This is a genomic window from Flaviramulus aquimarinus, assembly GCF_039543205.1.
Taxonomy (GTDB): Bacteria; Bacteroidota; Bacteroidia; order Flavobacteriales; family Flavobacteriaceae; genus Flaviramulus_B; species Flaviramulus_B aquimarinus.
Genome location: NZ_BAABJH010000007.1, coordinates 115,344 through 173,014 on the forward strand (window position 1 = coordinate 115,344; position 57,671 = coordinate 173,014).

55 protein-coding genes and 1 pseudogene (2 of these 56 cut by a window edge) are annotated in these 57,671 nt (G+C 32.4%); 32 read left to right on the top strand and 24 right to left on the bottom strand.

The genetic code is table 11. The features are described 5' to 3' along the window. The 7 genes from ABD941_RS13815 to ABD941_RS13845 all read left to right on the top strand — a co-directional run. Positions 1-387, top strand: partial view of an FdhF/YdeP family oxidoreductase gene (locus ABD941_RS13815; protein WP_345274726.1) — the end only. It extends 1,908 nt beyond the left edge of the window; the window shows 387 of its 2,295 coding nt (coding positions 1,909-2,295); the start codon falls outside the window, past its left edge; it ends in the stop codon at positions 385-387. A gap of 157 nt (positions 388-544) precedes the next feature. Further along, entirely contained in the window at positions 545-3,058 is a 2,514-nt protein-coding gene (nirB, locus tag ABD941_RS13820) for a nitrite reductase large subunit NirB (RefSeq protein WP_345274727.1), read from the top strand. Between the two features lie 75 nt (positions 3,059-3,133). Continuing rightward, positions 3,134-3,511 (top strand): nitrite reductase small subunit NirD, encoded by a 378-nt coding sequence (gene nirD / locus ABD941_RS13825; protein WP_345274728.1) that lies wholly within the window; start codon positions 3,134-3,136, stop codon positions 3,509-3,511. A 10-nt stretch (positions 3,512-3,521) separates the two neighbouring features. Further along, entirely contained in the window at positions 3,522-4,106 is a 585-nt protein-coding gene (locus ABD941_RS13830; RefSeq protein WP_345274729.1) for a DUF4202 domain-containing protein, read from the top strand. Between the two features lie 10 nt (positions 4,107-4,116). After that, positions 4,117-5,937: a sensor histidine kinase gene (locus tag ABD941_RS13835; RefSeq protein WP_345274730.1), complete on the top strand. Its 1,821-nt coding sequence runs from the start codon at positions 4,117-4,119 to the stop codon at positions 5,935-5,937. Positions 5,938-6,068: 131 nt separating this feature from the next. Then, positions 6,069-6,449 (top strand): RidA family protein, encoded by a 381-nt coding sequence (locus ABD941_RS13840; protein ID WP_345274731.1) that lies wholly within the window; start codon positions 6,069-6,071, stop codon positions 6,447-6,449. A gap of 51 nt (positions 6,450-6,500) precedes the next feature. Then, a complete protein-coding gene (locus ABD941_RS13845; protein WP_345274732.1) occupies positions 6,501-7,166 on the top strand; it encodes a response regulator in 666 nt (221 codons plus the stop codon). Positions 7,167-7,179: 13 nt separating this feature from the next. Here ABD941_RS13845 and ABD941_RS13850 read toward each other — a convergent pair whose 3' ends face one another. Continuing rightward, complete coding sequence (locus ABD941_RS13850; protein ID WP_345274733.1) at positions 7,180-8,151, bottom strand: Fic family protein; 972 nt, start codon at positions 8,149-8,151, stop codon at positions 7,180-7,182. A 96-nt stretch (positions 8,152-8,247) separates the two neighbouring features. Between ABD941_RS13850 and ABD941_RS13855 the strand changes: the two are divergent. Beyond that, a pseudogene (locus ABD941_RS13855) lies at positions 8,248-8,367 on the top strand (LuxR C-terminal-related transcriptional regulator); the annotation flags it as partial. Positions 8,368-8,702: 335 nt separating this feature from the next. Here ABD941_RS13855 and ABD941_RS13860 read toward each other — a convergent pair. Continuing rightward, a complete protein-coding gene (locus ABD941_RS13860; RefSeq protein ID WP_345274734.1) occupies positions 8,703-9,428 on the bottom strand; it encodes an FISUMP domain-containing protein in 726 nt (241 codons plus the stop codon). 331 nt (positions 9,429-9,759) lie between these two features. On the opposite strand from ABD941_RS13860, the gene ABD941_RS13865 reads away from it, so the two are divergent. From ABD941_RS13865 to ABD941_RS13910, 10 genes are all read left to right on the top strand, one after another. Continuing rightward, positions 9,760-11,190 carry an MFS transporter gene (locus ABD941_RS13865; protein ID WP_345274735.1) on the top strand — a complete coding sequence of 477 codons (1,431 nt, stop codon included), beginning with the start codon at positions 9,760-9,762 and terminating at the stop codon, positions 11,188-11,190. Between the two features lie 121 nt (positions 11,191-11,311). Beyond that, the gene (locus ABD941_RS13870) at positions 11,312-14,833 is read left to right on the top strand and encodes a molybdopterin-dependent oxidoreductase (protein WP_345274736.1); all 3,522 of its coding nucleotides are present in this window, start codon (positions 11,312-11,314) and stop codon (positions 14,831-14,833) included. Further along, on the top strand, positions 14,833-16,260 hold the full coding sequence (locus tag ABD941_RS13875; protein WP_345274737.1) for a rubredoxin: 1,428 nt from the start codon (positions 14,833-14,835) through the stop codon (positions 16,258-16,260). The genes ABD941_RS13870 and ABD941_RS13875 overlap by 1 nt, the downstream gene beginning before the upstream one ends. Positions 16,261-16,398: 138 nt before the next feature. Continuing rightward, complete coding sequence (locus ABD941_RS13880) at positions 16,399-16,809, top strand: response regulator (protein WP_345274738.1); 411 nt, start codon at positions 16,399-16,401, stop codon at positions 16,807-16,809. After that, complete coding sequence (locus ABD941_RS13885; protein WP_345274739.1) at positions 16,810-17,349, top strand: heme NO-binding domain-containing protein; 540 nt, start codon at positions 16,810-16,812, stop codon at positions 17,347-17,349. Next, entirely contained in the window at positions 17,349-18,938 is a 1,590-nt protein-coding gene (locus tag ABD941_RS13890) for a sensor histidine kinase (RefSeq protein WP_345274740.1), read from the top strand. The genes ABD941_RS13885 and ABD941_RS13890 overlap by 1 nt, the downstream gene beginning before the upstream one ends. 5 nt (positions 18,939-18,943) lie before the next feature. Next, positions 18,944-20,074, top strand: a complete 1,131-nt coding sequence (locus ABD941_RS13895; RefSeq protein WP_345274741.1) for an FIST signal transduction protein — start codon at positions 18,944-18,946, stop codon at positions 20,072-20,074. After that, complete coding sequence (locus ABD941_RS13900; protein ID WP_345274742.1) at positions 20,074-21,123, top strand: sensor histidine kinase; 1,050 nt, start codon at positions 20,074-20,076, stop codon at positions 21,121-21,123. Before ABD941_RS13895 ends, ABD941_RS13900 begins: the two co-directional genes overlap by 1 nt. Positions 21,124-21,125: 2 nt before the next feature. Beyond that, the gene (locus ABD941_RS13905) at positions 21,126-21,443 is read left to right on the top strand and encodes an Hpt domain-containing protein (protein WP_345274743.1); all 318 of its coding nucleotides are present in this window, start codon (positions 21,126-21,128) and stop codon (positions 21,441-21,443) included. Between the two features lie 9 nt (positions 21,444-21,452). Then, positions 21,453-22,172, top strand: a complete 720-nt coding sequence (locus ABD941_RS13910; RefSeq protein WP_345274744.1) for a LytR/AlgR family response regulator transcription factor — start codon at positions 21,453-21,455, stop codon at positions 22,170-22,172. Positions 22,173-22,195: 23 nt separating this feature from the next. On the opposite strand, the gene ABD941_RS13915 is transcribed toward ABD941_RS13910, so the two are convergent. Beyond that, the gene (locus ABD941_RS13915; protein ID WP_345274745.1) at positions 22,196-23,410 is read right to left on the bottom strand and encodes an RsmB/NOP family class I SAM-dependent RNA methyltransferase; all 1,215 of its coding nucleotides are present in this window, start codon (positions 23,408-23,410) and stop codon (positions 22,196-22,198) included. Between the two features lie 99 nt (positions 23,411-23,509). Here ABD941_RS13915 and ABD941_RS13920 point away from each other — a divergent pair, with 99 nt between their 5' ends. Beyond that, complete coding sequence (locus ABD941_RS13920) at positions 23,510-23,710, top strand: hypothetical protein (protein ID WP_345274746.1); 201 nt, start codon at positions 23,510-23,512, stop codon at positions 23,708-23,710. Between the two features lie 102 nt (positions 23,711-23,812). Next, on the top strand, positions 23,813-24,937 hold the full coding sequence (locus ABD941_RS13925) for an oxidoreductase (protein WP_345274747.1): 1,125 nt from the start codon (positions 23,813-23,815) through the stop codon (positions 24,935-24,937). A 12-nt stretch (positions 24,938-24,949) separates the two neighbouring features. On the opposite strand, the gene ABD941_RS13930 is transcribed toward ABD941_RS13925, so the two are convergent. From ABD941_RS13930 to ABD941_RS13960, 7 genes are all read right to left on the bottom strand, one after another. Next, positions 24,950-25,393 (bottom strand): sensor of ECF-type sigma factor, encoded by a 444-nt coding sequence (locus ABD941_RS13930; RefSeq protein ID WP_345274748.1) that lies wholly within the window; start codon positions 25,391-25,393, stop codon positions 24,950-24,952. A gap of 11 nt (positions 25,394-25,404) precedes the next feature. Continuing rightward, the gene (locus tag ABD941_RS13935; protein ID WP_345274749.1) at positions 25,405-25,914 is read right to left on the bottom strand and encodes a hypothetical protein; all 510 of its coding nucleotides are present in this window, start codon (positions 25,912-25,914) and stop codon (positions 25,405-25,407) included. Positions 25,915-25,956: 42 nt separating this feature from the next. Beyond that, entirely contained in the window at positions 25,957-26,499 is a 543-nt protein-coding gene (locus ABD941_RS13940) for an RNA polymerase sigma factor (protein WP_345274750.1), read from the bottom strand. Between the two features lie 313 nt (positions 26,500-26,812). Continuing rightward, the gene (locus ABD941_RS13945; RefSeq protein WP_345274751.1) at positions 26,813-28,645 is read right to left on the bottom strand and encodes an ABC transporter ATP-binding protein; all 1,833 of its coding nucleotides are present in this window, start codon (positions 28,643-28,645) and stop codon (positions 26,813-26,815) included. Next, on the bottom strand, positions 28,645-30,375 hold the full coding sequence (locus ABD941_RS13950; RefSeq protein ID WP_345274752.1) for a phospho-sugar mutase: 1,731 nt from the start codon (positions 30,373-30,375) through the stop codon (positions 28,645-28,647). The genes ABD941_RS13945 and ABD941_RS13950 overlap by 1 nt, the downstream gene beginning before the upstream one ends. A 98-nt stretch (positions 30,376-30,473) precedes the next feature. Continuing rightward, positions 30,474-31,424, bottom strand: coding sequence for a glycosyltransferase family 2 protein (locus ABD941_RS13955; RefSeq protein WP_345274753.1), 951 nt, complete (start codon positions 31,422-31,424; stop codon positions 30,474-30,476). Positions 31,425-31,463: 39 nt separating this feature from the next. Then, positions 31,464-31,994, bottom strand: coding sequence for a DUF4199 domain-containing protein (locus ABD941_RS13960; RefSeq protein ID WP_345274754.1), 531 nt, complete (start codon positions 31,992-31,994; stop codon positions 31,464-31,466). Positions 31,995-32,219: 225 nt separating this feature from the next. Between ABD941_RS13960 and ABD941_RS13965 the strand changes: the two genes are divergently transcribed. From ABD941_RS13965 to ABD941_RS13980, 4 genes are all read left to right on the top strand, one after another. Beyond that, positions 32,220-32,471: a type B 50S ribosomal protein L31 gene (locus ABD941_RS13965; RefSeq protein ID WP_135876988.1), complete on the top strand. Its 252-nt coding sequence runs from the start codon at positions 32,220-32,222 to the stop codon at positions 32,469-32,471. A gap of 144 nt (positions 32,472-32,615) precedes the next feature. Continuing rightward, complete coding sequence (locus ABD941_RS13970) at positions 32,616-33,791, top strand: GlmU family protein (RefSeq protein ID WP_345274755.1); 1,176 nt, start codon at positions 32,616-32,618, stop codon at positions 33,789-33,791. Positions 33,792-33,896: 105 nt separating this feature from the next. Beyond that, complete coding sequence (locus ABD941_RS13975; RefSeq protein WP_345274756.1) at positions 33,897-34,811, top strand: TolB family protein; 915 nt, start codon at positions 33,897-33,899, stop codon at positions 34,809-34,811. Between the two features lie 172 nt (positions 34,812-34,983). Further along, complete coding sequence (locus ABD941_RS13980; RefSeq protein WP_345274757.1) at positions 34,984-35,691, top strand: lysoplasmalogenase family protein; 708 nt, start codon at positions 34,984-34,986, stop codon at positions 35,689-35,691. Here the strand turns inward: ABD941_RS13980 and ABD941_RS13985 are convergent. Next, positions 35,654-37,273 carry an ABC transporter substrate-binding protein gene (locus tag ABD941_RS13985; protein ID WP_345274758.1) on the bottom strand — a complete coding sequence of 540 codons (1,620 nt, stop codon included), beginning with the start codon at positions 37,271-37,273 and terminating at the stop codon, positions 35,654-35,656. The two genes, ABD941_RS13980 and ABD941_RS13985, sit on opposite strands and share 38 nt — an antisense overlap. Positions 37,274-37,377: 104 nt before the next feature. Between ABD941_RS13985 and mtaB the strand changes: the two genes are divergently transcribed. Then, positions 37,378-38,703, top strand: coding sequence for a tRNA (N(6)-L-threonylcarbamoyladenosine(37)-C(2))-methylthiotransferase MtaB (gene mtaB / locus ABD941_RS13990; protein WP_345274759.1), 1,326 nt, complete (start codon positions 37,378-37,380; stop codon positions 38,701-38,703). 50 nt (positions 38,704-38,753) lie between these two features. Here mtaB and ABD941_RS13995 read toward each other — a convergent pair whose 3' ends face one another. Then, positions 38,754-39,050, bottom strand: coding sequence for an N-acetyltransferase (locus tag ABD941_RS13995; protein ID WP_345274760.1), 297 nt, complete (start codon positions 39,048-39,050; stop codon positions 38,754-38,756). A 116-nt stretch (positions 39,051-39,166) separates the two neighbouring features. Here ABD941_RS13995 and ABD941_RS14000 point away from each other — a divergent pair, with 116 nt between their 5' ends. Both ABD941_RS14000 and ABD941_RS14005 read left to right on the top strand, forming a co-directional pair. Beyond that, positions 39,167-39,832: an alpha/beta hydrolase family protein gene (locus ABD941_RS14000; RefSeq protein ID WP_345274761.1), complete on the top strand. Its 666-nt coding sequence runs from the start codon at positions 39,167-39,169 to the stop codon at positions 39,830-39,832. Between the two features lie 50 nt (positions 39,833-39,882). Continuing rightward, complete coding sequence (locus ABD941_RS14005; RefSeq protein WP_345274762.1) at positions 39,883-40,803, top strand: lytic transglycosylase domain-containing protein; 921 nt, start codon at positions 39,883-39,885, stop codon at positions 40,801-40,803. Positions 40,804-40,827: 24 nt separating this feature from the next. Here the strand turns inward: ABD941_RS14005 and ABD941_RS14010 are convergent, their stop codons facing one another. After that, entirely contained in the window at positions 40,828-41,406 is a 579-nt protein-coding gene (locus ABD941_RS14010; protein WP_345274763.1) for a DUF2892 domain-containing protein, read from the bottom strand. Positions 41,407-41,701: 295 nt separating this feature from the next. Between ABD941_RS14010 and rpmH the strand changes: the two genes are divergently transcribed. Both rpmH and carB read left to right on the top strand, forming a co-directional pair. Further along, on the top strand, positions 41,702-41,863 hold the full coding sequence (gene rpmH / locus ABD941_RS14015; RefSeq protein WP_092133229.1) for a 50S ribosomal protein L34: 162 nt from the start codon (positions 41,702-41,704) through the stop codon (positions 41,861-41,863). 113 nt (positions 41,864-41,976) lie between these two features. Further along, on the top strand, positions 41,977-44,832 hold the full coding sequence (gene carB / locus ABD941_RS14020; protein WP_345274764.1) for a carbamoyl-phosphate synthase large subunit: 2,856 nt from the start codon (positions 41,977-41,979) through the stop codon (positions 44,830-44,832). 51 nt (positions 44,833-44,883) lie between these two features. Here carB and ABD941_RS14025 read toward each other — a convergent pair whose 3' ends face one another. The 6 genes from ABD941_RS14025 to ABD941_RS14050 form a co-directional block, all read right to left on the bottom strand. Next, positions 44,884-45,426 carry a YceI family protein gene (locus ABD941_RS14025; protein WP_345274765.1) on the bottom strand — a complete coding sequence of 181 codons (543 nt, stop codon included), beginning with the start codon at positions 45,424-45,426 and terminating at the stop codon, positions 44,884-44,886. A 56-nt stretch (positions 45,427-45,482) separates the two neighbouring features. Beyond that, on the bottom strand, positions 45,483-45,848 hold the full coding sequence (locus tag ABD941_RS14030) for a hypothetical protein (protein WP_345274766.1): 366 nt from the start codon (positions 45,846-45,848) through the stop codon (positions 45,483-45,485). 52 nt (positions 45,849-45,900) lie between these two features. Continuing rightward, positions 45,901-46,752 carry a DUF5777 family beta-barrel protein gene (locus tag ABD941_RS14035; RefSeq protein WP_345274767.1) on the bottom strand — a complete coding sequence of 284 codons (852 nt, stop codon included), beginning with the start codon at positions 46,750-46,752 and terminating at the stop codon, positions 45,901-45,903. A 37-nt stretch (positions 46,753-46,789) separates the two neighbouring features. Continuing rightward, positions 46,790-47,518, bottom strand: coding sequence for a T9SS type A sorting domain-containing protein (locus ABD941_RS14040; protein WP_345274768.1), 729 nt, complete (start codon positions 47,516-47,518; stop codon positions 46,790-46,792). Between the two features lie 15 nt (positions 47,519-47,533). Further along, positions 47,534-47,911, bottom strand: a complete 378-nt coding sequence (locus ABD941_RS14045) for an OB-fold protein (RefSeq protein ID WP_345274769.1) — start codon at positions 47,909-47,911, stop codon at positions 47,534-47,536. 130 nt (positions 47,912-48,041) lie between these two features. Then, positions 48,042-49,469: a hypothetical protein gene (locus tag ABD941_RS14050; RefSeq protein ID WP_345274770.1), complete on the bottom strand. Its 1,428-nt coding sequence runs from the start codon at positions 49,467-49,469 to the stop codon at positions 48,042-48,044. A gap of 110 nt (positions 49,470-49,579) precedes the next feature. Here ABD941_RS14050 and ABD941_RS14055 point away from each other — a divergent pair, with 110 nt between their 5' ends. From ABD941_RS14055 to ABD941_RS14065, 3 genes are read left to right on the top strand one after another with little or no spacing between them, the layout of a single operon-like run. Continuing rightward, the gene (locus ABD941_RS14055) at positions 49,580-50,104 is read left to right on the top strand and encodes an RNA polymerase sigma factor (RefSeq protein ID WP_345274771.1); all 525 of its coding nucleotides are present in this window, start codon (positions 49,580-49,582) and stop codon (positions 50,102-50,104) included. A 46-nt stretch (positions 50,105-50,150) separates the two neighbouring features. After that, positions 50,151-51,062 (top strand): FecR family protein, encoded by a 912-nt coding sequence (locus tag ABD941_RS14060; RefSeq protein WP_345274772.1) that lies wholly within the window; start codon positions 50,151-50,153, stop codon positions 51,060-51,062. A 43-nt stretch (positions 51,063-51,105) separates the two neighbouring features. Then, positions 51,106-53,337 carry a TonB-dependent receptor plug domain-containing protein gene (locus ABD941_RS14065; protein WP_345274773.1) on the top strand — a complete coding sequence of 744 codons (2,232 nt, stop codon included), beginning with the start codon at positions 51,106-51,108 and terminating at the stop codon, positions 53,335-53,337. On the opposite strand, the gene ABD941_RS14070 is transcribed toward ABD941_RS14065, so the two are convergent. From ABD941_RS14070 to ABD941_RS14090, 5 genes are all read right to left on the bottom strand, one after another. Next, positions 53,334-53,873 carry an acyl-CoA thioesterase gene (locus ABD941_RS14070; protein ID WP_345274774.1) on the bottom strand — a complete coding sequence of 180 codons (540 nt, stop codon included), beginning with the start codon at positions 53,871-53,873 and terminating at the stop codon, positions 53,334-53,336. The genes ABD941_RS14065 and ABD941_RS14070 overlap by 4 nt on opposite strands. A gap of 193 nt (positions 53,874-54,066) precedes the next feature. Then, positions 54,067-55,386, bottom strand: a complete 1,320-nt coding sequence (locus ABD941_RS14075; RefSeq protein WP_345274775.1) for a DNA recombination protein RmuC — start codon at positions 55,384-55,386, stop codon at positions 54,067-54,069. Positions 55,387-55,518: 132 nt separating this feature from the next. After that, positions 55,519-56,313, bottom strand: coding sequence for an ABC transporter ATP-binding protein (locus ABD941_RS14080; RefSeq protein ID WP_345274776.1), 795 nt, complete (start codon positions 56,311-56,313; stop codon positions 55,519-55,521). Between the two features lie 114 nt (positions 56,314-56,427). Beyond that, positions 56,428-57,459: a FecCD family ABC transporter permease gene (locus ABD941_RS14085; RefSeq protein ID WP_345274777.1), complete on the bottom strand. Its 1,032-nt coding sequence runs from the start codon at positions 57,457-57,459 to the stop codon at positions 56,428-56,430. Next, positions 57,460-57,671, bottom strand: the 3' portion of a protein-coding gene (locus ABD941_RS14090) for an ABC transporter substrate-binding protein (protein WP_345274778.1). The gene runs 934 nt beyond the window's last position; only the last 212 of its 1,146 coding nucleotides appear in the window; its start codon lies off the right edge, out of view; it ends in the stop codon at positions 57,460-57,462.

A 57,671-nucleotide genomic window follows, 5' to 3' on the forward strand; every position in this document is an offset into this window, starting at 1 on the left:
TCCATTAATAAGCTCCCAGAATGGCAACTTAAAGCTGACGAACTAATCATGATGACCATACGTAGTCATGACCAATTTAACACCACTATTTATGGCTTAGATGATAGATATCGTGGCGTTTTTAATGAACGACGTGTCATTTTTATGAATAAAGAAGATATGAAAGTTCGTCATTTAAAAGAACACGATGTTGTAAATTTAAAGTCAGAATATAACCATACCATTCGTAAAGCCAATAACTTCAAGGTCGTAGGCTATGATATTCCAAAAAACTGTTGTGCAACCTATTTTCCAGAAACTAATGTCTTAGTGCCACTTGATAGTTTTGCGCACACCGCTAAAACACCAGCTTCAAAAAGCGTGAAAATTACGATTGAAAAGCTTTAAGATTTCAGTAAAAACTAAACCTTTAATTTTTCTAATAATCAATTTTTCTTATTGCAATTTGTGAAATTGACAATAATAAGGGTTCTACGTAAGTTTCTTAGTTTTGAATACATAAAAATACGTATAAATACTTAGTTTTGTGTTTAAATACGTAATTATGCAGCATATTATTATCGTTGGAAATGGAATGGTTGGTTACAAGTTTTGTGAAAAATTTGTAGAAAAAGAAGAAGCAAAAGATTTTAAAATTACAGTTTTTGGCGAAGAACCAAGACCAGCTTATGACCGGGTTCACTTGAGTGAATTCTTCGAAAATCAAGATGCTAAAGCTCTTGAAATGGCTCCTGCTGAATGGTATGCCGATAATAATGTAGATTTAATTACAGGCGAACGTGTTGCAGATATCAATAGAACATCAAAAATAATAAAAACAGCTAAAGACCGTGAGTTTTCTTATGATTATTTAGTGTTAGCTACAGGGTCTGCGCCCTTTGTGCCGCCCATTAAAGGTATTGAAAAAGAAGGCGTCTTTGTATATAGAACTATTGAAGATTTAGAAGGTATGCTGGCTTATGCCGCTAAACTTAAGGCAGAAAAACCTAATAGTAGGGCAGCAGTGCTTGGTGGGGGATTATTAGGTTTGGAAGCTGGTAAAGCGGTCATGGATATGGGCTTAGAACCACATATTGTAGAGTTTGCTCCTAAATTAATGCCAAGACAATTAGATTCAAGAAGTAGTCAAGTATTACAATTAAAATTAGAATCCATTGGTTTAAATATCCATTTAAGTAAAGCCACAAATCAAATTTTAGGCGATAAGTGTATTACAGGAATGGAGTTTGGAGAAGACGATGTTTTAGATGTCGATATGCTTGTAGTTTCAGCAGGTATTCGTCCAAGAGATGAATTAGGAAAAGCCTGTGGATTAGATGTTGGTGTTCGTGGCGGTATCGTCGTGGATAACAAAATGCAGACTTCAGACGAGTATATATATGCCATAGGCGAAATAGCCTTATACAACCAAATGATATACGGTTTAGTAGCTCCAGGGTATGATATGGCTGCAATAGCGGTAGAGCAAATTATAGGAAACACAGAATCTGTAATGCCAGCAGATATCGATATGTCTACCAAATTAAAATTAATAGGTGTCGATGTGGCGAGTTTTGGAGAACCATTTATGCCAGCGGCAAAAGGACACTCAATCATTTTTGAAAATAAAACACAGCACCTATATAAACGAATTAACGTAAGCCTTGATGGCAAATCATTGCTAGGTGGTATTTTAGTTGGCGATGCTTCAGATTATAATATGCTACATCAAGTGTATTTAAACGGGATGGCTATTCCAGAAGACCCATCACAATTAATATTACCAGCAAGCGAAGGCGGTTCATCATTTGGAAGTGTTTTAGATTTACCAGATACAGCACAAGTGTGTTCTTGCGAAAGCGTATCCAAAGGCGATATCTGTTGCTCAATTACCGAAGGCGATTGTGCTAATTTTGGTGATGTGGTAGCCAAAACCAAAGCAACATCAGGATGTGGAGGATGTAAACCTATGGTAACAGATTTAGTAAACGAAACATTAAAATCGCTTGGAAAAGAAGTAAAAGAAACCATTTGCGAGCACTTTAGCTTTAACAGGCAAGAGCTTTACGATTTAATAAAAGTCAATAAAGTAGCTGATTATGATGAAGCTTTAAATTTATTTGGCGATGGACATGGTTGTGAAACTTGTAAACCCTTAGTAGCTTCTATTTTTGCAACCATTACCATGGAAACAGCTAATCGCCAACCTACAATTCAAGATACCAACGATAGATTTTTAGCAAACATCCAACGTAACGGTACCTATTCAGTAGTGCCGAGAGTTGCAGGAGGCGAAATCACACCACAACAATTAATAGTCATTGGCGAAGTCGCTAAGAAATACGATTTATATACAAAAATAACAGGCGGACAGCGTATTGATTTATTTGGAGCGCAAATTCATGAACTACCAATGATCTGGAAAGAATTAATTGATGCTGGTTTTGAAAGCGGTCATGCTTATGGAAAATCATTGCGTACAGTAAAAAGTTGTGTAGGCTCAACATGGTGTCGCTACGGTATGCACGAAAGTGTAACCTTTGCCATAGATATCGAGAATAGATACAGAGGCTTACGCTCACCACATAAATTAAAAGGTGGTGTATCAGGATGTATTAGAGAATGTGCAGAAGCAAGAGGAAAGGATTTTGGACTGATTGCCGTAGAAGGCGGATGGAATCTTTACGTCTGTGGAAATGGAGGAGCAACACCAAAGCATGCTGTATTATTAGCCGAACAATTAGATGATAAAACTGTTGTAAAATATCTAGATAGATTCCTGATGTTTTATATCAGAACTGCTGGACCATTAGTAAGAACAGCACCTTGGTTAGATAAATTAGAAGGCGGTATAGATTACCTAAAGCAAGTGGTTGTTGAAGATTCTTTAGGCATAGCAGAAGATTTAGAAATAGAAATGCAAGGGCTTGTAAATAAATATGAATGTGAGTGGAAGGAAGCTATAGAAAATCCAGAAATGATGAAACGTTTTAAGCATTTTGTAAACTCTGATGATACAGACGATAATTTAGAATTTGTACCAATGCGTGGCCAAAAAATGCCAAAAGCTTGGGGTTAGAAAGTAGAATCTTTTAACTGTTTAATCGTGAGGTTTCGGTTAAAAAAAATCAGCAAATTAACAAAAACAATATATATGCAAGATATACTTAGTCAATATGAAACAGTTACAAAAGATGAGGTGAAAACGTGGTTTAAAGTAGGAGATGTAACTGATTTTCCTGAAAACAGTGGCGCATGCATCAAATACAAAACCAAACAAATAGCAGTATATAATTTTGCAAGAACAGGCAAGTGGTATGCATGTCAAAACTTATGTCCACATAAAATGGAAATGGTTTTGTCTTTAGGTATGATTGGCGATAAAGAAGGAATTCCAAAAGTAGCTTGCCCGATGCATAAAAAGAATTTTTCGTTGGAAGATGGTACTAATTTAGGAGGCGACGATTTAAAAATTGCAACTTATCCTATTAAAATTGAAAACAGAAATGTGTATATTGGCTTTTCAGATTAAAAAATGAAATATGAAGCCCACAAGATTTGAAACCGCCATTGCATTAATTGATAAAAAAAACGCTGAAGATATAAATACCTATCCCGTTGCTGGAATAGACTACCCCAAGGAATTATTGTATTCTCAGCGAATGTCCAGAAAGTTATTACAGTTTAATCCTAATGCATCAAAAGCCCTTCAAATTGCAGCACGCGCACAACATATATGCCGATGGAAAATAGCTAGAGATGAGTACCCAATGGACCGCGTAGGTTACTTAAAATGGCGCGAAACCTTAAAGCGAATGCATGCCGATTTAACAACCGATATTTTAAAGCAAGTAGGCTATGATGACCAGTTTGCAGATCGCGTTAAATCTATAATTCTTAAAAAACTCATTAAGAAAAACGAAGAATCTCAAACCCTAGAAGATACTATTTGTTTGGTGTTTTTAGACTACTATTTTGAAGAGTTTGCAGCGAAACACAACGATGAAAAAATCATTGATATCCTAAAAAAAACCTGGGTTAAAATGTCTGATAAAGGCCATGAAGAAGCGCTTAAATTAAACTTTTCAGAAAAAAGTTTAGCCTTGGTAAAACAGGCCATTTCATAAACCTAAACACATGACTAAATCGAGTAATTCATTAGACCAACGCACGTTTGATAAATTACGCCGTTTATACATTATAGCTTTAAGCACCATTGCGCTTTCAGTAATAATTAGTCAGATATTAATCCGAACACATCTTAGCGGGCAAGAAAGCGATTCTACAGTAATAAATGTAGCCGGTAGGCAACGGATGCTAAGCCAGAAACTAACCAAGGATATCGTATCCCTTTCAGTAGAATCCAATCAAACCAATAGAATTCTCCTAAAAGACAAAATTAAAGAAACCTTGCACCTATGGGAGCTGTCTCATCATGCCCTTCAGAACGGCAATGATAGCTTAGGATTACCTAAAAAGAACAGTATAAAAGTCGCCTCAAAGTTTAAGGTATTAAACCCTGTGTTTGATACGATTAATGAGGCCTCAAAATCGATTATTGATAAATTAGAAAATAATCCGTTCTTAGCTATAGAAAGTTATATAGTAGACATTGAAAAGGTGAAAGCCAATGAAGATAATTTTTTGATGATGATGGATGATATTGTAAACCAATATGATTTAGAAGCAGATGAAAAAGTAGAATGGTTACGAAAATTAGAATTATGGCTCACAGGATTGACCCTATTAATATTATTGGGCGAGTTCCTGTTTATATTCTGGCCAGCCGCAAAATCGGTAAAAACCACATTAGCAGAACTGTTATCAGCTGAAAAGCGCGCCAAAAAAATGGCATTCGATGCCGATGAATTGAGTGCAGCCAAGGAAAAATCCATTAGAGAATTACGGGCCTTAAGTCACGCCATGGACGACACCCTATTGTTTGCGCGTATTTTACCAAATGGACATGTGTTGCACATGGGGAATAAGTTTTCGCGTTTGTTTGGGTTTTCTAAGTTTAATCAATCCGCCATGTTTTGGGACGTTTTGTCCATTGACGAACAAGAGCAAATGGCTATAGAAGAACTAATCAATAAGTTTAAGAAAACAGGCTGGCAGGGCGAGTTTAAAGCCACAGCAAAAAATGGCGATGCCATTTGGTTAGAAATGGCTATTATTCCATTCAGTCCAACAGACGAAAAGTCGGAGTTACTCATTATCGCTCAGGAAATTACAGAACGAAAAGCGGGACAGTTGGAAATAGAGCGCCTTACCGAAAAGAGTTTCGAGGAGAAAATGAATCAGCAGAAAGTCATCTCCAGTAAAATTATCGAAAACCAGGAAAAAGAGCAGAATCGTATAGCAAAAGATGTACATGACGGTATTGGCCAAATGCTAACCGGATTAAAATATAATTTGGAGAGTATTGATATTAAAGACATCGATAAAACAGCTTCAAAAATTGAGCATTTAAAGGAATTGACAGCTAATATTATAAAAGGTGTTAGAACAGCCACATTTAATCTAACACCACCAGAATTAACAGACCATGGTATAGTGCCAGCCATTACAAAGCTCACCCAAGAACTCGCTAGACTAACAGGAAAAGACATTGTTTTTTTTAATAAAACCAATTTTAGTCAACGGTTAGATTCATTAGCAGAAATTAATATTTATAGAATCACACAAGAAGCCATAAACAATGCCATAAAATATGCAGAATCCACACATATTTTAGTGTCCTTATCGCATAGCGAAAAGATGCTGAGTATAGTTATAGATGATAATGGAAAAGGCTTTGAACCAGAAAAAGTAAAGCACGTTAAAAATGGCGATGGCGGTATGGGAATGACCTTTATGCGAGAACGTATAAAATATATAGAAGGCCGTTTATTTTTAACTTCAGAAAAAGGGAAAGGGACTCGGGTTACATTGAATATTCCTTTGACAAACACTTAGGTGTTTATTATTCTGAACGTGTTTCAGAACCTGATTATACTGTCCCCTCGAGCGCAGTCGAGAGGTTTTTAAGATTATAGAGATGTTAAGTAGGTCTCGACTGCGCTCGACCTGACAATAAGTATTCAATCATGAAAAGAAAACTAATAAGTTCAGGGTCTTCATTCGAAGAAAAAATAGGGTATTCAAGAGCAGTTGTACAAGGCAATTGGGTATTTGTATCAGGCACTACAGGTTATAATTATAAAGATATGACGATTAGTTATGATATAGCAAAACAAACCGAGCAGTGTCTTTTAAATATAGAAAGTGCTTTGGAACAAGCCAATGCTAGTTTGTCTGATGTCGTGCGAGTAACCTATATTTTGCCTGAAGCTAATGAATTTGAAAAATGCTGGCCAGTTTTAAAACATTTTTTTGGAGATATTAGACCAGCAGCAACTATGATTTCAGCTGGACTAGCTGATGATAAAATGAAAATTGAAATTGAGGTAACGGCGCTTAAGAATTAAGAATACGTAGTATTACGTAATTTTGTTACATTTGCTTTATAATTATTAGTTATGGATACAATCAATGTTGTACTTGCAGACGACCACGTTTTGGTAAGAGACGGTATAAAAGCCCTTTTAGAAGACCAATCTGGAGTAGTAGTGATAGATGAAGCCTCTAACGGAAAAGAAGCTTTAGAAGTACTTAAAACCAATAAGCCCCATGTACTGATTATTGATATCCGAATGCCAGAAATGAATGGTATTGATGCCGTTAAAGAAGTTAACAAACTTTATACCGATGTTAGGACTTTAGTACTATCCATGCACGATTCAGAAGAATACGTAGTACAAGCCATTCAAGCGGGAGCCGATGGCTATTTATTAAAAGGCGCCAGTAAAGAAGAATTTTTAAAAGCGGTGCATAAAGTCGCATCAGGCGGAAAATATTTTACGGGTGATGTATCAGCCATCATCATGAATAATTTTGTAAACGGCAACACCAATACGGCAGTAACTTCAAAAAATACCCCAGTAGAAGACCCGTTTAAACTCACCAAGCGCGAAAAGCAAATACTTAGTTTAGTATTGCAATTAAAAAACAATAAAGATATTGCTGACGAACTTCAAATTAGCAAGCGTACCGCTGAAGTTCATCGTTTTAACCTGATGAAAAAACTAGAAGTTAAAAACTTAATGGAATTGAGTAATAAGGCTAAGGAGTTTGGCTTGGTTTAGTAGTATTTAAGATTTAATTCTCTGTTATATCAGTTATTAATTTATAAACTGTTTTATTCTTTTCTCCTATTTTTTTGAATAAATTTAGTTCTAATCCTTGTTTTAAATCTCTACTTGCCGTTGCAGAAGAAATAGCTTTAAAAACATTCATATAATCTTTTCTGGAGAATTCTGTTTTGGATAATGAAACAAAATATTCAAGTCTATCTTTTTCGCTTAATGTTCTATTATTAAAATTTAAAAGCTCGCTAATTGTAATATCAATAACATTAAGCATATATTCAATAAAGGCTGTAGATTGTCCAGATTTATCACTTTCAGATAGTGCTTTGTAATATTTATCTTGATCTTTACTAATAAGTGTTTCAAAAGGAAGAAATTCAAAAACTGGATATTTTTCCATTAATATTAGAGTTTGCCATAATCTGCCCATTCTGCCATTTCCATCTAAAAATGGATGAATAAATTCCATTTCATAATGAAAAACACAACTTTTAATGAGTTCAATATCATCCTCATTTTTCAAGTAATTAAATAAGTCCTTCATTAAGAAAGGCACGTTTTCATAAGGAGGTGCAAGATGTTCTACTTTTGAGCCTTTTACAATGCCAACGCTTTTTTTTCTATATTCTCCAGGATTTTCAATTAAATTTTGCATTAATTGCTGATGCGCTTTTAGAAAAAACGTTTCACTCCTAGGGCTGTACGTACCTAGATTTTCATAAATATCTATAGCGTTTAAAACTTCAACAACATCTTTTTTAGGACCAATAATCCTTTTGTTTTCTAATAGTGCTGTAATCTGTTGTTCGGTTAGTGTATTGCCCTCAATTTTTAATGAAGAATGAATTGTTTTAATTCTATTTTGTTTTCTTAATTTAGGTGAAGGTCTGTTTAAAAAATTTGCGTTTACCTCTCCAATTTTTTCGGAAATAGCAGTAATTAAACTTAAAATCTTTGGTGTTATCTCGTAAGGAGGTTTCATTTAATAGTATCATTTGATACTATCAAAGATATAATTATTTATTTTGGAATTATAATATGAAAGCGGATTATATAACTTAAATAGTAAAAAAACAATGATGAACTTCAAATAAGCAAGCGTACCGCTGAAGTTCATCGCTTTAACCTCATGAAAAAACTAGAAGTTGAAAACTTAATGGAACTTAGTAATAAGGCTAAGGAGTTTGGGTTGGTTTAGGCGTAACTCGGTTCTTTGTTGGCTTTAGTTTTTTGTTTTTTACCGCTCATTAGACAACATACGTATTTGTATAAAAATATTTTAAATTATACAAATAAGTATATTTTTTTAATGTTGTAAGCGTGCTTTTAAAATTAAAGTTAAAGGTCTTGTGTATGAAACGTAGCGAATAAATAAATGCTAACTTTTCGGATTTAGCATGAACCGAATTTTTAATATTTAAATTTTTTTTTATAAATATAACCAAATTAAAAATTTGGTTCACTTTCTAAATATACAAAAATCTCTGATAAAGCCCTATAATAGCTGTGTTTTATACACGTCTTTGGCAAACGTTATTCTTTAATACATCTAATGCCAGCTCCAATTTGTATAGCATTGTTAGCATAAAGCATTGTTGTTTCATCAAAAAGATTAATAGAAGTTCTTGTTCCATTCTGTATATTCACTTCAGTAGTTGCCCAAGTGCATATACCACCCCCTAAAGTAGGTCCTCCAAATGCATTGATGTAACCATTTGGAAGTCCTTTAAAGCCAATTGCATCAGTACCATTTCCAGAGAAATCAAACCATCCTGTAGTTGTTTTAAGTGCTTCTCCTTCAGTTCCAGACTGTCCGTTGTTAGTAAGATGATTTTCTAACTCCATGAAATCTTCAATTGTTGGAATTCTCCATCCTTCAGGTGCCAGCTTACCAGATTCAATCGCAAAATGATTATACATACCACCATAAAAATCAAACGGTAACTCCTCGTCAAATTGATTGTTTAAATCAAACGTGTCAGCCCATTGATAATAATCAATTTGAGTATTGTTATTATGCCAATCATCTCCAAAAACATATTCATTGATTGGTGTTCCATCATTGTAGGTTGTTGTCTTTAAATTTTCGAGCATCCAAACTTGATTTCCAATGGTTATTGTATTATACACATTACCATCTATATCAGTTACTGTTAATATTTGTGGAGTCTCATTTGTGTTTGTGTCGTCATCATTTGAACAACCAAAATTAAGTAGTGTAAATAATATAATAATATTAATTCTAGTAAGTAATTTCATGATTTGTTTTTTTATATATAACAACTTCATTTAATTTTATCCTGAAATTGCATGTGTAATTTTAATTATTAATGTTAGCCAATAATTTTATAGTAACTATTAGTTTTTTTTATGACTTTAAACATAAGAATTATTTGACTGAAAAATCATATTTTGAATTCAGTGTTTTTTAAATTACTTAAATTTTAAACCCACAACAACCCCATTTTTACCAAATCCACAAAATCCCCTTCCCTAAATTGTCAACATCACAATTTTTATCAATTACGTAATTTTAATATTTAAAATTAAGTATAAATACGTAGTTTTGTACGTATAAAAGTGCTTAATTATGGACACAACAACACAAACTAAATCAACCACATTACAATTACTCAATTTAAAAAGCTTACCCATACGTACATTTTGGATAACCGCTATATCATTTTTCATGTGTTTCTTCGCATGGTTTGGTATCGTGCCATTTATGCCAGATGTGGTTAAGGATTTAGGTTTAACACCAGACCAAAAATGGAACTCCATTATTTTAGCAGTTTCAGGAACCGTATTTGCACGTTTACTAATAGGTAAATTATGTGATAAATATGGGCCAAGATTATGTTATACCTGGTTGTTAATGCTAGGAGCCATTCCAGTAATACTATGTGGTTTGGTACAAACACCAACACAGTTTTTGGTATGTAGGCTATTTATTGGATTTATAGGCGCTTCTTTTGTGATTACCCAAGTGCATACCTCTTTAATGTTTGCGCCAAATATTGTGGGAACAGCCAATGCAACATCAGCAGGATGGGGAAACCTTGGTGGTGGTGCTAACCGTTTGGGTATGCCCTTAATAGCAGCAGCCGTAGTTGGTTTTGGAGTTGCCGATGCCGACGCTTGGCGATATGCTATGGTCATTGCAGGTATTGTCTGTTTTATAATGGGTATTGTATATTACTTCTTTACACAAGATACACCAGAAGGGAACTTTAAAGCATTAAGAGCTTCGGGAGATATGGTAAATACTAAAAAAGACCAAGTCGGTTTTTTAACAGTAATTAAAGATTACAGAACTTGGATTCTTTTTGTAGTATATGCAGCATGTTTTGGTATAGAATTAACCGTCTATGGTACCATGGATGACTATCTGCAAAACACCTTCCAGTTAGAACGGGTAACTGCAGGAAACATCGTGCTGTCATTTGCTTTAATGAATATTTTTGCACGAACGTTAGGTGGTTTCTTTGGTGATAAATTTGGAAAACTAAAAGGCCTAAGAGGTCGCGTTTTGTTTTTGTCTTTTATATTAACCATACAAGGCTTGATGTTAATCACGTTTTCAACAACAACCAGTATAATTGTAGGTGTATTCTTTTTGATTTTATTTAGTTTATCCGTTCAAATGGCAGAAGGCGCCACGTTTTCAGTTGTACCATTTATAAATAAAAAAGCTATTGGATCGGTTTCAGGAATTGTAGGAGCTGGCGGAAATGTAGGGGCGTTTTTAGCGGCTATGTTGTTAAAGTCGCAATCTGCAGTTGCAGAAAAAGCAGCCATTACAGCAAATCAAGGTTTAGGAGAAGATGTTATTAGTGTAGCACAATCGGCTGCATCGGCTTCAGCAGTGTCTAATGGATATTTTATTATTGGTTTTGTAGTTGTCGCAACAGCAATAGCAGCTTTGACCATTAAGTTTTCTGATGAAGATGAAGGATTAGCCAATACAGGTTTAGGTAAAACAAACGAGGACTTGATTCCTATTAAAGTAAAAGCTAATTGAGGACGCTGTTTTTTGTCAATTTGAAGATTTAGAAGCCTTTTTTTAAGGTATTCAGAATAATAAATAGCGTGCTTGTTTAGTACAAAAATATTGTCTTATTTAGTATAAAAAGTTGGTCTAAATGATAAAAAGCGAAGTAAAAACAACCTGTTCGTATTGTGGCGTAGGCTGCGGCATTATTGTTAAAAAAGACAACAACGATAAGGTCTATGTAGAAGGCGATAAAGACCATCCCGTTAACAAAGGGATGTTGTGTTCCAAAGGCATGAATTTGCACTACGTTGCCAATGATGTTTCCGATAGAATCCTATATCCAGAAATGCGTTGGAGCCGTTCACACCCTCGTGAACGTGTAAATTGGGATGATGCTTTAGACCGAGCAGCAAGCGTTTTTAAATCCATTATAAAAAAGTACGGCCCAGATAGTGTGGGGTTTTATGTTTCAGGTCAAAGTTTAACCGAAGAATATTACATTGCCAATAAGCTAACCAAAGGTTTTATTGGAACTAACAATATCGACACCAACTCACGCTTATGTATGAGTTCTGCTGTAGTTGGATATAAAAAGACCTTTGGAGAAGATTCCGTTCCAATTTCATATGCAGATATAGAATTGGCAGATACTTTTTTGATTACAGGTGCAAATCCAGCGTGGTGTCATCCTATTTTATTTCGTCGTTTAGAAAAGCGTAAAGAGGAAAATCCCGATGTTAAAATTATTGTGGTTGACCCCAGAAAAACAGATACCGCCAATTTTGCCGATTTGCACTTGCAAGTATTACCGGGAATGGATGTGGTTTTATATAATGCCATCGGACGATGCCTGTACAAACGGGGTTTAATAGACGAAAAATTCATTAAAGAGCACACCGAAGGTTTTCAGGATTATAAAGCCTTAATCTTTAAAACATCTTTAAGGCAAGCCTCAAAATTATGTGGTGTAGACGAAAAAGACATTAGAAAAGCTGCTGATATAATTGGACTTTCAAAAGGGTTTATCAGTATGTGGGCTATGGGACTTAACCAAAGTGTGGTGGGAACCGACAAGAATGTATCGCTCTTAAATTTATCATTAATTACTGGTCAGGTAGGAAAACCTGGAGCAGGCCCCTTTTCATTAACTGGGCAGCCAAATGCTATGGGTGGACGTGAAGTTGGTGGTATGGCAAATTTATTGGCTGTTCATAAAGATTTAATGAATGAAGAACATCGTCGTGAAGTCGCCCAATTTTGGGGTGTCGATAAAATTAATCCAAAGCCAGGATTAACAGCAACCGAAATGTTTGACGCGCTAGAAAGTGGAAAGTTAAAAGCCGTTTGGATTGTATGTACCAATCCTTTAGTGAGTTTGCCCAATTTAAACCGTGTTGAAAAAGCCATGAAAAACGCCAAGTTTGTAGTGGTTCAAGATATATCCCATAAGTCTGATACTGTCGCTTTCGCCGATTTGGTATTACCAGCAGCAGGATGGTTAGAGAAGGAGGGAACCATGACGAATTCTGAAAGGCGAATTTCATATTTACCAAAAGAAATAGATGCCCCTGGTGAAGCTAGGCCAGATGTAGAAATCTTCTGTGATTTTGCACAACGTATGGGATTCCGTGGATTTAACTACAATAGTGCTTCAGAAATTTATGATGAATATGCCTCAATGACCAAAGGCACCAATATAGATGTGTCGTTTTTAAATTACGATAGACTAAAAAACGAAGGCACCTTCCAATGGCCAGTACCAGAATACAGGCATCAAGGAACGCCACGTTTGTTTGAGGATAAAAAGTTTTACACACCATCACAAAAAGCACAGTTCAATTTACCAAGTACCATTGAAAACACATCGGTTTTACCAAATGCCGATTTCCCTTTAATTTTAACTACAGGGCGTGTTCGAGACCAGTGGCATACCATGACCAAAACAGGAAAAGTATCGCGTTTAAAAACACATTATCCAACACCCGTTTTAGAAATCAATCCAGTGGACGCTTATTTAAATAAAATTAAGGACAGCGATATTACTGAAATTAAAAGTGAAAATGGTGTTGTAAGAGTACGTGCTAGTATTACAGATAACATTAAAAAAGGCGTTGTGTTTTTACCGATGCATTGGGGGAAACAGTTGCAGAGTAATTTAAACAGGGCCAATAATTTAACCAATACCCATGTAGACCCCACATCAAAAGAACCAGATTTCAAGTTTACACGTGTATCGGTTTCAAAATATAAAAAAGAAGTAGACAAAATTATTATTGCTGGAGCAGGAGCTGCAGCCTTTAGATTTGTACAGAATTATAGAGAGCAAAATGAAACTGATGAAATCCATGTGTTTTCAAAAGAACCTAACTTATTTTATAACCGCGTATTATTGCCAGAGTATGTTACCGAAGAATTAAGTTGGGAGCAATTGCTTAAAATAAAAGAAAAAGAGCTAAATAAACTTAACATTCATTTACATCCTGAGACCTATATAACTAAAATAGATAAAGCCGATAAAGTAGTAACGGATAGTAATGGTGAGCTACATAATTTTGATAAATTAATATTGGCAACTGGAAGTCGTGCTTTTATTCCAAAAGATGTTCAGATAGATTTACCAGGTCGTTTTACCATGCGTAATAAAAGCGATGCAGATAGCTTTAAAACCTACTTAGATGCTACAGGCTTACCTCCAGAAGAACAGCATGTGGTTATTGTTGGTGGCGGATTGCTCGGTTTAGAGCTAGCAGCAGCCATGAAGCATAAGAATGCTAAAATTACTATTGTACAACGTGCATCACGTTTAATGGAGCGTCAGTTAGACAAAATATCTAGTAAGCTACTGGCTTTAGATGTGCAAGAACGAGGCATTCAAATATATTTTGATAATGAAGTAAGTACGGTATTTGATGATGACGATACTGGCGAGTTAAACATTACGCTAAAAAGTGGAAAATTAATAACCGCTAATGCCATTGTTTATGCCATTGGTACCATACCAAATATAGATATTGCCAGAGCAAACGGTATAGCATGTAGTAGAGGTGTTAAAGTAAACCAGCATTTACAATCGTCGCATCCAGATATTTTTGCCATTGGAGAAATAGCAGAATTTAATAATCAGTTATTCGGAATTACATCAGCAGCAGAAGAGCAAGCTAATATTTTGGCTAATTTTATTGCGGGCGATATTAGTTGTGCTTACAATGGCTCTGTACTGATGAATATTTTGAAATTCAACGATTTAAATCTGTGTAGTATTGGCGATATTAACGTGCCTGATAATGATGATAGTTATGAAGAAATCATTTTTACAGATATCAAAAAACGCTATTATAAAAAGTGTATTGTTAAAGATGATTTATTGATTGGTGCCGTTTTAATGGGTGATAAGAATGAATTTGCCGAATTTAAAACGATGATTGAAAGTAAAATTGAAATGGCTGAAAAGCGCGATAAATTACTTCGCGGTTCATCAAATGATGTTCCTGTTATAGGTAAGTTGGTTTGTTCATGTAGTCAAGTTGGCGTAGGTAATGTAGAAGAGGCTATTTCAAAAGGCTGTACTGATTTTACAGCATTGTGTAACAAAACAGGAGCAGGCTTAGGTTGCGGAAGTTGTAAAACTGAAGTTAGGGAAATTCTTCAAAATTCAAAAGTATTAGCATAATGGAACCATATAGATTAATGATTAATGGTGGCGTGTTGTCACCAGGAGAATTAAAATACATTTGCGAAGCAGCAGAAAGTTTGGGATTAGATGCCATATCTTTTGGTTCCCGACAAGATATTATTTTTCCTGAGAAAATAGATGAAAGTAAGTTTAGTCAGTTTGATAAAATACAATTTGTAAAGCCCAAAGCTCAGGGTATTGAAAATATAGCCTCATCGTATGTGTCGGCAGAAATTTTGCCTAGCACCTCGTGGTTAACAAGTGATCGTTATTTATATGTTTTAGAGCAGTTTAAACATAATCCAAAACTTCGTATAAATGTTATAGATCCAAAGCAACGTTTGGTGCCTTTATTTACTGGGAATGTGAATTTTATAGCTTCGGAACATGAAGATTATTGGTATTTATATGTTAGGCTTCCAGGCTGGAAGCAAACACAAATGTATCCCGCACTTATTTATAGTTGGGATATGGATAAGGTAGAATTGGCCATTGAAAATATTTTGATTGAAGAACCAGAAACCATCGAAACCATTTTTGAGTTGGTCACTGATGCTGTAGATGCCAATAATAGAACCGTTGATAAACCTTTAGAGGTTCCATTCTATCCCTTCCCGTATTATGAAGGCATGAATCGTATTGGAACAGATAGGTATTGGTTAGGATTGTATTGGAGAAACAATAGGTATGATATTCCTTTTTTAAAGGCCATGTGCGTGTTGTGTTCAGAAAATAAAATAGGGAAAATTTCTATTACCCCATGGAAATCTTTTATAGTAAAAGGAATTCCATTGCATTCAAAACTCAAATGGGAAAAATTCCTAGGTAAATACGGTATCAATGTCCGCCATTCCATGTTAGAAATGAATTGGCATTTACCTGTGAATGATAAAGACGCCTTAAGCTTAAAAAAATACTTAGTGACAAATTTTGATCAAAATGATATAAGTACTTATGGCTTAACTTTTGGAATTACAAGTTATGATAGCGATACATATAACTTCACATCAATCGTTATAGAAAAGAATAGACAACCAGAGTCTGTTGGTGATTTCAAAATAAGAGATACCTATAATTTGCTATATGCTAAAAATTTCGACCCTAATACACGCCACTATATCATGCATGTTCAAGATGTCGATAAGGTAGAATTACCAGGTTTGCTGATGGAATTAAGTCAGTTGTATTTTGAGCAGTTAGGAACCGAAAGAGAAGAAGAAAAACCACTAGAAACTAAAAAGGAAACTTTTGAGGAAGAGGTGTATCAATGTAAAGATTGCTTAACCGTTTACAATGAACTTTATGGTGATATAACCCAGAATATAGAACCGCATACATCTTTTAAAAACCTTCCCGAAACTTATGAGTGCTCGCTTTGCGAAGCTCCAAAATCTAGTTTTGAGAAGATGGTATTGGTTAAATAAATAATTTTTAAAAATACCATTCGTCGACACTTAAGTGTTATTCATCTACACTTAAATATTCACCTACCGAAATACAGTTTGCATTACATCTAATTACTTTAATTTCACTAACTAAAAGTGGATTAAATATAAAAACAAATGAAATCTTTAAACATATTACTAATCGAAGATGATATGATCGAGGTCATGAAATTAAACAGAACAATTTCATCACTTAAACTTAGTCATAATATAATAGAAGCTAATAACGGTGAAGATGCTTTGAAAGTTTTAGAAAAAAAAGATGAATTACCTGACATAATTTTACTAGATTTAAACATGCCAAAAATTAATGGTATAGAATTTTTAAATATTCTTAAATCCGATAGTGTTTTAAAGTATATACCAACAATAATTTTAACAACATCTAATAATCAAAAAGATTTATTGGAATGTTATGAAATAGGAATCGCAGGTTATGTTTTAAAGCCCTTAAAGTATGAAGATTATGTTTCTAAAATTGAAAAAATTTTGGCCTATTGGAGTATTAATGAGTTAAAAAAAATATAGATGAAAGGTATTGTATTTACAGAGTTTTTAGACTTAGTGGAAAACAAATTTGGATTAGAAATGGTTGATGAAATAATCAACGCATCTAACTTAGAGTCCGAAGGAATTTATACATCTGTAGGAACATATAAGTTTTCAGAAATGCTTCAATTATTGCAGCATTTAAGTGCCAATACTGGAATATCTATTGATGATTTATTGTTGGTTTATGCAGAGCACTTTTTTAGTGTTTTAGAAGATAGCTATTCAGGACTTTTAGCTACTTATAAAGACCCTATAGAAATGATTTCTTCAATAGAAAATCATATACATGTAGAAGTTAGAAAAATATACCCAGACGCCGAGTTACCAACTTTTGAGGTTATTGAAAAAACGGATAATTCCTTAGTAATGATTTATAAATCAAGCCGAGCCATGCATCATTTTGGTTTAGGATTAATGAATAAAACGTTTGAGCATTTTAACTCAAAAGCAAGTATAGTTTTAGAGAAATTAAAGGCAGATGGTACAGAAGTTAAGTTTTTAATTAATAAAAACTAATGGACCAAAATAAAGTTGACATCCTTCAACGTGCACTCGCACGAGAAAAAGCAGCTAGAAAACAAGCAGAAAAAATTCTTGAAAGTAAAGCCGCAGAACTTTATGATGCCAAGCAAAAGCTAGAAAAATCATATTCAGAGTTAGAAGCATTACTCAATAAAACAGATTCGCAATTACAAGGTGTTTTTGAAAATATAGTCGATGCCTATGTCATTATGGATTTAATGGGTAACATTTTAAAAATGAATGATGCCGCGGTAAGTCTGTTAGGTTTTAATGATGCCAAGCAAGATTATAATCTTCTTGAAATGATAAACCCAAAAGAGGCAGAACGTGTTGCAGAATCCTTTAAGTTGTTATTAAAGAAAGGCGCACTCACCGATTTTCATGTCAATATAATTACAATACAAAAAGAAGAGAAGTTAGTTCATATTAATGCAAGTATTATTTATGATAAAGGTGTTCCTGTTGCTGCTCAGGGTATTGTTAGAGATATAACCTTAGATAATAAATATAAAAAAAGCCTAGAGGCCGAAAGAGAAAAATATAGAGCCATAACAGCAAACATGAACTTAGGTTTATTAGAGGTTGATAATGATGATGTTATTTTAATGAGTAATCAGAGTTTTGCAGAAATGTCTGGATATACAGAAGCGGAACTTAGCGGTAAAATGGCAAGTCGTTTATTTCTTGATAGTGAAGGTTCTAAAATTATTCAAAATGAAAATTCAAAACGATTAAAAGGGAAGACCAACTCTTATGAATTAAAAATAAAAAATAAGTTAGGACAAACAAAACATTGGTTAGTTAGTGGTGCGCCTAATTATAATTTAAATGGAGACGTTGTTGGTTCCATAGGTATTCATTTAGATATAACAGATTTAAAAAGTTTAGAACTTCAAAAAGAAAGACTATTATCTAAACTAGAAAAAAGTAATGATGAATTGCAAGAGTATGCTCATATAGTATCTCATGATTTAAAATCACCTTTACGAAGTATTAATGCGTTAGTTAGCTGGCTTAAAGAAGATAATGCCGGTAAATTAGATGAAACCAGTTTGCGAAATTTTGCGCTGATAGAAACCACATTAGAAAAAATGGAACAGCTTATTTCAGATGTGCTGAGTTACTCAAGTGTAGGAACTAATGAAGGCGAAAAAACAGATATTAATTTGAATGATTTGGTTACAGATTTAATTCAGATTATGTACAAGCCAGAACATATAACCATTGAAATTTTAAATACACTTCCAACACTTAAAGGCGATAAAACAAAGCTGCAACAAGTGTTTCAAAACTTAATAGGTAATGCTATTAAATTTATAGATAAAGAAGCCGGTTTTGTTAAGATAAACCTTGAAGATCAAGAAACCCATTATAAGTTTTCAATAGCAGATAATGGTGTTGGTATAGAAAAACAAAACCATAATAAGATATTTAAAATATTTCATGCACTAAACAAAAGTAAAGATTCTACTGGTATAGGTTTATCTATAGTTAAAAAAATTGTTGAGTTACACGAAGGTGAGATTTGGTTAGAAAGTGAACATGGAAAAGGAACAACATTCTTTTTTACTTTAAAAAAATAGCATATATGAAGACGGTACAAATAAAGAAATATAAAACGGATGGCAGATGGCAATATCTAACAGAAAACATACCATTACAAAATCCTTTGGTTTTAGTATTGGGAAATAGGTATATGTTAGAAAACGAAACCATTTATAATGATGTTAAAGCGTTGTATCCAGATGGCGAAATTGTATTTGGCTCAACAAGCGGCGATATTACTTCAAATATCGTTGACGATGAGGCGATTACTATAACAGCAACAGAATTTGAAAAAAGTCAGTTTTTAATCAAAACCAGTAATATTATAAATTCCGACAGTTATAAAACAGGTGTAGATTTAGTTAATCAATTTCCTGAAGAAGGATTAAAATACATTTTTGTTTTATCAGAAGGGAGTTTTGTAAATGGTAGCCAGTTAACAAAAGGCATGAATGTTTCTAGTAAAGACAATATTTTGATAACAGGCGGTCTTTGTGGTGATGCCGCACGTTTTGAAAAAACAATTGCCTCGTATAATGAAAATCCAAAACCAGGAGAAATCATTGCTATAGGTTTTTATGGTGAAACACTAGAAGTTTCATTTTCAATTCATGGCGGTTGGACACCCTTTGGACCAGAACGCTTAGTTACCAAATCGAGTTCTAATGTACTTTATGAATTAGATAATCAGCCAGCTTTAGATTTGTATAAAAAATATTTGGGAGAGAAATCTACTGAATTGCCCGCAGCGGCATTACTATATCCGCTTAATGTAAAATCAATTGAGGAAAAACAATCCTTTGTGAGAACGATTTTGAATATTAATGAAAAAGAAAATACCATGATTCTTGCCGGCGATATTCCAGAAAACTCAAAAGTACAGCTCATGATGACTAATGTGGATAATATTGCAAATGCATCAGAACGTGCAGCAAAGCAAGCCTTGGAGTTGCGTGCCAATAAACCGCAATTAGCTTTATTGGTAAGTTGTATAGGGAGGAAGTTAGTTTTAGACCAGCGTGTAGAAGAAGAAATAGAAGAGGTTGTTACCGTGTTAGGTGACCAAACAGCTATATGTGGTTTTTATTCCTATGGAGAAATAGCCCCTTTTCATGGCGAAAATAACTGCCAGTTACATAACCAAACCATGACCATAACGCTAATAAGCGAATAATGAACTCATTGCTTAAACGACAAATTCGAAAGTATTTATCACAAGAACAAGCTTCTTCAGGAGATTTAGAACAATTTCTGGATGCTGTAAATCGGTCTTATGCCAATTTTGATGAACAATACGTGATGCAACAACGCGCCATGTCAATTAGTTCAGAAGAATTGTTTGTCGCTAATGAGCAATTAAAACTAGAAGCCAAAGCTCAAAAAGAAGTTATTGACAAGTTAAAACACGTTATAGAAACACTTAAGTTTTATGAGCTACCAGAAAAAGAAAAACTAGAGAATATTGATTTAGATGGTTTGAAATTAGTTGAATTTATTGATAATCAGACTAAGGAAATTATTCAGATCAATAAACAGCGAGAAAAATTGTTAACTGAATTAGCTTATCAAAACCAAGAATTAAGTGATTATGCCCATATGGTTTCACATGATTTAAAATCCCCGTTACGAAGTATAGATGCTTTAACCTCTTGGTTAAAAGAAGATTATAAAGATAAACTAGATGGTAGTGGAAATGATAGTATTAATTTAATTAGGAATAATGTTGAAAAAATGGATACCTTAATCAAAGGTATTTTAGATTATTCAACTATTAGCAAAAATCAAACAGAGTTTTATGATGTCGATATTGATAAATTAGTTGAAGATATTATTACCATCATGCATTTGCCATCAAAAATATCAATAAAAAAGCTGTCAAATTTACCTGTAGTAAAAGGTGATAAATATAGGTTGCAACAACTCTTTCAAAATTTAATAGACAATGCTGTTAAGTATAATGATAAAGAAGAAGGTACCATTGAAATTGGAGTTGAAGATGAAAATGATTTTTGGAAATTTTCCATTAAGGATAATGGAAAAGGTATAGAAGCACCATACTTTGATAAAATATTTAAAACGTTTCAGAAACTAGAAAATAATCCAGAATCTTCTGGAATAGGCTTATCCATTGTAAAAAAAATAGTTAACCTGTATGGCGGAAATATTTGGTTGGAATCTGAAATTAATCAAGGCACAACCTTTTATTTTACACTTAGAAAATAGATATGGAACAACCCAATTTATCCTATATAAATAAATTGTCTGGAGGCGATAAAGCCTTTGAAGACAAGCTTATTGCTATAATAAAAGCAGAGTATCCTAAAGAAAAAACAGTCTACATGAAAAATGTAGAATGCAATAATTTTAAAGAAGCTGCAGAAAATGTCCACAAACTTAAACATAAAATTAGTATTTTAGGACTTGAAAAAAGTTATGAAGTGGCTAATGGTTTCGAAGAAAATTTAAAAGAGAACAGTTTAGCTGGTAAACAAGATTTTGAAATCATACTTAAAAACATTACCGACTTTTTAGCTACCATATAATGTTATTTTATGAACTGTATTATTATTGATGATGAAGCAACGGCAAGGGCTATAATAGAGCAACTTTGTTCCAACATTCCAAGTTTAAACGTTTTAGAGGCATTTCCTAATGCCATGCAAGCCATAAAATATTTAAATCAAAATGAAGTTGACCTTATTTTTTTAGACATCCATATGCCAGATTTTACAGGATTTGATTTTATTCAAACTTTAAAAAATCCACCAAAAATTATTCTAACAACAAGTGATTCCAAATTTGCAATAGAAGCTTTTGAGTACGATTGTATTGTCGATTATCTAGTCAAACCTATTGCATTGCCCCGTTTTGAAAAAGCTATTCAGAAAGCAAGTGCCATAAAAGAACAACCAGTAAAGACAACAAATGACATATCTGAAAACCTTGTAGAAACCACTTCAGGAAATGATTTATATATAAATATAGATCGCCGCTTAATAAAAATAGATATTCCAAGTATATACTTAATAGAGGCCAAAGGCGATTATATTAATGTAAAGACTGAAGAGAAAAACTATACGGTACATTCCACACTAAAAAAGATAGAAGAAAAATTACCAAACGATTTGTTTTTAAAAGTACACCGCTCTTATATTATCAACGTTCAAAAAATAATAGATATTGAAGATAATAGTGTGCTAATTAAAAAGGATGTCATTCCCGTAAGTCGTTCAAACCGACCCGAATTAATGAAGCGATTAAATTTGCTTTAACCTATTTTTAGTTTGTAGTAAAACTAAGCCTTTCTTTCCAAAAGGGCCATATAAAACCCATCAAACCCAGATGTATGCGCCAATACTTTTTTATCTTTCACTAAAGTAAAGTTTGCACCTGCCTCAGAAACTAAAAAGGTTTTAACCTGTTCTTGGTTTTCAGATGGCAATACTGAGCAAGTTGCATAAACCAATTGCCCGCCAGCTTTTACCATTTTAGAATATTGTTGTAAAATGTCTTGCTGTGTGTGTTTTATTTTATCAAGAAAATCAGGTTGCAGTTTCCATTTAGCATCAGGGTTTCTGCGTAAAACTCCTAAACCAGAACATGGAGCATCAATTAAAACGCGGTCGGCTTTATCATAAAGCTTTTTTATCACTTTAGTGGATTCTATAACTCGGTTTTCGATATTATGGGCACCGTTTCGCTTGGCACGTCGTTTTAATTCATGGAGTTTATTGGCATAAATATCCATCGCAATAATTTGCCCTTTATTTTCCATTAATGACGCTAGATGTAATGTTTTTCCACCAGCACCAGCACAAGTATCTACGACCCGCATACCAGGTTTTACATTTAAAAACTCAGCCACTAGTTGTGATGAAGCATCTTGAACCTCAAAATGACCACTTTTAAATGCTTCGGTAGAAAACACATTAGCACGTTCTCGCAATTTTAAAGCATTTGGATGACCTTTTATAAACTCAGTTTCAATATCTAAATCAAATAATGCAGCTTGTAATTTTTCCTTGTTTGTTTTAAGGGTGTTTACTCTTAAAATAACATCGGCTTGTTGGTTTAATGCCGCAATTTCTTTATTCCAAATGGTATCACCTAATTCTTTTCTTCCAATCTCATCCATCCAATCTGGAATAGATTCTTTAAATCTTCTAACTTTAGAAAGCTCATCGTAGCGACCTTTGATTTTACGCAATGGTGTGCCTTCAAAATATTTCCAATCAGGTAGTTTAATTCCTTTTAAAGTGGCCCAAACGGCAAACATACGCCACAGGTTATCGCGGTCAAAAGGTTCTTTTACTTCAGCAATTTCAGCATATAAGCGTTTCCAACGTACCATGTCGTATGTGGTTTCGGCAACAAAACCTCTATCTCTAGCTCCCCAACGTTTATCGCGTTTTAAAAGTTGTTGAATAACCTTGTCGGCATACTTACCTTCGTTAAAAATTAAGGTTAAACCATCAATAACGGCAAAGCATAAATTTCTGTGTAATCGCATCGTGTGTAAATAAGGCTGCAAAGTTACGTTTTAAATGTGTATTTGATAAGTGGTTAATAACTTATTTCGTTACCTAGTGTCATTCCAGTAATTTATTTTTTGACTGAAAATGAATTTATAGAAGACATACAAAATAATAATGCTAATGCGTATGGGAAGTTGATTGACGATTTTTTGCATACCGAAAACTTTTTGTTAATAGATAAAAACAAACATATTAGAGGAATTTATAATGGTTTGAACAGGGCGTCTATTGCCCAAATGATAACAGATACCAAAGCCTTATTGTTAGAAAATTAAGAGGATAATACAAGAGGTTTGATTTGATTGATAGTTCTTTTGACTAAAAGCTTCGGGTTTATTCCTGAAGCTTTTCTATTTTTATGGAAATTTGATAATACAATGAAAAGAATAATAAATTTCGTATTGGGTATTGGTTTAATTATAGGCATAGTAAGTTTTGGTGTCACGAATAAAAATAAGCCAGTAGAAAAACCAAACAATAAAAATTTTTCTAAAGTAAAAATTGAAACTTTGATAGCAGATTCCACTTTAAATATTAGGGCTTTAGAAATAGTAAAATCAGAATTCACTTTTCCTGTTTACTTAACTTCAAAAGGAGAATTAGGAATTTTAATGCCAAATTCTACTTTTAATCATGTAGATTCTTTAAAAAATAAATCGTTTTATATTCATAAAGTTGATTTGTCAAATGATACTCTAAAATTAAATTTTAGAGCTTTAGCGATACAAAAAAATAGTGGTTACGGAATAACAATTGGTAGTCCAGCAATGCTATTCAGATTAGATGCAGATTTAGAAAAGAACAAACTAGTCTATCAAGAAAATCACCCCAATACCTTTTATGATTCTATGGATTTTTGGAATGAGCAAGAAGGCATTGCCATTGGCGACCCTACAGACGATTGTATGAGTATCATTATTACGCGAGATGGTGGTAGTACTTGGACTAAATTATCTTGTGATGTTTTACCAAAAGTCAAAGCAGGCGAAGCCGCTTTTGCAGCTAGCGACACCAATATTGCTATAGTCGGTAACCATACTTGGGTTGCCACAGGCGGAAAGGCTAGCAGGGTTTTGTATTCACCAGATAAAGGAAAAACATGGGTGATTTACAATACGCCAATTGTTCAAGGTAAGGAAACAACAGGCATGTATTCTATTGATTTTTATGATGAATTACATGGTTTTGCTATTGGAGGCGATTACACCAAACCAAACAATAATACAGCTAATAAAATCCGAACTCAAGATGGTGGAAAAACTTGGGCATTAGTTGCTGGAAATCAAAGCCCAGGCTACAGAAGTTGTGTGCAATATATTCCAAATAGAAAAGGGAAGGAGCTTGTTGCTATTGGTTTTAAGGGTATTGATTATAGTAATGATTCTGGTAGCACATGGAAACATATAAGTGATGAAGGTTTCTACACCATTCGTTTTTTAAATGATTCGGTAGCTTATGCTGCTGGTGCTGGTAGAATTTCTAAACTAACTTTTAAGGAATAAAAGAGAAAATAACTAATTGCCTTGCTCTTTTTTTCTTTTTTTATATTCATGGAGCATTTTCTTTTTAAAATCTTCTTCTACTATTTTGAGCAAAATAATTTTTTTAGAAGGAATAATACTTCTGAGCTTATTTGAAAATTCCATGCGTAAATTATGCATGCTATCTTCAGCTTTGTTAAGCCTGTTTAAAAGTTTGTCTGCTTTATCATCAGACATGGTCTCTATGTTAGTCCTTATCTCTTTACGAATGGATCTTATATCTTCAAATCGAATTTTAGAAGTTTCCTTTTCATAGGCATTGTAAACCGGCCAGAATTGTTGTGCTTCTTTTTCGGATAGGTCTAGTTTTTCAGTAATTAAAGACACTTTTAGTGCTTTTATGCGTTCTCTTTTATTATTTTGCGCCATTAGGTTTAATGACGTAAATAATAAGAAAATAAGAAGTAGTTTTTTCATTTTATATATGTTTATTCTATCATTAAAGCTTCTATATCGGCATTGTTTAATAAATAGTCTTCAATATGATCGTTGTTAAAATCATGCTCAATATTAATACTTTCTATAATTTGCTCATCACTTAGTAATGCCGCAAGTTCGTATGAGCTAATATTTTCCTCAATAATATAATTTTCAACGGTTTCAATATCTAAATTACTAAAAGAAGGGTTGTTATCAAAAATAGAAAGGTTGAATAATAATAAAATTGCAGCAGCAATACTTGAAATATAAACCAAGTTTTTTTTGCTGAATAACGAAATCAATTTTGATTCTTCTGTATTTAAAATATCCTTTGTTAGAATTTTATCATCAAAAGATTCAAAATAATTATCAGGAACTTTAAATCCCGTTTTTTTAATGGATTCTAAATGGTTTTCATTATTCAATTTACTTAAAAATTTCTCGTCAAAAGACTCAAAATAATCGTCAGGTGTTTTAAACCCTGTAGATTTAATGTTATGTAAACTGCTTTTTTTCATTATGATACTATTGCTTCTTTGACTAAAATAGGCTTAAAAGGTTTAATTATTAGTTAAATAGGTTTCAATTTTCTTTACTGCTATATGGTAAGATGCTTTTAAGGCACCTTCGCTAGTTTCTAAGATTTCGGACATATCTTTATACTTTAGATCTTCAAAATATTTCATATTAAAAACCAATTGTTGTTTTTCTGGTAATGTAGCAATGGCTTCTTGCAATTTAAGTTGAATGGTATCGCCCTCAAAGTAAACATCGGATTTTAAATTAAGTATTGCTAAGTTTTGAACCTCTTCATTACTTATTTGTAATCGTTTAGCTTTTTTATTTATAAATGTAATGGATTCGTTAGTTGCTATACGATACATCCAGGAAAATAATTTACTATCGCCTTTAAAATTATTAATGTTCTTATAAACTTTTATAAACATGTTTTGAAGTACATCATTGGCATCATCATGAGATTTTACAATATTTCGTATATGCCAATATAAACGTTCCTTATAAAGCGCTAAAAGCGCTTTAAAGGCTTGGTCTTTATGGGTTTCAGATTTTAATTGTACTAACAGTTGCGCTTCGTCGGTCACAAAAAATGTTTAGTCATTAGACTATTAAATATACTAAAAGTTTAAATCATTTTTTTTTGTTTTTCAGGCAATATGTTAATGTGTTGATATTTAGTGATTTGAAATACATTTTATCGATTAAGTGTATTTAAAATACGATTAAATGCATTTTTTCTTGCGTAGTATGTTTTTATAATATATGTTTGTATCAGAAACCTACTTATGTTGTTAGTCGTCCCCAAGTCTAACAAAAACAAAAAAAAGGATAGAAGCCCAAATCTCTATCCTTTTTTATATTTATAATAAGAACTAATTAAATAAGTTCTTATTGTTGTTATTCAAAACTTTGCATATCTACAAGCTTTTTATAAATCCCGTTTTTAGCGATAAGCTCGTTATGTTTTCCTTGTTCGGCTATTTCTCCTTTACTAAGTACAACAATTTCATCTGCACTTTGTATGGTAGATAATCTATGTGCAATAACAATAGATGTTCTATTTTTCATCATATTCTCCAAAGCGACTTGTACTAGCCGTTCGCTTTCTGTATCTAGGGCAGAGGTTGCTTCGTCTAAAACCATAATAGGTGGGCTTTTAAGAACGGCTCGTGCGATGCTTAAACGTTGTTTTTGTCCACCAGAAAGTTTATTGCCGGAATCACCAATATTGGTGTTTATGCCTTTTGGTAAATCTTTTACAAATTCCCAAGCATTGGCCACTTTTAGGGCTTCTATAATATCTTCATCTGTAGCATTATTGTTCCCAATACGTATATTGTTCTTAACCGTATCATTAAATAAAATAGAATCTTGAGTAACCAATCCCATTAAGCTTCTAAGGGAGTGTTTTGTGATACTTTTAATGTCTTTTCCATCTATTGTAATGCTTCCTTTGTTAACATCATAAAAGCGAGTTACTAAATTGGCTATTGTAGATTTTCCGCTACCAGATTGCCCAACTAATGCCACACTTTTGCCTTTTGGGATGTTAATACTAAAGTTCTTTAAAACAAATTCATTTTCATACTTAAAGGACACATTATTAAATGCTATTTTAGATTCGAAATCTAATTTCTTTATGGCATTGGGCTTGTCTTCAAGAGGGCTTTTAGTTTCTAAAATTTCAAGAACGCGCTCTGCTGCTGCATTACCACGTTTAACACTATATGTAGCTTTGCTAATAGCTTTTGCTGGTGTTAATATTTGATATGCGAGTGCCATAAAACCAATAAATGCACCTCCTGATAATGTTTTATCTATTAAAACCATACTACCGCCATACCATAACAAAATGGCAATGGTAACAATGCCAAGAAATTCACTTGTGGGTGATGCTAAATTTTGTCGATGAACTAGTTGATTAGAAAACAGAAAAAAGCGCTTAGTAGATTCGTTAAATTTTGAAATAAATTTGTTTTCAGCATTAAAACTTTTAATGACTTTTAAAGAACCTAGTGTTTCTTCTAAGGTTGATAAAAATAAACCTTGTTCTTTTTGTACGTTTTCAGAATGTTTTTTGAGTCTTTTACCAATAGCAGAAATAATGAATCCAGAAATCGGAATAAAAAGAAAGACAAAAATAGTGAGCTTTACACTAGTTAAAAACATGGCAATTATTGCAAATATAATAGTTAGTGGTTCTTTAACTATCAATTCCAGTATTGATAAAAATGATGTTTGTACTTCGTTTACATCTCCAGAAATTCTAGCTATGATATCGCCTTTACGCTTTTCAGAAAAAAAAGAAATAGGTAGTCTTAGTGTTTTTTCATAAATCTCATTTCTTAAATCTTTTAAAATTCCATTTCTTAAATAGGTAATATAATACAGCCCTAGATAATTGAATAAGTTTTTAAGCAGAAATAAGGTAATAATTATAACAACCATAAAGGTTAATGTGGCACTTGGTCCTTCAACTTCTAATTTATTTGTTACAAAAAAGTTGAAGTAATCAATAACCTTGTCTTTACTGAAATAATCAGAAAAAGTTATAAACTCAGGTTTGTTAGAAGTCTGTGAGGTTTCATTAAATAAAATATTAATCATTGGCATGAGCGATACCATAGCCAATGTGCCAAAAAGTGCATAAAAAATATTTGCTATAATATTTAAAATGGCATACCTTTTATATGGTAGTGCAAATTTTAATATCTTTTTGATATAATCCATTAAATAAGATTCATATCTCTTAAAATAGCATCAACCTTAGCGTCAAGTTTAGCTTCTACATCATCATAATCTTCTGTTGCTTGTAATGCTGTATTTACACTGACATAGAATTTGATTTTTGGTTCGGTTCCACTGGGCCTTAAAGCGACTTGACTGCCATCTTCTGTATAATAAATTAATACGTTTGATTTTGGTACTTCAATTTCGCTTTCCTCTCCTGTAATCATATTTTTTGCTATTGAAGATTCGTAATCTTCAATTTTAATGACGTTAGAGCCATTAGCAACTTTAATTGGGTTTTTGCGGGCATCAGTCATCATTTGTTTGATTTCTTCAGCACCTTCAATCCCCTTTTTTGTTAAGGACACTAATTTTTCTTTGTAACAACCATGTTCTGCATATAACTGAACAAGTTCATTGTAGAACGAACTACCATTTGATTTTGTTATAGCTGCGATTTCACAAGCTAAAAGGGTAGAAGTTACAGCGTCTTTATCACGAACAAACTCACCTACCATAAAGCCGAAACTTTCTTCGCCACCACCAATAAAGTCCAGTTCAGGGAAATCATGGATAAGTTTAGCAATCCATTTAAAACCTGTTAATACTATTTTGCTTTCTACACCATATGCTTTTGCTAGTTTGGTTAACATAGGGGTTGATACGATAGTTGATGCAATAAACTCTTTACCTTGTATTTTGCCTTCAGACTTCCATTGTTTTAACAGGAAATCGGTCATCATCAGCATGGTTTGGTTTCCGTTAAGTAGTTGTAATTCATTTTTGGAATTACGAACGGCAACACCTAATCTGTCACAATCGGGGTCGGTACCAATAACAATATCTGCATTTACTTTTTCAGCTAATTCTAAAGCCATTTTTAAAGCAGCTGGTTCTTCCGGGTTTGGTGATTTTACCGTTGGAAAATCGCCATCAGGGACTTCTTGTTCTTTTACAATATGTACATTTTTATACCCTGCGCGTTTTAAGGTTTCAGGAACTGCAGTAATTGAAGTGCCGTGAAGTGATGTAAAAACTATAGTTAAATCATCTTTAGCGCTTTGTGTTGCACCAACAGAACCATTTTCAACGGAAGCATTAATAAACACATCATCAACATCTTTTCCTATATAATGAATAAGATCATTGTTGGCTTCAAATTTAATATTAGCATAATCTAAATCATTAATCAAATTAATAACACCACTATCATGTGGTGGGACCAATTGTCCGCCATCTTGCCAATATACTTTATAACCATTATATTCTGGTGGATTATGTGATGCCGTTAAAACAATACCACAATGACAGTTTAAATGTTTTACAGCAAATGATAATTCTGGAGTTGCTCTTAAATCTTCAAACAAATAAACCTCAATACCGTTTGCAGAAAATACATCAGCTACTACTTTAGCTAAGGTTTTACTGTTATGTCTACAATCATAAGCAATAACAGCTTTTAGTGTTTCGTTAGGAAATGATTGGTATAAATAATCACTTAAGCCTTGGGTGCTTTTTCCTAAAGTGTATTTGTTTATACGATTTGTTCCTATGCCCATTATACCTCGCATACCACCTGTGCCAAATTCTAAATCCTTATAAAAGCTTTCCTGAATTTCTTTTGGGTTGTTAGCGATACTATCTTTAATAGATGCTTGTGTATTTTCATCAAAAGCAGGTGTTAGCCATGCATTTATTCTGTTTAAAATTTTTGGTTCAATGTGTATCATAAGTTGTATAATAGTAGATTGCAAAAGTAATAAATTGTGAAAGAATACCTTTTAAAAAGTTGCCCTTTTGAAAAAAATGAAACCATTTTTGATGTATTCTAACTTAAATTCAATTCATCTTTAATTAAATAACGTTTTTTGTCGGTTTTGTTACGTAAAACGATTTCGCCTAAAAAGCCAGCTACAAAAAACTGAGTTCCAATAATCATGGTAGCTAGCGAAATATAGAATTGAGGACGTTGGGTAATAAGTCGACCACCTGTGTTTAAAAATAATTTGTCAATACCTAAATATAGAGCAAATGCAAACCCAATGGCAAACATAATAAACCCTAATGCTCCAAATAAATGCATGGGACGTTTACCAAAACGCGATAAAAACCAAATAGTTATTAAGTCAAGAAAACCATGTATAAAACGGTTCATTCCAAATTTAGTAACGCCATATTTTCGTGCTTGATGTTTTACGACCTTTTCACCAATTTTTGTAAACCCTGCATTTTTAGAAAGTACGGGTATGTAACGATGCATTTCGCCATTAACATCAATATGTTTTACGACTTCAAGTTTATAGGCTTTTAAGCCACAATTAAAATCATTTAACTTAACACCCGATGTTTTTCTTGCGGCCCAATTGAATAATTTTGAAGGTAAGTTTTTTGAAATAACCGAGTCGTATCGTTTCTTTTTCCAGCCAGAAACCAAATCGAACCCATCATTTATAATCATGTTATAAAGTTCTGGAATTTCATCTGGATTATCTTGTAGATCAGCATCCATGGTAATCACCACATTGCCTAGAGCTTTTTCAAAACCGGCATGTAAAGCTTGGGATTTGCCAAAGTTTTTTAAAAACCGAATGCCTTTTACGCTTTTATTTTTTGAAGATAATTTAGAGATAATCTGCCAAGAATTATCAGTACTACCATCATCAATAAAAATAATTTCATATGTTAAATGATTGGAAAGCATCACTTTTGCAATCCAATCATGTAATTCTTGTAAAGACTCTTGTTCGTTAAGTAGTGGTATAACTACAGATATGTTCATTCAGAATTGTTTGAAAAATAATATTCAAAAATACTGAATTTATTCGGCGTCTGGATTACTTTTTTTCATTGCTGCGGCTACAATCAATCCAATTACACTAAAAAAGACAAGGTAACCAGCTAATCCTTTTGCAATGTTTCCTAAAGAATATTGGTTTTGAGATTCAATTTGTTCAACAGTTTCAGCAATAACATCAGAAGAGGAGTTAAAGCCTTCCATCATTTCAACTGTTTTTTCTATAGTTTTTTCTTTTAAAATTTCAGAAGCTTCAGGATCAATAAAATTAAATAGTAAATATGAAACAAAAGTACTAATCAATAGTCCTATAAGAACAGTTATAAAGTATGCTGTAAAAGCTTGTTTAAAAGAAGCAAAACCGTTTTGTACCTGTTTTATTTTTGCTACAGAAATAATACCTAAAACAATTATAGCTATCATGATAAATATGCCCATCCACATATTAGTCAGTAATTCTAAGTTAACAGCATAAGCAAGAACAGTTATTAAAGCTAATAATGCGCCTAAATACAAGCCATAATTTGTTGCAATAGATTTTAAAGATTTTTCCATAATATTTTAATTAATTTGTTAGTTGTTAGTTAGTAACCAAAGATAGGGAAACGTTACATTTTTATTGAAAAAGAATATATTATAATATTGTCTTGAGGTTTCCATTATAATTGTCATTACCATGGAAAAAGGAAACAAAATAAAAAACAATAAAAAGTATTGTGATTTTATAAAAAATACTTAAATTTGCACTTCCAAAATTGAAAAGAATTAAAGTATTTAGTGATGAGAAAAGGTATACACCCAGAAAATTATAGATTAGTAGCATTTAAAGATATGTCTAACGATGATGTGTTTTTAACAAAATCTACTGCAGATACTAACGAAACCCTTGAGGTTGATGGTGTTGAATATCCGTTAGTTAAAATGGAAATTTCTAGAACATCTCATCCATATTACACTGGTAAATCTAAATTAGTTGATACAGCCGGACGTATTGATAAGTTCAAAACGAAATATGCTAAGTTTAAAAAATAAACTTCTGCTTAAAAATATATTTATAAAAAGTCTTTCTACTATAGAAAGGCTTTTTTATTTTTACAAGAATCTATTTTCAACCTTCAGTTTTAAGATAAGAGTATAAAACTTTTAACTTTTAACTTTTAATTATTTTAACTTTTTATGAATTATATTCTATTTGATGGTCCTTCGCGTAATAATTTATTGCCCTTTACATTTACTAGACCAGTTGCGGATATACGTGTTGGAATTTTGACCATTAGGGAGAAATGGGAGTCTTTTTTAGAGACTACGACAACTACGATTACCGAAGATTATCTATCTGATAAATATCCGATGGTAGAAATGGATGAAAATATTATGATTAATGCATCTTATCTGCCCAATTTAGAATTGTTGGAAAAAATAAAGGGTTTAAAAGCAAACCAAGCTATTTTTAAAGATGAAGATGTGATTGCTTTTTTTACTATGGAAGCACAAGATAACATTGATTTTGATGCCTATGAAGCTATTGAGTTTAATGAATCCATTATTAAAATTGAAAACACTTGGGATATTTTTTCTAAAAATGGAGAGGCTATTCATGAGGATTTTAACTTAATAACCAAGAATAGAACATCGCAGCCTATCCCTGAAAGTAATAACTTTATAGCTGCCGAGAATATTTTTATAGAAGAAGGTGCTAAGCTTGAATTTACAACGCTTAACGCGAGCAGTGGCCCTATATATATAGGTAAACATGCCGAGATTATGGAAGGCTCAATTGTGCGCGGCCCCTTAGCATTATGTGAAAATGCTACAATAAAAATGGGAGCAAAAATTTATGGACCTACAACTGTTGGCCCTTATAGCAAGGTTGGTGGAGAAGTTAATAATTCTGTTCTTTTTGCCTACTCAAACAAAGGACACGATGGCTTTTTAGGAAATTCCGTGTTAGGCGAATGGTGTAATTTAGGAGCAGACACAAACAATTCGAATTTAAAAAACAATTATGCCGAAGTCCGTTTATGGGATTACCAAACCGAAGGTTTTGCTAAAACAGGATTACAGTTTTGCGGTCTTATGATGGGAGACCATAGTAAATGTGGTATAAATGTTATGTTTAATACAGGTACTGTTGTAGGCGTAAGTGCCAATATTTTTGGTAGTGGATTTCCAAGAAATTTTGTGCCTAGCTTTAGCTGGGGAGGCAATAGCGGTTTCACAACTTACTTGACAAAAAAAGCTTTTGAAGTAGCTAAAGTAGTGATGTCAAGACGAAGTGTTGCGTTCTCAGAACAAGACCAAGCTATTTTAGAACATGTATTTGAAGAAACTAAAAAATACAGAAGAGAGTAGTAGTTCGTATACCATTTAAATTTTCAGTATTTAAGTTTTGTATTAAGCTTTAGCCAAATTTATACTAACTAAAGATTTGTATATTTGTTTAAAGTACAACACTTTATGTTAAAAAAATTCTGTTATATCATCTTTTTAAGTGGACTGTTGAGTTTTTCTCAAGCAGAAGATTATAACGTTAAAAATTTAAAAGTAAATACCGAAAACACGCATTTTGGTTTGATGCCTTTTGGGAATGATAAAATCATTTTCACTTCATATTTTATTGATAGTAGAGGTAAAGTAAAGCGGTATGAGGGCAATCCTGTATTAACTGTTTTTGAAGGTGATTTGTCTGATGATGGAAATATCATAAATATCAGCCCCATCCAAATCGCTGGAAAAAAGGAAATTGCCGGAATTACTAGTGCTACAATATCACCAGATGGAAAATTTATATATATAACAACTCAATACACAAGAAAAAATAGGCCTAAAGGCGATTTTAAAGACACTAACTTTCATATTAAAGTTGGTGAATTTAAAGCAAGTTTAGGCTGGACTAACTTTAAAGTATTGCCTTTTTGTAAACCGAGATATTCCTATGCACACCCTACGTTAAGCCATGATGGAAAAACACTCTATTTTACTGCTAATATTAGAGGAGGAAAAGAAACAACTAAAGGAGGTTCAGATATTTTTAAGGTGGATGTTTTGGGAGAAAACAAATATGGTGAACCAAAAAACCTAGGAAGCAAAGTAAACTCGTACAGTAGAGAAATGTTTCCATTTATGAGTGCAGATAACATTCTATATTTTGCTTCAAATAGACCTAGTGGTTTTGGCGGCTTCGATATTTACAAAAGCCATATGAATGTGTCTGGAGTTTTTGAAAAAGCTGAAAAACTACCCAAACCTTTTAATAGCAAACAAGATGATTTCTCTTTAATCATGAATCCAGATAACACTTCTGGTTATTTTGTATCTAAACGAATAGGTGGAAAAGGTGATGACGATATTTATTATTTTTTAAAAATATAATGCTTTATAATCCGTTTAATTTTTTAATTCAAGTTTAGGTAAAAAACACTACTAATTTAGTCAATTATGTGTTTTATGTTAAAAAAACATGTATTTTATCTAAAAAATATGCATTTAATAGATTAAGACTATTTTTGTTTAATATATTATGCTCTACTGATAGGCAACCTATATGATATTAAATGTTTTTAGAAACCCTAAAAGGTTTGTTGTATTATTTTTATTAATTCTTTTAATAGATATTTTAGTAAAGTTATATGCTTCTATTTCTTTGTATAGGTTTTTTTCAAAACCCTTTGTACTGATACTTTTGTTTGTGTATTATAGAATGCATAATAACGGAAGAACATATGGTAGTGTAGAATTGGGACTAATATGTTTTTTTCTTGGTGATTTGTTTATTATAAGTCATAAAAATGTAACTTGTTTAGGCTTAAGCATCATTTTCTTTTCTCTTGGTAAAGTTTGTTTTGGTTTAAGGTTTTCTCATAAAACAGATTTTAACGTTTCTAGATTAATTCCCTTTTCATTGGTTATGTTTGTATATACCGTATTTCTTGTAAGTCAGGTTTTTGAGAATCTTAAGGATTTTTTTGTCCCAGCTTTGATTAGTTTCTTCCTATCCTTATTAATGTTTCAATTTGCTTTTTTAAGAAAAGGTGTTTTTAACAAAAAGAGCTATTTGTATATATTTTATGGAGTTATGATGTTTATTTTTAGTGAAGGTATTATGGCAATAAAAACATTTAAAATGGAATTGCCTTTTCAAGATGTTTTAATTATGTTGCTTTATGGCCTATCTGTATATTTTATTATTGAGGGGCTTAATAACGAGCGTGAAATTAATGCTTCTTTACCCGTCTTAAATCCAAAAGATTAATAGGGTTAATACCCAAACCTTTTACATCTTTTTTAGTAAAGCGTACCACTTCATCATAAAATAAAGGCACCATAAGTGCTTTTTCCATAGCTAAGGAATCCATGCTTGTATATAAATGTTTACGCTCTTCAATATTTGTAATGCTAAATGCTTTATTGTATAAACTATCAAACTGAGCATTCTTATAGTGAAAATAGTTAGAGCCCTTAGGCGCAAAATTCTTGCTGTAAAATATAGATAAATAGTTTTCGGCATCCAGATAATCAGCAACCCAAGAACTTCTAAACATATCTACTTTTCCGTTGGATCTCGCAGATCTTAACGTTGCTTCAGGCATTACATCCACATTAATAGTCAATCCAGTTTTTTCTAATTCACGTTGAATGAATTCACAAAAACTCAAATAGTTACTGGTGGTGACTAAACTAATTTCAGGATTTGTTTTACCACTTTCTTTTTTAAACTGTTTGACTAATTGTTTGGCCTTTTCAGGCTGATAAGTAAAACCAATGGATTTATTATAACCTGGAAGCCCAATAGGAATAAATCCGCCATTTGCAGGATTGCCAATACCATTTCGTAAATAAATCATCATTTTTTTTCTGTCAAAGCCATAATTTATAGCTTTTCGTATTAATTCAGATTGTATTTCTGGGGTTTCAGAGTCCAAATAGAATCCTAAGTATTCCGTGTTTAAATAAGGCCCTCTAATCATATTCACAGTCTTGGTATATTTATCGCGAAGCCTTCCGTCAGCTGTTAAGAGTTCATCTTTATAAGATGCATCTAAACCAGAAATATAATCGATATTGCCTTGAGCAAACTGCAAAAATTCACTTTGTTTATCAGGTAAAAAAGTAACAGCTACAGCTTCTAGGTAAGGTAGCGATTGCCCAAGTTCGTCTTTCTCAAAGTAGTGGTGGTTTTTTCTAAAAACAAGTTTAATGTTTTCTTCCCAACGTTTGAATTTAAAAGGTCCAGTTCCGATGGGTTGAGAACGGAATTCCGTACCATAATGTTCTACAATTTCTTTGGGTACAACTGAGCAATATTTCATGGTTAATAAACCTATAAAAGCTGGAAATGGTTGTTTTAAAGTAATCTCAAAGAGGCTATCGTTAATGGCTTCAAAATAATCAACTTTGTTTAAAACCCAACTCCCAGGCGCTACAATTTTTTTGTCTCTTAAGCGGTTGAGACTATATTCGAAATCCTTAGCATTTACTGCTCTTGTAGAGTCCTTTCCAAATAAAATATGCTTATGAAAATAGACATCGTTACGTAATGAAAACGAGTATTTTAATCCATTATCAGAAACTACCCAGTTTTTGGCTATACAAGGTAAAATATTTAGATGGCTATCCAATTGCACTAAACCATTGAATAATTGATTGCAAACGGAATTGTCTTGCAAAGTTCTTGAAAACGCAGGGTCTAAAGTATTCACATTAGCGTATTCATTATATCTAAAAACTAAATGGTCTTTATTGGAGTTGGAATTGTTCCCGCAGGAAAAAAATAATAAGGCAATACAACTAATTGATAAGTAGTTTATTATTTGTGATGAAACATGTTTTATCATATAATTTATTAGTTGTAAATTTGCGGTCTTTTAAAGAGTAAAGATAAATATTAAATGACTCCAAAACAATTCTAATAGATACTGGAACAGGAGGGTAAAACATAATGAATAAAAAAGTTGCATTTTATACTTTAGGTTGTAAGCTGAATTTTTCGGAAACCTCTACCATTGCCAGGAATTTTAATAGTGAAGGTTTTGATAGAGTTGATTTTTCTGAAAAAGCAGATATCTACGTAATAAATACCTGCTCGGTTACAGAGAATGCAGATAAACGTTTTAAAACCATTGTAAAACAGGCTCAAAAAGCAAATCCTGATGCCTTTTTGGTTGCCATTGGATGTTATGCCCAATTGAAACCACAAGAATTAGCTGATGTTAATGGTGTGGATTTAGTGCTAGGCGCTACTGAAAAATTTAAGATTACAGATTATATAAATGACCTTTCTAAAAACGATTTAGGAGAAGTACATTCTTGTGAAATTGAAGAGGTTGATTTTTACGTTGGAAGTTATTCCATAGGTGATAGAACCCGAGCCTTTTTAAAAGTACAAGATGGTTGTGATTATAAATGCACCTATTGTACGATTCCTTTAGCAAGAGGTATTTCACGAAGTGATACAATGGAAAATGTTCTAGAAAATGCACAAGACATTTCAAAACAAAACATTAAAGAAATTGTATTAACGGGCGTAAATATAGGGGATTATGGTAAAGGAGAGTTTGGTAATAAAAAGCACAAGCATACCTTTTTAGATTTAGTTGCCGAATTAGATAAAGTTAAGGGCATTGAGCGATTGCGTATTTCATCTATTGAGCCTAACCTTTTAAAAAATGAAACGATTGATTTAGTTTCAAAATCAAGAGCGTTTGTTCCTCATTTTCATATACCATTACAATCGGGAAACAATGAGATTCTTAAAAAAATGAAACGTCGTTATATGCGTGAATTGTATGTAGATAGAGTTTCTAAAATAAAGGAAGTCATGCCAAATGCATGTATTGGTGTTGATGTTATTGTTGGGTTTCCAGGTGAAACAGATACGCATTTTTTAGAAACGTATAATTTCCTAAACGAATTAAATATTTCATATTTACACGTCTTTACGTATTCAGAGCGCGATAATACTGAAGCTGCTGAAATGGATGGAGTAGTACCCAATAATATAAGACGTAAACGCAGTAAAATGTTACGTGGTTTATCGGTAAAAAAACGACGTGCGTTTTATGAAAGTCAGATTGGGACAACAAGAACCGTTTTATTTGAAAGTGAAAATAAAGAAGGTTTTATTCAAGGGTTTACGGAGAACTATGTAAAAGTTAAAACGCCATGGAACCCTCAATTAGTAAATACGTTGCATCAAGTAGAGCTTACTAAAATTGATGATGATGGCTTGGTAAGATTTGAATTTGCAAATGAATTGGTAGTATAAAAAAAACCTGAAGCGATTAACTTCAGGTCTTATATTTTTCTACTAACGTCTTATATCCTTACCCCAACAGGAAGCATACGCTTGTATTTTCTATTACTTCTCACAAATTTTGCAATTTCAGGGCTGGTAGGAACGACACTTAAGTTTCTTTCGCCTATTTGCTCGAAAACTAAAGCTAAAAATTCTTTTTTAAAACCTTCATTTTTAATGCTTTCGGGGATAATTAGTTTGGTTAAAAAAATCTTTCGTTCTTGCAATGAGTATTCAATTTTTGCTAAATTATTATCAATTTTAATTTCAAATTGACGTAAAAAATCATTGTCAATCAATTCTGCAGCTTCAACCATGGTAATTTTTTGTTTTATTTCTTAGGAATCTAAAATAGTGAGCACTATTTCTCTAACTTTGTGCAAAAGTACAAAAAAAAATCATTAAAATAAAGCAAATTAAAGGTTAATACCTTATGGTTCAAGAGCTAATACAAGTCTATTTTATGCCAGGAATGGCAGCTAGCCCCAAAATTTTTGAGCATATTAAGTTGCCTGATGATCAATTTGAAGTTCATTTTTTAGAATGGATAATGCCTGTCGATAATGAGCCTATTAGTGATTATGCATTACGTATATCAAAAAAAATAAAGCACGATAATATCGCATTGCTAGGTGTGTCTTTTGGAGGCGTATTAGCACAAGAAATAGGCAAGCATATTAAGCTCAGAAAGCTTATTATAGTATCTAGTGTAAAGTCGATGCATGAATTGCCAAAACGTATGCTTTTAGCAAAAACGACCAAAGCATATAAACTGTTGCCAACGCAATTAGCAAGCAATATAGATGTATTTGCTAAATATGCTTTTGGTAATAATGCAACTAAACGTTTAGACTTGTATAAAAAATATTTATCAGTTAATGATAGTAAATATTTGAGTTGGGCAATAGAGCAAATGGTTTGTTGGAACCAAGAAACCTATACCCCAGATATTGTTCATATTCATGGCGATAATGACCCCGTGTTTCCAATTAAAAACATATCAAATTGTATGATTATAAAAAATGGCTCACATATTATGATTCTTAATAAATATAAATGGTTTAATACCAATTTACCTCGTATTATTTTGGAGGACTAATCCATTCATTTCAATTATTTTATTTAACTTTAAACCAAACTTAATTAGTGATGAAGACCATACAGAAATTATTGGCGTTTGTAGGATTATTAAGTTTATGCGCGTTATTTATTTATGCCCTACAAGACGCTCCAACTGATGAAAATTTTGAAACAAAGCTTATAAATGATTATAATGTTTATGCGCTTCAAGTTCCTGATAATTTAGATTTTGCCGGTGAGCCCTTACCACTTAAAAATCCAGATATTTTAGAGCGTATGGACCGTGAGTTGTTAGTAAATACCTATTGGCAATCAAACGGGTTGTTAATGTTTAAGCGCGCTAAAAAATATTTTCCAATTATAGAACCTATTTTGGCAAAGTATGAGGTGCCAGATGATTTTAAATACTTAGCAGTTATTGAAAGTGGACTTACAAACGCAGTTTCTCCAGCAGGAGCTCGAGGTGTTTGGCAAATTATGCCTACAACAGGTCGAGAAAATGGTTTAGAGGTAAATAAAAATGTAGATGAACGTTATAACCTTGAAAAAGCAACAGAAGTGGCTTGCAAATATCTTTTAAATTCCAAATCTAAATTAGGGTCTTGGACTCTAGCGGCAGCAGCTTATAACGCTGGTAATGCAGGGGTGTCGAGACGTTTAAAAGAACAAGGTGTAACAGGTTATTATGATTTATTGTTAGGAGAGGAAACCGGACGTTATTTGTTTAGAATAGTGGCTTTAAAAGAAATTTTATCGAACCCTACTAAATATGGCTTCAATTTTAGGGATAAAGATCTATATAATAATATACCAACTTATAAAGTTGAAGTGGATACTGTGGTAACAGACTTTTCAAAGTTTGCACAAAACTTCGGGATTAATTACAAAATTTTAAAATTACATAACCCTTGGTTAAGAGAACCTCATTTGAATAATAAGAGCAGAAAGTCTTATTTAATTGATATCCCTGAAAAAGGATATTATGATTAAGTCTTGTTAGAAAAAAAATAGAAACTATTTACCACGACGTTTTTGAGATCTAACAGAACCTCCAGAACCATAATGTTGATTTGGACCAACGGCTTGTTTCATATTTTGTTTCATCATTTTAATTTGATCGGTAAGCATGCCCTGTTTATCTAGTTTAGTAGCTTCAGTAAGTAGCTTTTGAGCTTCTTGTTTTCTGCGTTTAGAAAAAGCAATACCCGCTAAGTTTAATTTTGCCATAGCCAAATCATGATCCATAGACAAGCCTAAAGAAATGGCTTTTTTGAAATATTTTTCAGCTTCATTCATATTATCTTGAGATACCATAATACCGTGCAGATAATTGTAATAACCTTGTTGCTTAGTTACCAATGCAGCTTCTGGGTTTTTAATTTTGTTTAACCATTTTTTTGCTCCCTCAAAATCTTGTTTACGTAGCTTTAAGAATGCGAGTAAAATAAATTCATTTTTAAAATAAAGGAATATAAAGATGAGCGATAAAAGGATAAACATAATGCCATTGCCAATATAGCCTTCAATAAATTGATAAACAGCAAAAACGATGATACCGGCAGCAATGATAAGTTTTATGATTTTATTGTACATGATATTTGATTTCGAATCCTATAAAAGTGTTGCTTATGTTAAAATTTAAACAACTTTATTGTTTTATGACTGCAAAGAAACTAAAATTTTATTAAAATCTATCTATAGATATTTAACAAAAACCATCTGCTAACCCAAATAAATAAAGGTCTGGCGTGAGATTTTTTATAGTATAAAAATAATTCAATTTTTTTTAAATTACTTTTGTCAAAGTTATAAAGGGTTTGTATATTTGCCCTCGGTTTTGAGGAAAGCCATAGTTTTAAAAATACAATTCAGTTAAAGATACAAGATAATGAGTAAAAGAACATTTCAGCCTTCTAAAAGAAAGAGAAGAAACAAGCACGGTTTCAGAGAAAGAATGGCTTCTGCTAACGGTAGAAAGGTATTAGCACGTAGAAGAGCTAAAGGAAGAAAAAAAATATCTGTGTCATCTGAAACTAGACATAAAAAATAATGATTAACAATTGTTGATAATTTAAAGGTGTTACTTAATGGTAACGCCTTTTTTTATATCTACTGATTGCTATTTTTGTAAAAAATTGAAATACACCATATAACCAATAAAAAATGCCAAAAAATCCAAAACTTAAATCGATACTAATTATTGGCTCGGGTCCTATTGTCATTGGGCAAGCATGTGAATTTGATTATTCAGGATCTCAATCTTTAAGATCGCTTACAGAAGATGGAATTGAAACTATCTTAATCAATTCTAATCCGGCAACTATCATGACAGATCCTTCAATGGCAGATCATGTGTATTTGTTACCTCTAAACACAAAGTCTATTATTAAAATTTTAAAAGAGCACCCTCAAATTGATGCTGTATTGCCAACTATGGGAGGACAAACTGCTCTTAATTTATGTATTGAGGCTGATGAAAAGGGTATTTGGAAAGATTTTAATGTAGAATTAATAGGAGTCGATATCAACGCTATTAATATTACGGAAGATAGGGAGCAGTTTAGAGAATTAATGGGGAAAATAGGTGTTGATATGGCACCACAAGCTACAGCAACTTCATTCTTAAAAGGAAAAGAAATTGCTCAGGAGTTTGGTTTTCCATTATGTATTCGTTCTTCTTTTACTTTAGGAGGCGCTGGTGCAGCAATTGTTTATGAAGAAGCCGATTTTGATAAATTATTGCGTCGCGGATTAGAAATTTCTCCTATTCACGAGGTTATGATCGATAAAGCCATGATGGGTTGGAAAGAGTATGAACTAGAGTTGTTACGCGACAAAAATGATAACGTCGTTATTATTTGTTCTATAGAAAACATGGACCCGATGGGGATTCATACAGGAGATTCCATTACTGTTGCTCCAGCTATGACATTGAGCGATAGAACATATCAAAGGATGCGAGATATGGCTATTAAAATGATGCGAAGTATCGGTGATTTTGAAGGCGGTTGTAACGTGCAATTTGCAGTAAGTCCAGATGAAAGAGAAGATATAATTGCCATTGAAATAAACCCTAGAGTATCGCGTTCATCTGCATTAGCAAGTAAAGCTACGGGGTATCCAATTGCTAAAATTGCAACAAAACTTGCTATTGGTTATACGTTGGATGAATTAGATAATCAAATTACAAAATCTACATCAGCTTTATTTGAGCCAACATTAGATTATGTTATCGTAAAAATTCCACGTTGGAATTTTGATAAATTTGAAGGCTCTGATAGAACTTTAGGCTTACAAATGAAAGCCGTTGGTGAGGTTATGGGAATAGGTCGTTCTTTCCAAGAAGCCTTACATAAAGCAACACAGTCGTTGGAGATAAAGCGTAATGGACTAGGAGCCGATGGCAAAGGGTATAAAGATTACAATCAAATTATTGATAAATTGACCCATGCCTCTTGGGATCGTGTATTTGTTATTTATGATGCGATTGCTATGGGGATTCCTTTAAGTCAGATTTATGATATCACAAAAATAGATATGTGGTATTTAAAGCAATATGAAGAATTGTTTCAATTAGAAAAAGAAATATCAACTTATACCATTGAGACTTTAGATAAAGATTTATTACTCGAAGCAAAACAAAAAGGATATGGTGACCGCCAGATTGCTCACATGTTGGGCTGTTTAGAAAGTCAAGTATATAATAAAAGAGAAGCGTTTAATATTCAGCGTGTATTTAAGTTAGTTGATACTTGTGCAGCTGAATTTACAGCAAAAACACCATATTACTACTCAACTTTCGAAAATGTAGTTGAAACGGCTTCAGGTGAAATATATACACATAATGAAAGTGTTGTTAGTGATAAAAAGAAAATCGTTGTTCTTGGTTCAGGACCAAATAGAATAGGTCAAGGTATTGAGTTTGATTACTGCTGTGTCCACGGGGTTTTAGCTGCTGCTGAATGCGGTTATGAAACCATTATGATTAACTGCAATCCTGAAACAGTTTCTACCGATTTTGATACAGCAGACAAGTTGTATTTTGAACCAGTATTTTGGGAACATATTTATGATATCATTCGTCATGAAAAACCGGAAGGTGTTATTGTTCAGTTGGGTGGTCAAACGGCATTAAAACTTGCAGAAAAACTAACCAAGTACGGTATTAAAATTATCGGAACTAGTTTTGAATCTCTAGATTTAGCCGAAGATAGAGGAAGTTTTTCTAGCTTATTAAAGGAAAACAATATTCCTTATCCAGAGTTTGGGATTGCAGAAAATGCTGATGAAGCTTTAGTTTTGGCTGATAAATTAGATTTCCCGATTTTGGTTAGGCCATCTTATGTTTTAGGAGGACAAGGAATGAAGATTGTAATTAATAAGGAAGACTTAATAGAGCACGTTGTTGATTTATTAAGAAGAATGCCAAATAATAAACTCTTGCTAGATCATTATTTAGATGGTGCTATTGAAGCTGAAGCTGATGCGATTTGTGATGCAGATGGTAACGTTTATATTATTGGTATCATGGAACATATTGAGCCTTGTGGTGTACACTCAGGAGATTCTAATGCAACCTTACCAGCCTTTAATTTAGGAGATTTGGTTATGCAACAAATTATAGATCACACACATACTATCGCTAGGGCATTAAATACAGTTGGTTTGATTAATATTCAATTTGCCATAAAAGATGATACAGTGTACATTATAGAAGCCAATCCAAGAGCTTCTAGAACAGTACCTTTTATTGCAAAGGCATACAAAGAACCTTATGTTAATTACGCCACTAAAGTGATGCTAGGAGAGAAGAAAGTAACAGACTTTGACTTTAACCCAAAATTAGATGGTTATGCGATTAAGCAACCTGTGTTCTCTTTTAATAAATTTCCTAATGTAGATAAAAGGTTAGGCCCTGAAATGAAGAGTACAGGAGAGAGTATTTTATTTATTGATAGCTTAAAAGATGATGACTTCTACGATTTGTATTCTAGACGAAAAATGTATTTGAGTAAATAGTATTTTTGAAATATTTGATAATAAGAAAGCCGCTTTTAAGCGGCTTTCTTATTATTTCTTTTTTAAGTTAAAGTCAAATGAAACTTCTACACTTTTGGAGATTTTATCCTGGACTATCTTAGGAATTTTAATATTAAAATCCGAAACACTTACTTTAAAGTTGCCAGAGATTAAAATGGTATCTTCTTCTTTGGTAATATTTAAAACAACACCTTTTAGTTGCTTTGTTTTTCCATGAAAACTCAATACGCCATCAGTTTCAAATAGGGTTGTTGAATCTATTTTATCAACATAAAAGTCTTTTATTTTACCTTTAAAAGTCGCTTTTGGATACGTGTCCGACTCAGCATAGTTTTCGTTAAAATGTTCTTCCATTAAAGCATTTTTAAATCGGAACCCTTTAACCAATACTAATGCTGCAAACTCGCCATTGTCTGAGTTTATAATGGCGGTTACAGCATTATTGGTGGCTTTGACTTCTTCAACAGAAGGCACCGAAGCTTCAAAATTAACTATCCCTGTTTTTGTTAAGTATTTTGTCTGAGAGCATATATTTATGCTTATAAAGGCGATTAAATAGACTAACTTTTTCATACTTATAATTGTTTTCTATGAGATTAAATACAATATATCTGCCAAGTTTTTAAAAATTAGTTTTCTAATAACCCATCATCTTTCCATTGTTGAATATCATCTCTTAATGCTTGAGACATCAGACCACCTTGTGGCATTGGATTCGAAGCATTATTAATACGGCTAATAATACTATTTATTGAGTTTACTACTTGTGCGTAAGTTACATAGGATGTTGGTGCACCATTTGTAGGTGTGCTGCCATGACACTGTGTACAATTATTACTGAAAATACTTTTAATATCTGCATCATATGTTAGTGCATTAGGACTAGGATTCATTTCTTCTTCCTCTTGAGGGATTAAATCATCATTACTATCACTAGAACAATTAAATAGTAATACCGATATTACTAAAACACAAATTAAGTTTTTAAATTTCATAGCTTTTATTTTTATTAGTTATTAAATTGTCTTAATTAATTCCGTAGCACATTTAAAAAGTCCTACTTAAATTAAATCCAAAAAATATATTTCCGTCAGACCAATCCCCAGTAGCCTGACCTAAAAACCCGTTGGTATTCATAGCTTGAGCATTGGTAAAATGCATTTGGAATACATGGCCACCAGTTTCTAAATCTAAGCCTATGGATAAAGGGTTTTTAAAAGGCGAATTACTAGCTCTATTTAAATGCAATCCATAATCGGCATTTATAGACCAGCGGTTAGTAAGTTTGTAACGTCCACCTAGACCTATAGCAAACTGAGAGTTGTTTTGTTGATTAAAAGCAACCAAATTGTCATGAAAAAAAGTGGGAGCTAATGCTATAGAAAAATCGGTATTTATTTTTCTAGATATAAGAAATTGCATGGTATAGCCTAAACGATGTTTAAACTCCAGAAGCGGTAAATTATCTTTTTCCAGGGCAGTATTTATTAGTACGGAATTGTACCCAACAATGGTAAACGGAAAACCGTTTTCTTCCTGTCTTAATAATCTGTATTTAGCAGAGATATCAAAAACCTTTAAAAATGAACTTCGAGAAATACCAATATTGATCCCTTCTGAAACTCCGTAAACAAAGTTTAACCTTGTTACAGCTTCGTCTAAACCAAAAAAGGTGTCAATACCATTTTTTAAACTTCCGAACCTGTGTGATACTATAAGTGTGAATTCTTTGTCGGCTACAAGCTTAGTGGATTCAAAATTTACAATTTTTAGGCCTTTAAATGCAGCCGTTACATATTGTATTTCGTTGGATTCTGTATCGATTTCATTCAGTAAATCTTCTTCTTGCGAAAAAATAAAAAATGGAAGGCATAAAAATAGAATTTGTATGTGTTTCATATCAAGTGACTATTTATGGTTGTTAATGAAAAACAGTTTACAGTTTTATTATTCGTTTTGTTTTTGCTTTTCCTAAAGCAGATACTTTAAGTAAATATATACCGCTATTGAGGTTAGCTATATTAATTTTTTCATCATTAAGAATTGTGGTCGTACTGTATACTTCTTTGCCAAGCATATCATAGACATTCACGGTGGCTTTGCTAATGGCTTTTGGTAGTTTTAAATGGATGTAATTAGCACTTGGATTTGGGTAAATAGAAAGATTATTTAAAGAAAAATTGTCGATACTTAAAGTACTTGCCCAATTGGAAACCCCATTTTCCGAACCCGTTCCAGTATATTCAAAAGGCGGCGATACAGATATAAACGTGCCTGCTACCCATATATTTGCAGCATTTGCAACTGGTTCACGTTGGTGGCCAAAAGAGCCCCATTGTAAATAATCTATCATATCATTGGTAAAACCGGAGGCATTTGTTGTGTATAATCCAAATTCTCCATCAGAAGCATCAAAATTTATTGAGCTAGTAATGTTTACCTCTTCGCCCGAGGCTAAGTTTGTTGATCCTGAATTAACAGTCATTGAACTTATAGATGCATAAGCTGGAAAGTTGCAAAACCAATATGAGGAAATGTTTATGGTGCTTCCCCCATAATTATGGATTACTACAGTATTATTTGTAGGGTCTAACATTTTAATTCTAATCTGAGCATTTGAACTGAATATTCCTAAGAATATAAAAGCAAGTAAAATTTTTTTCATAATATTTTTTTAAGGTTATTTAATTATATAACATTGGTCTAATTTGACTTGCTCAAGCAAATCGTCATAGCCTATAACACGTCCTTTTATTTTTATTTTGGTATGTCTTTTTAAAACGATGTTAATTGAATCATCAAATGCACAAAAAACATGGTTATTTAAAGTCAAGTTATTTTTATTTATTTCAGATAGTGTTCCTGAAATCTCGATAGTTTTATTCAGGTATTTCTGTTCTGAACCCTCCAGGTTTTTTATAAATTCATAATGAATTTCAGTTGAGTTTATACTAAAACTAGAAGTCTCTGTTTTTATATCTCTATGGTCTTGATAGATATAATTATAACCAACAACAATTGATATGATGAGTATAATAAGAATGATCCATTTACGCATAAACTTCAGTTTGATTTTTTAAAACTGCTCCAAAATTAATTGAAGCAGTTTTGTTTAAACATTAAATAGGTTTTAACAAGGCATCAATATTTTGATGTTGTAACTTTTCTTTTTCATTTAATGCTTCTCTTTATATTTTTTCGAATGTTAACAGGTCTTCTGTGCCATCCGCACGACTTATATCCCTTAAACTAATGCTGTTGCTTGTTATTTCAACAACGTCCCAGTCTTCAGTGATTTCTCTTAACATATAAACATATCCGAAGTTGAGGTTTAATTCTAATTCAAAATCATTACCTGTAGTGGTATTCCAATTGCCACTATTAGTGTCTGATGAACTAGTAATACTTATTTGACCATTATTGAAAAAACGGAAGGTATAATCATTAAAAACTAAGGTTTCATCATTATCATTAAAATAGTAGTTAACGCGCCAGTTTCCATCCGTTAGAGTTTGAACAAGCAGAGTATCATTTACAGCACTAGTACTACAGCCACTTTCATATCTTAGTTTATGATTCCCCAAATTTAGGTCAAATTCGGTGTATTCAGAATCTTGTTTTATTTCATGAAGAATCCAATTATTATTACAATCTGGTAAACTAGGAATATTAATAGCTACAATAATATTGTTATCCGTCCCAGAGGCTTCCCAAGTTCCACTATAGTTCCAGTTTGGATTTATGGCTGTCATAGTACCATTTGCCATGAAATTGAATTTATAGCCTACATAATAATCTTCAGTATTCGTATTTCTGTCTAGGTTGTTAACGGTCCAATCACTACAATTTAGTAGACACTCTCTTAATTGTTCTACGGTACAGTCGTTACAATCATCATCATTATAATTGTAGTCATCATCCTCATCGCAAGTATCTATAGCATTCGAAATAGCCATTTCAAGATTTGATATGGTATTGATGCTACTTTGAGAGCCATCAGATAAAATTACAACAACAGGGAAATCAATAGTAACAATATCTGAGTCATCTAATGTAGAAATAAAATTATAAAGTTGCGCATCATTGGTTATTGATACGGTATCTAAAAATTCATTATTGTTGTTAAATAACTTAGCGGTTATAGGATATTGGAAGTCAATACATTCAATGTCGTCATCCACTTCGTTTTCACCATGGCAATTATTGGAATAGGAGTTCAGTTCGCTTGTGTTATTTACAGTAACTTCCGAAAAATCGTTTAAAATAATGGTAACGGGGTATATAATATTTACCACATCATCATCTTCATCAAAACTATCAAATACAGTTTCAATAGTATTGTATTTTTCTTGAGAATCTACTTTAACTGCCATACCATTATTAATTTCAACGTCTACGGGGAATTTCATTTTAAAACAGTTGGCTTTGTCTATAATATTATCAATAGAGCCATCATTCATACTCGTTCTCTGTAATAGGTCAGTTATGGTAGTATTTGGAGCTAATTTGGTTTCTTCGGGGGTTTCAATAAATTCCATTTCTTCTTTTCTGCAAGACGTTAATGCTATGCATATAAGGAGGAAACTAATAGTAAGAATGTTAATTAATATCTTCATATAAAAATGAGGTCTGTTGTCCCGATTTTATTATATAACAACTAACTTTTAAAAATCCCTGAATTTTTTTATAAAATATTTATATACCTTTATAAAAATATTTTTGAAACTTGCCTAAAGACCCTGCCAACAATATTTGTCAAACCCATATTTTTGAAGGTATTTATAATAAATACTCCAAAGGGCTGCATGACTTTTTATATTATAAATATGGAGTGCAAACTAACCCTAAGGACAAAACACAAGAAGCATTTATTAAGCTTTGGGATAATTGCAAAAATGTAACTTTAGCTAAGGCTAAATCGTTTTTGTTTACGGTGGCCAATAATATGGTGCTCAATGAGATTAAGCATCAAAAAGTAGTTTTGAATTACCAAAAAAAGCCGCAACGAACCTACACGAATGAAACTCCCGAATTTCTTTTAGAGGAAACTCAATTTCTAGAAAAGTATAAAATAGCACTGGCTAATTTATCGGAAGAACAGCGTGTTGCTTTTTTGTTAAATAAGGTTGAAGGTAAAAAACATAGCGACATTGCAGAGCAGTTAGGGGTGACAAATAAGGTGGTTGAGTATAGGATTTATACGGCTTTTAGTAAGCTTAAAGCTGAATTAGAAAATTTTAATATAAAATAATCAGGAATTTCAAAGCCTAAGTTGTTTTATTTTAAAGGATTAAGTAATGAATAAAGAACATTTGATAAAAAAATGGCTTAATAATGAGTTGACAGATGCTGAAAAAAAAGCATTTGAAGACCTTGATGATTATAAGTTAAATACAAATATTCTTGAGGCAGCTAATTGTTTTAAAGCATCAAATTTTTCTAATGCTGATGATTTTGAAGCTTTTAAACAGCAATATGAATCCAATAAAAAACCAGTTAAAAAGTTAAACTGGATAAAACCCTTAATTCGTATTGCGGCTGTTATAGTGATTTCATTCGGAATTTATTTTTTTGGATTTAATGATAGTATGACCTCCATTGAAACATTAGCTAGTGAAAAAAGAACCGTAGAGCTCCCAGATCATTCAAAGGTTGCATTAAATGTGCTTACTCAAATAGCTTTTAATAAAAAGGATTGGTCAGAAGATAGACATGTTACGCTCAATGGCGAAGCTTATTTTATAGTAGAAAAGGGGAGTAAGTTTGATGTCATAACTTCAACGGGAATTGTGTCTGTAGTAGGTACACAATTTAATGTAAAACAACGCAAAAATTATTTTGAAGTAAAATGTTTTGAAGGTGTAGTAAAAGTAGTTTCAAATACATTAACCAGAACGTTACGGGCAGGCGATACATTTCAAATTTTAAATGGTATCTTTATAGAACACAAGACTATTTTTAAAGAACCACAATGGGTTAACGCTATAAGTAGTTTTAATGATGTTCCTTTTACTGTTGTAATTGATGAGTTAGAGAGGCAATATAATGTTAAAATTACGCTTAAAAACGTTAACACAGCTAGAAAATTCTCAGGCGGATTTAATCACAATAATTTAGAAGAAGCACTCATTTCTATTACAAAGCCAATGGGTTTAACCTATCAAGTTAGTTCATCGAATGATGTTGTAATCCATGAAAATACAAAGTAGCCCGTACTTTTTATTTGTATTAATATTTTTAAAATTTTCTTTAGTGTTGCAAGCACAAGAAGATGATAAAAAACGTCCTCTTATTTCCGTTTTCAGTAATATACAAGCTCAGTATGGCTATCAATTTAACTATGCTAAGGATATTATAGAAAATTATCAAATCGTTCCACCTTCAGAAGATTTAACGTTTACAGAAACTTTAGTGTATTTACATAAGGTTACAGACTTAAAGTATACGCTTATTAGTAACCGTTTTGTTTTGGTTAATACACAAAAGAATGTTGTCCAAAAGCAAGATTTACAATTACTCCCCGAAATTATTGTTCCAAGCTATATTATAAGAGGAGTCAGTAAATTAAATAATGGGTCATTTAACATTGATTTTTCAAATTTCAGTATGCTTCCTGGATTAATTGAAACCGATGTATTGCAATCTATACAGGCATTTCCTGGTATACAAAGCATCAATGAAAATGTTTCTAATATTAATATAAGAGGCGGAAGTCACGACCAAAATTTAATTTTGTGGGATGGTATTAAAATGTATCAATCTGGACACTTTTTTGGGCTTATTTCTATGTATAACCCGCAAATAACCCAAAATGTTTTATTGTTAAAAAATGGGTCGGATGTTAGTTATACCGATGGCGTTTCAGGATCCATTTTAATGCAAACGACTAAGGATGTTAATACTACATTTAAAGGTAATATAAGCGTTAACTTTATTGATACTAATGGCTTTGCAGATATACCTATAAATAAAAAGTCGTCAATTCAATTGGCTTTAAGAAAATCTATAAGTGATTTTGTTGAAACCCCAGCCTATGATAATTTTTTTAATAAAATTTCAGAGGATACCGAAGTAGAGAACAGCATGAATACCGTCATGAATACGGATAAAGAATTCGATTTTTACGATGCTTCTTTTCGTTGGATTTATAAAATGAGCGATAAAGAAGAGTTGCGAGTAAACTTTATTAATGTAGCCAATGAACTAATATTCAATGAAAATGATTTAGAAGAATCTCGAAGAAGCAGCGTGACTCAAAACAGTATTGCGGGTGCTATATATTATGACAGGGTTTGGAATGATACATGGCAAACATCATTAGAACTTTATGAAACGGATTATAAGCTAAAGGCTATTAATGTTAATATTAAAGATTCGCAACGTTTTTTACAAGAGAACATTGTTTCTGAAACAAGTTTTAAATTAAAGGCTAATTATAAATTAAACAAAAACATTAATTTACTCAATGGGTATCATGTTGTTGAAACTAAAGTGACTAATTTGGATGATGTTGATGCTCCAATTTTTAGATCATTGGTTTCTGAAGTATTAAGAACACATGGCCTGTTTTCTCAATTTAATTATTCATCTTTTAATAGGCTTACAAATATATCGGCAGGTATAAGGTTTAATTATATTGATAAATTTAAAAAGCAAATTTGGGAACCACGTTTTAGTTTTACACACAAATTTCGTAACAATTTTAGTGTTGAGGTTTTAGGGGAAATGAAACATCAAAACACATCGCAGGTCATTAATTTTCAAAATGATTTTTTAGGTGTTGAAAAGCGTAGATGGCAACTTTCTAACAATAGTGATATTCCAATAATAAAAAGTAAACAAGTTTCAATAGGCGTTAATTATAACAGAAAAGGTTGGCAATTAAGTGTCGAAGCTTACCATAAAAAAGTAAATGGAATAACCTCACAAAGCCAAGGGTTTCAAAATCAATATGAATTTGTTCAAACCAGTGGAAGTTATCAAGCTAATGGTCTAGACTTTATTTTAAGAAAGCAAATGCGTAATTTTAATACGTGGTTAAGTTATGCATATTTAAACAGTGACTACACATTTAAATCTTGGCCAGAATATAAATTCCCGAGTAATTATGATATTAGTCATGCACTAACTTTAGGAAGTACTTATGCTTTAAAAAACTTAAGGATTTCAACTGGATTTAATTGGTTTTCCGGTAAGCCAACAACGCTTCCAGTTGCGGATAATGCGGTTATTGATAACAATATTAATTTTGGAGCAAGTAATAGTAGTATGTTGAATGACTATTTTAAAGTGGACATATCAGCATTATATGGATTTAAGATTAAACAAAAAACGAAAGTTGATTTAGGAGCATCCATCTGGAATGTGTTTAATAGAGATAATCAAATCAATAACTTTTTTAGGGTTAATGACGGTCAGGTTGATGAAACCCTACAAACGTCGTTAGGCTTTTCTCCAAATATTGTTATGAGGGTTTATTTTTAGCCTAGCTCTATCTTGGCATTTTGGGTTTTAATAAATTCTAAATGCTCTTCAATTTTAAATTCTGAAGATTTAAAATTATTGGAACGTTTTCTAGCTTGTTCTTGTCTGGCAATACTTCTTGCAAAACGTCTAATGCTTTGCTCATTATCCAAAATTAAACCAGGAACAGATACGTTTTTACCAGATTCGTCTTTGGCCACCATAGTAAAATATGAAGAATTACAATGTTTCTTTTTACCCGTTTGAATATTTTCTGACTCCACTCGAAGACCAACAACCATAGAGGTTCTACCTGTATAGTTAACAGATGCTTTAAGTGTAACGAGCTCGCCAACTTCAATGGGATTTAAAAAATCGACTTTGTTTACAGAAGCAGTCACACAATAATTTCTGGAATGTTTAGAAGCACAGGCAAAGGCAATTTGATCCATTAGATTTAAAATATGCCCACCATGAATTTTTCCACTAAAATTGGAGTGGGATGGTAGCATGAGTTCGGTTATGGTTACTCGTGATTCTTTGGCGTGTTTAAACATAAGTGATTAATCTTTAATAGTAATAATAAGTCGTTGAACCCAAAATAACAATATATATATCAAAACTTCAAAACAGACTATTATTTTTGATAAGTTGTAAATGATTTTGGATATAAAAGCGATTTTAATAATTTTTAAGGCCCAGTAAATGAAATCCTAAATTTAGAAATTAAATTTAAGGCATTAAAAAAAATTATTCGTCTTCTTGAGCACGCTTTATAATAGCTTCTGGGAGTGATTTTTTAGCTTTAGCTCCCATTTTTTTAAGTTTTTCAACACTAGTGATGAGGTTTCCTCGACCTTCAACGAGTTTATTCATAGCAGACGAATAGTCGCTTTTTGCAGCGTCAATCTTTTTTCCAACACCAGTAAGGTCAGAAACCAAACCTTCAAATTTATCATATAGAGCACCAGCTTGCCGTGCAATTTCTATAGCATTTCGTTGCTGTTTTTCGTTGTTCCACATACTATCTATGGTACGGAGTGTAGCTAAAAGGGTAGAAGGTGTTACGATAACAATATTTTTTTCAAAGGCTTTATTATAAATGGTGTTATCTTCATTAACAACTACTGCAAATGCAGGTTCAATTGGGATAAACATAAGCACAAAATCTGGCGATTCGATATCATATAAATCTTGATAATTTTTATCTGAAAGTTGATCGACGTGTTTTCTAATAGAATTAACATGTGCTTTTAGAAATTGAATTTTATCGTCATCATCAGCATTTACTAAGCGTTCATAATCTGTTAAAGATACTTTACTATCAATAATCATTTTTTTACCGTCAGGAAGATGTAAAACCACATCGGGTAAAACACGAGAACCATCGTCTCTTGTAAAATTTTGTTGTACAAAATACTCTCTATCCTTTTCTAAGCCTGATTTTTCTAAAACACGTTCTAAAACCAATTCGCCCCAATTCCCTTGCATTTTACTGTCGCCTTTTAAGGCTCTAGTTAAGTTAGTAGCTTCCTTTGTCATTTGTTGGTTTAGGTCTTTTAAACCTAGTAATTGCTCTTTTAAAGCGGAATGCATACTAATGCTTTCTTTTTGAGTTAAATCTACTTTTTCTTCAAAGACTTTAATTTTTTCTTGAAGCGGATTTAAAATATTTTTGATATTTTCTTTATTCTGAAGGGTGAATTTTTCAGACTTTTCATCTAAAATTTTAGTGGCTAATAACTCAAAATCTTTACGGAGTTGTTCTTGGCGTTCCTCTAGCTCTTTATCGCGTTTAAGGTTTTGCTCCTGAAGGTTTTCATATTCCGAATTTTTTCGAGCTAATTCTGTATTTAAAAAATCTTTTTCACGACGAATGTTTTCGCGTTCAGTTTCAATTTTAGATAAATTTTGCTTTAACCCATCAATAGTTAAACCCATTTGATTTTGGCGTTCTTCAAGAGTACTTTTTTCACTTTTGCTCTTTAGTTTTGTAAAAAGGATACCTAAATATCCACCAATACTAGCAGAAATAAGAATAGCGAGAATAAGAATAAGACTGTCGTTCATTTTAGATGAGAAATATATTCAAAGATAAATGTTTTGGTTGCTCTTACAAAGGTGTAAAGGTGCAAAGTTGTATGGAGCATATCAAATTATTCTCCACAAGGTTTTTTTATTGATTTAAACTGCAACTGAAAATTATTTTTTAACTCGAAAACTACCTGTTTTCTTATCAAAGCCAATTAAATCTTTTGGGAAAAGCGTTTCGAAAACACCATTTTCAATAAGGTTACAAGGCTCGTCAGAAAGAACCGTGTCATTAGTCATAACAATTAGATTATCACATAATTGAATGGCTAAATCTATTTCATGGGAAGAAAATAGAATTGTTTTATTGGTTTCTTTGGCTAGCCTTTGAAGTAGTTTTAAAATATAGGCTTTATGATACATATCGAGATGTGTGGTAGGTTCATCTAGAATGATTAAATCAGTATCTTGGGCTAAGGCGCGTGCAATCATAACTTTTTGTAATTGTCCATCACTTAACTCAAAACATTTTTTGTTTTTTAAATCGGATAAATTCGTTTGGTTTAAAGCGTTGTCAACAATTTTAATATCTTTTCCAGATAAGTTTCCAACCCAATTGGTATAAGGCTGTCTTCCCAAAGCCACCAATTCAAAAACCGATAAATTCTTAGAAGTAATTTGTTCGGTTAAAACCAAACTCATCACTTTTGCTAAGTCTATAGGGTTATAGTCTAAAATATTTTTTTCATTCAAAAGTATAGAACCTCTTAAAGGGTTTTGAATTTGTGTTAATGTCCTTAATAATGTAGATTTTCCAATACCATTAGCACCTATTAATCCAACCAGTTCGCCCTTTTTTAATTCAATATTGATGTTTGTGGCCACAACAGTTTTTGCTTTTTTTGAGGCATAACCAATGGATAAGTCATTCGTTTTTAAAATGATATGTTTATTTTTTTCTAACATGGATTGTGTTTTAAAAAAAACAAATTCCAATGACTAAATTCCAAAACCTTGCTCATACTTAAAAAGTACGAATTTTGGAATTTTGTTTTTATTGTTTTGGAATTTATATTCATATCAAAATATCATTTTTCGTTTTCTGACTAATAACCAAATAACTACGGGAGCGCCTACAAGCGAAGTGATAGCATTAATTGGTAAAGTTAAATCACTATTGGGTAATTGCGCAATAGTATCGCAAATAAGCATCACTATAGCACCAAATATAAAAACAGCAGGTAATAGTATTTTATGATTTGAGGTATTAAAAACTTGTCTAGTTATATGTGGAATAGCTAGACCAATAAATGCAATTGGTCCTGTAAAAGCCGTAATGGTTCCTGCTAATAAACTTGTTGCTATGATAATAGTTAAACGACTTTTTTTAATGTTCAAGCCTAAACTTTTGGCATAATTCTCTCCTAAAAGTAGTGTGTTTAAAGGTTTTATAGAAATAATACTTATAATGACTCCTAACCCATAAATGAGTAGCAAAATGAATAAATCGTTCCATGATAAATTTCCAAGACTTCCAAAGCCCCAAAAAATGTATTGTTGTAATTGTTCTGCAGAACCAAAATAGGAGAGTACACTAACAATTGCGGCGGTAATGCTAGCAAACATTAATCCAATTATTAAAATAGCCATGGTATCTCTAACTTTTATAGACACCATTAAAACAGCCAATAATACTAAAAAACTTCCTAAGCTAGCTGCAATAACAATACCCCATTTTGAAACAAAAAGCGATGCAAAAATACCACCAAAAAGTCCTGAACCTAAAATAACCAAAGCCACGCCCAAACTGGCTCCAGAACTAATTCCTAAAACAAAAGGCCCAGCTAAAGGGTTTTTAAACAAGGTTTGCATAAGTAACCCTGAAATGCCTAAGCCAGAACCTACAATAATGGCTGTAAATGCTTTTGGTAATCTGTAGTTTTGAATAATAAGTTGCCAAGTATCATGCTCAGTAGTATTTCCAATAAGACTATTAAAAATAGACTTTACAGGAATAAATACAGAGCCTAAGCTTATATTTATAAAAAAACAAAGTATTAAAACAGCTATTAAAACTATAAATGAAACTTGATATGTTTTTTGATTTACCAATTATTCTAAAGGTTTAAAAAAATAAGGTTTGTAATTTTTTAATACTTCTGGGTGACAAATTTTTATAAGGTCTTTTAAAACCATATCTGGTCTGGTCATTCCTAATTCATAATATAAAACACCACCGGTGGCACCAGTTGTATTTGTAAAGGTGTAAATGTTTTTGTTTTGAAATGCTTTGAATATGGTATGGTTTTCATTAGCATTTTTTA

Excerpts from the sequence above, each read along its gene's own strand:
- nirB (WP_345274727.1), top strand. The coding sequence starts at position 545 with ATGCAGCATATTATTATCGTTGGAAATGGAATGGTTGGTTACAAGTTT.
- nirD (WP_345274728.1), top strand. The coding sequence starts at position 3,134 with ATGCAAGATATACTTAGTCAATATGAAACAGTTACAAAAGATGAGGTG.
- ABD941_RS13830 (WP_345274729.1), top strand. The coding sequence starts at position 3,522 with ATGAAGCCCACAAGATTTGAAACCGCCATTGCATTAATTGATAAAAAA.
- ABD941_RS13835 (WP_345274730.1), top strand. The coding sequence starts at position 4,117 with ATGACTAAATCGAGTAATTCATTAGACCAACGCACGTTTGATAAATTA.
- ABD941_RS13840 (WP_345274731.1), top strand. The coding sequence starts at position 6,069 with ATGAAAAGAAAACTAATAAGTTCAGGGTCTTCATTCGAAGAAAAAATA.
- ABD941_RS13845 (WP_345274732.1), top strand. The coding sequence starts at position 6,501 with ATGGATACAATCAATGTTGTACTTGCAGACGACCACGTTTTGGTAAGA.
- ABD941_RS13850 (WP_345274733.1), bottom strand. The coding sequence starts at position 8,151 with ATGAAACCTCCTTACGAGATAACACCAAAGATTTTAAGTTTAATTACT.
- ABD941_RS13860 (WP_345274734.1), bottom strand. The coding sequence starts at position 9,428 with ATGAAATTACTTACTAGAATTAATATTATTATATTATTTACACTACTT.
- ABD941_RS13865 (WP_345274735.1), top strand. The coding sequence starts at position 9,760 with ATGGACACAACAACACAAACTAAATCAACCACATTACAATTACTCAAT.
- ABD941_RS13870 (WP_345274736.1), top strand. The coding sequence starts at position 11,312 with ATGATAAAAAGCGAAGTAAAAACAACCTGTTCGTATTGTGGCGTAGGC.
- ABD941_RS13875 (WP_345274737.1), top strand. The coding sequence starts at position 14,833 with ATGGAACCATATAGATTAATGATTAATGGTGGCGTGTTGTCACCAGGA.
- ABD941_RS13880 (WP_345274738.1), top strand. The coding sequence starts at position 16,399 with ATGAAATCTTTAAACATATTACTAATCGAAGATGATATGATCGAGGTC.
- ABD941_RS13885 (WP_345274739.1), top strand. The coding sequence starts at position 16,810 with ATGAAAGGTATTGTATTTACAGAGTTTTTAGACTTAGTGGAAAACAAA.
- ABD941_RS13890 (WP_345274740.1), top strand. The coding sequence starts at position 17,349 with ATGGACCAAAATAAAGTTGACATCCTTCAACGTGCACTCGCACGAGAA.
- ABD941_RS13895 (WP_345274741.1), top strand. The coding sequence starts at position 18,944 with ATGAAGACGGTACAAATAAAGAAATATAAAACGGATGGCAGATGGCAA.
- ABD941_RS13900 (WP_345274742.1), top strand. The coding sequence starts at position 20,074 with ATGAACTCATTGCTTAAACGACAAATTCGAAAGTATTTATCACAAGAA.
- ABD941_RS13905 (WP_345274743.1), top strand. The coding sequence starts at position 21,126 with ATGGAACAACCCAATTTATCCTATATAAATAAATTGTCTGGAGGCGAT.
- ABD941_RS13910 (WP_345274744.1), top strand. The coding sequence starts at position 21,453 with ATGAACTGTATTATTATTGATGATGAAGCAACGGCAAGGGCTATAATA.
- ABD941_RS13915 (WP_345274745.1), bottom strand. The coding sequence starts at position 23,410 with ATGCGATTACACAGAAATTTATGCTTTGCCGTTATTGATGGTTTAACC.
- ABD941_RS13925 (WP_345274747.1), top strand. The coding sequence starts at position 23,813 with ATGAAAAGAATAATAAATTTCGTATTGGGTATTGGTTTAATTATAGGC.
- ABD941_RS13930 (WP_345274748.1), bottom strand. The coding sequence starts at position 25,393 with ATGAAAAAACTACTTCTTATTTTCTTATTATTTACGTCATTAAACCTA.
- ABD941_RS13935 (WP_345274749.1), bottom strand. The coding sequence starts at position 25,914 with ATGAAAAAAAGCAGTTTACATAACATTAAATCTACAGGGTTTAAAACA.
- ABD941_RS13945 (WP_345274751.1), bottom strand. The coding sequence starts at position 28,645 with ATGGATTATATCAAAAAGATATTAAAATTTGCACTACCATATAAAAGG.
- ABD941_RS13950 (WP_345274752.1), bottom strand. The coding sequence starts at position 30,375 with ATGATACACATTGAACCAAAAATTTTAAACAGAATAAATGCATGGCTA.
- ABD941_RS13955 (WP_345274753.1), bottom strand. The coding sequence starts at position 31,424 with ATGAACATATCTGTAGTTATACCACTACTTAACGAACAAGAGTCTTTA.
- ABD941_RS13960 (WP_345274754.1), bottom strand. The coding sequence starts at position 31,994 with ATGGAAAAATCTTTAAAATCTATTGCAACAAATTATGGCTTGTATTTA.
- ABD941_RS13965 (WP_135876988.1), top strand. The coding sequence starts at position 32,220 with ATGAGAAAAGGTATACACCCAGAAAATTATAGATTAGTAGCATTTAAA.
- ABD941_RS13970 (WP_345274755.1), top strand. The coding sequence starts at position 32,616 with ATGAATTATATTCTATTTGATGGTCCTTCGCGTAATAATTTATTGCCC.
- ABD941_RS13975 (WP_345274756.1), top strand. The coding sequence starts at position 33,897 with ATGTTAAAAAAATTCTGTTATATCATCTTTTTAAGTGGACTGTTGAGT.
- ABD941_RS13980 (WP_345274757.1), top strand. The coding sequence starts at position 34,984 with ATGATATTAAATGTTTTTAGAAACCCTAAAAGGTTTGTTGTATTATTT.
- ABD941_RS13985 (WP_345274758.1), bottom strand. The coding sequence starts at position 37,273 with ATGATAAAACATGTTTCATCACAAATAATAAACTACTTATCAATTAGT.
- mtaB (WP_345274759.1), top strand. The coding sequence starts at position 37,378 with ATGAATAAAAAAGTTGCATTTTATACTTTAGGTTGTAAGCTGAATTTT.
- ABD941_RS13995 (WP_345274760.1), bottom strand. The coding sequence starts at position 39,050 with ATGGTTGAAGCTGCAGAATTGATTGACAATGATTTTTTACGTCAATTT.
- ABD941_RS14000 (WP_345274761.1), top strand. The coding sequence starts at position 39,167 with ATGGTTCAAGAGCTAATACAAGTCTATTTTATGCCAGGAATGGCAGCT.
- ABD941_RS14005 (WP_345274762.1), top strand. The coding sequence starts at position 39,883 with ATGAAGACCATACAGAAATTATTGGCGTTTGTAGGATTATTAAGTTTA.
- ABD941_RS14010 (WP_345274763.1), bottom strand. The coding sequence starts at position 41,406 with ATGTACAATAAAATCATAAAACTTATCATTGCTGCCGGTATCATCGTT.
- rpmH (WP_092133229.1), top strand. The coding sequence starts at position 41,702 with ATGAGTAAAAGAACATTTCAGCCTTCTAAAAGAAAGAGAAGAAACAAG.
- carB (WP_345274764.1), top strand. The coding sequence starts at position 41,977 with ATGCCAAAAAATCCAAAACTTAAATCGATACTAATTATTGGCTCGGGT.
- ABD941_RS14025 (WP_345274765.1), bottom strand. The coding sequence starts at position 45,426 with ATGAAAAAGTTAGTCTATTTAATCGCCTTTATAAGCATAAATATATGC.
- ABD941_RS14030 (WP_345274766.1), bottom strand. The coding sequence starts at position 45,848 with ATGAAATTTAAAAACTTAATTTGTGTTTTAGTAATATCGGTATTACTA.
- ABD941_RS14035 (WP_345274767.1), bottom strand. The coding sequence starts at position 46,752 with ATGAAACACATACAAATTCTATTTTTATGCCTTCCATTTTTTATTTTT.
- ABD941_RS14040 (WP_345274768.1), bottom strand. The coding sequence starts at position 47,518 with ATGAAAAAAATTTTACTTGCTTTTATATTCTTAGGAATATTCAGTTCA.
- ABD941_RS14045 (WP_345274769.1), bottom strand. The coding sequence starts at position 47,911 with ATGCGTAAATGGATCATTCTTATTATACTCATCATATCAATTGTTGTT.
- ABD941_RS14050 (WP_345274770.1), bottom strand. The coding sequence starts at position 49,469 with ATGAAGATATTAATTAACATTCTTACTATTAGTTTCCTCCTTATATGC.
- ABD941_RS14060 (WP_345274772.1), top strand. The coding sequence starts at position 50,151 with ATGAATAAAGAACATTTGATAAAAAAATGGCTTAATAATGAGTTGACA.
- ABD941_RS14070 (WP_345274774.1), bottom strand. The coding sequence starts at position 53,873 with ATGTTTAAACACGCCAAAGAATCACGAGTAACCATAACCGAACTCATG.
- ABD941_RS14075 (WP_345274775.1), bottom strand. The coding sequence starts at position 55,386 with ATGAACGACAGTCTTATTCTTATTCTCGCTATTCTTATTTCTGCTAGT.
- ABD941_RS14080 (WP_345274776.1), bottom strand. The coding sequence starts at position 56,313 with ATGTTAGAAAAAAATAAACATATCATTTTAAAAACGAATGACTTATCC.